We start from the raw sequence: 57,671 nt of genomic DNA on the forward strand, positions 1-57,671 counted from the left end.
CTTTAACGTTGCTAGGTTTTTCTTTTATACACTCTATTATCTTTTTACTAAGCTCTCCACGAGAAAAACGTCTATTATCAGTAATGTTTTTAGTTTTTATATCGTTTATATTATAGTTTGGATCAAATATCATAATGGCTTTGCTTATAGTAGATAGTTCATCTTGTAACTCAGTTATCATCTCTTGATAATGTTTTATCTGTCCTTGAATTTCAGAGTGTTTAGATACAAGAGCTGATATTACGTGAGTTTCTACTCGCTTCGCTCCTAGCTTTTCAAGAACCGCCATAACAAATCCTTTTAAAGTAAAAGTTTTTATAGCTTAAAAAGAAATATCTATTATTTAGAATCTTAGCCTCTTTTATGATGAAAGTCTTGTGCATTTGCTACATAATAGCGGAAATCTTCATGGATAGGATTGATTTTTGGGTTATTGTTTGGTTTTATGGGCGTAGATAGATTCTATAAAGGTAACATGGGGCTAGGAGTGCTTAAGCTTTCCCTATTTATTCTCATGTGGATAATTTACTTCGGTATTGGGCAAGGACATCTTGATGTGGAATATCAGGTCTTCTCGATTATACTATATTTTATAATATTTTTATGGGGCATTATTGATTTATTTTTAGTATTTATTGGCATAAAACGTGATAATTTAGTAAAAATTAAGGAATTTTTAACATTTAATGATGTGAAAAATTCTTCGTCTTTTTCTTTTGAATCAAAAGAGCAACTGGATGTTCAGCCTATTAAAGCAAAAACAACAAAAGAGGGTTAAATAAAAACTACTATCTGTTGATTGTTGGCTTATATGTATTTTAAAAACACCGATAGTATAAAACTGCTTGACTCTGATCTTAGCATAGATGAGTTGAAAGCTCAGTGGGCTAAACTTGCCTTGCAAGAGAGATTTAATGTAGTGTTATCTGATGAAGATGCTAAAAATTCTATAGAGATATTAAAAAGCTTCAACGCGAACTAAGAGAGCTATATGAATTTATAAAGCGTGAATTCGATAACGGAAAAAGCATATTTGGCATCTTGCAAGCCGTTGCAAAAAGCAGAAAGGATATGCTGTTATAAACACTTACTCCAAAGGAATATTTTTTGCTTAAACCTTTTTAAGCTAATTAGAAAGGTTTAAGCTATGATATATTCAAATTTAAATCACTCCTATCAAAATTTAATTATTCAAAAGACAGGTAAACTACATTAAAAAACAAAGCAGAAGTTTTTATAAATAAAATCTTAAATTTAAAGGTTTACGGTGTTTGATGCTGTTTTGTGCATTTGCCACATAATAGCGGTAAAAATCATTTTGAAGTTTAAACTTTGTACCATTCCCTCTACTGTATAAACCTACATACCATTATATATACATATACATAACTATTAATACTATTATAAATATGTTTATATAATTAAACGCAGCATTCTATACACAATTATTCATTTCATTACACATCTATTCATATATCTATATGCACCATTCTATATATAATTGTTTATGCCAACACATATATAACCAAATACTTATATCAACATAAGTCTAACCTCATTTTATCCCGGCTCAAGCGAGGGAGTACCCCCGCTAGGCCTTTGACAGCGTAAGCATAGTTTAAGCGTTTTTGGAGCACTTGTTTTCGCACAAAGCGAAACGCACAAAGCGAAACACACTACCACTTGTCCCGAGGGACAAGCTGTGTGGCCTGCCGGCGGCCGCTATAATTAGTTGTGGAGGTATATCATGATTATCACTGTTTCTGTAAGATCAGAGAGGCTCACTTCACAAGCAGCAAAAAATCGTATGAGGCATAATTTTAGAGAACCGGTATCCACTCAGAGAGTAAAATATCTAAAGACGAGAGAGCCTGATATTAACAAATTCTATCACTTAAACGTAAGCCAAAATAAAGCTTATCATAGGGATTACCCTTTTCCGAATTTTGGTAAGAATTTTTCTGACGGACTTATCGACGATAAAGTGAATATTATTAAAGAAAGCTATGAGAGTCAAACCGATTCAAAAGGCCGTAAAAAGACCCTAAGAAAGAACTCCACTCTTTTTGAAGAGCATATCATCACATTTGGAATTCAAAGAGAGGATATGGATCGAAACCTTACTCAAGAGGAAATCAACTACATAAATTCAAAAGACTACGAGGCCGAAGTAGAGAAATTTATTGTGATGTTATCAAGCAAATACGGCAATAACGATTTTTGGATAGCTTGTCACCGGGATGAGAATATAGTCCACTACCAGATAATATCAACTAGATATGATTTCAAAAAAAAAGACCATTCCTAGGCTAAAATCAAAGATAGAAGTAGCCCAATATGGTACAGATCTCCAAGATATGGCTGCAGAAGCCTTTAGGGGCAAGGCAGTCAGAGGCGTAAAAGGCTCAACTAGGCCACACATAAAACACCAAAAATTTAGAGAGGTAGCTGAGCTTCAGAAACAAAAAGAAGAGCTTGAGAGAGCCAACAAAGAGCTAATAGATAAAATATATCAGCTTGAAAGAAAAGAGCGCTCTATGGCTCCAAAAATGAGAGATACGGGCATAGAATCTCTCAAGAGAAAGCAAACTCCCTCAAACAATCCCACAATGGGCTTCTAGGCTCGCAAGCAAGCTTGCTCAACTAGGCATCTATGGGGTTTTCACCCCATACCCCGGCGACAGAAAGAAACCTACAAAATCAAGCTTCTCCACACAAAATATGACTCCAACCATCAAGAATGGCCTTTTATCTCTCTCTACACAAAAAAGAGCAAAAGGATATACGCATACCCCCAATCAAAGCCTGAGCTCACAAGGCAAGAGAAATATATCGGAGTTTTTTTCGTTTTCCTCGTCCGGGCAAGTTGTGCTCTCGATAAAAATGTCAAGGGTAGCCGCAAGGCTATCCACGAGCTTTTTGTCAAAAAAGCGACGCCCTTGATGTTTTTTGAGAGAGTGCTACGATGTCCCGGCAGGGAAACGGGGGAAAGTTCGATATTTAGCCTGCGGGCGAGCCCCTGCTACTTTGGCCCGCTTGCGGGGCAATAGTACCAGCGGGGGAGCAACGACATCGCCAAAGGCGATGAGTGTAGCGGCGGTCTCTTGCTTGGGAGCGATAGAGTCTCTTGGCCCTTGAAGGTCCCTAATATATAGAACAAAGAGTGGCCATGTCTTGAAGTTAAGATTTATTATAACTACTATGACTAAAGAACACTGTCACTATCTGTGGTTTTTATATCGTTATTTTTGATTATCCATGTCTTAATTTTGCTTCACAAAATGAGTTTTTTAATACTCTTGTTTTCAGGCTTTTAGCTCCTTTTTAGATATCTTTATTATAAAACAGCTAAATTTTTCAAAGCTTATGGGTTATTTTAAAATATTTTGTTTGATGATTTCTTGAGCGTCCAGTGCTAAAAGACATCTAACTCTTTTTAGTTTCTGTTTATTACTTTCTTATTTTTATCTCCTATATAATTTTTGAAAAGTCATATAAGGAGATTAAATATTGATCCCACCAATTGCATAGCGCATATAGCATATCTTGAATTTCATGATCGTCGTATCTAAGTTCGAGATATGCAGCTTCTACATCCGTCATTGCAGGAATATGATACAAGTACATTTCGATAATATAATTTGGAATTCGATGCTCCATTTGTTTTTTCATAGCAAAAGTTTTAAAGGTTCCTCTTAGTCCGTGTTTTGTGATACCTGATATTTTTGTTAGAAAATAGTTAATCTGCTGATCTGCAATTCCTGAAAATATATATATGCCTTCATGTTTTTGAAGTCTTTTTAATTCTTTGAGAATTTTTAACATTGTTTTAGAGATGGGTAAAATAAAGTTTTGTCTTGAATTTTCAGTTCGCTTCTCTCCCTTCATTCTATTTTTAGGTATATAAATGTGACTATCGTCAAAATTTATATCTGACCATTTAAGATTAAATAGATTCATCGATCTCAAAGCAGTCTCAAGCGCAAAAAATATAAGTATCTTTTTTCTAATGTTGATTTTTGAATTTGCTACAGATTTTAAAAAATTTTCAAGATCAACTTGATTTATAATCTTTTGATGATGTCTTGAGTTTCTTCTGGATGGAGTTTCGTAGTGTTTTGAAAAGTTAAAATTTTCTAAAATATTTTCTTTGATATATCCTTGCTTTTTGGCGAATAGAAAAATATTTTGTAGTATGTAAAAGAGTTTAACATTTGCGGCAGGATATTTCTCAGGTTCATTGAAAATATCAAATTTTAGCTCATTTAATTCAATATCATCGATTGGTTTTAATGCTATTTCTAAGGGTAGTATATGTTTAGATACCCTTATTTGATAACTTCGTAAAGTGCCGGCTTTGAATTTTAGAATATCTTGAGCATACACAAGAAATTTTTTATAAGCTTCTTGTAAAGTAATCACTTGCTTTATTATATATCCCGTTTCTTCTAGCTGATTTAAAATTTCTATTCCTTTTCTATATGCTGTTTCAAACTTCATATAAGGATATTCACCTATTTTCATATAGCGTACTTTTTCATTTTCGTACCTGTATAGCCTTATCGTCTTCTTCTGCTTTGGAGAAATTTCTAGCTTGAATCTGTCGTATCCGGGTATTGGTAGACGCAGAATTATATTTTTCTTGTTGTTTTGTTTTTCGATCCATTGATCGATCTCTTGAAATTTTTTCATTTTTCACCTCTTGTAATTTTTGAATTACATCTAATTATAGTGATTCTGAAAATATCAAAAAATGACACAAAAAATTAAAAAATTTATATAGTTTTTTAAAATACATATATAATGGTTTATTATCATTTCTATTAAGCTATGCTTAAGCTAAAAAGAAGATAATAGCGATAATATCGGCATTTGTAAAAAACCAAACTATTGAATTGTAAAGGATTATAAAAGAGTATATGGTGCCCGAGGTCGGACTCGAACCGACACAAGGTTGCCCTTACCAGATTTTGAGTCTGGCGCGTCTACCAGTTTCACCACTCGGGCCAAAAATCGTAATTTTATCAAAAATATATAAAGAATAAATTAAAAAATAAATATTTTAAGAATAAAAAATGGAAGTCTTTAAAGACTTCCATAAAAGAAATTATTTCTTTTTGCCTTTTTTGTTTGTAGTAGCAACAACTGCTTCTTTCAGCTTTTTGCCAACTTTAAATTTGACCGCTTTACTAGCAGGTACATCAATAACTTTCTTAGTTCCTGGAACTCTAGCTTTTCTTGCAGCTCTATCAGCTGTGCTAAAAGTACCAAAACCTATGAAGCTAACGCTACCGCCAGCAGTAAGAGCTTCTTTGATTGTCTCTAGAGCGGCATCAACAGCTTTTAGAGAATCTTTTTTTGAAAGACCAGCCTTTTCGGCGACAGCTTGAATAAATTCAGCTTTTTTCATAGAACCATCCTTTTAAGAAGTGATATATAGGCATTTTACAACGTTTTTTGAAAAAAAACAATAGTTTTGAAACCTAAATTTCATTAAAAAATGTAGTTTTTTATAAAAAAAGTGAATTTTTTATAAAATTTGCATATAAAACTCATTTTTGAATCCATTTTTTTTGATATCAATTAGCATTAAATTCTCTAAATTCAATTTGCTTAGTTCGTCAATTGTTTCAATCCTTGCTTTTGCTATTTCTCTTAAAATAATTCCTCGGTAAGCTTTGGCATAATGGCTTACGACTTTGCCGTTTTTTATAAATTTAAAAGTCGTAAAAGGCTTTTTTATTTCATAAAATTTTTCATAAAATTCAGCTCTTAAGTCTAGTATGTCATCATCTTTGAGCCAGTTATCTATTGCTAAGGAAAAATGTTCTTTATAAAATTTTTCAATATTTAATTTGTCTATTTTTTCTCCCTGCTTTAGTTTATATTCACAAATTTCATCTCCAGCCAAAATGCCTCCGAATAAATTTGAGAATATCATTACGTTTTTATCGATAAAATTTTGAGCTTTAGTGTCTAAATTTTTATAGTTTAAGTGCTTGTAGGCTACGCCTTCGTATCTTAAAACAGCTTTTATAGCACTTTTTTTAAAAATATCCTCTCTTAAATTTTCGCACTCTTCTAAATTTTTAAGTCCGAATAGCTTTGATAGTTCGCTTGTTGTAGCTCTTTTTAAAAATTCATTGTATTGATTTAAAATTTCAATCCTTAGATCATATAGCTCTGGAAATATAAAGCTGTCTTTGTCTATAAATTTATTTGATTTTACGGCACTTTTTGCCTCGCTTGGAGAGAATAAAATTTTCATAACCGCCTCGATAAAAGTAAATTTTAAAGTCTAATAATACTCTAAACTAAATAAATTTTTAAATTTGACGATAATTCATGAATTGGAACTTAAATTGCTTCTAAAAGTTTATAGAAATATTAGGATATAGATATGCGTATTACAAATCAACTAATGAAATTTAACGATACATACAACTACCAAGTAAATATGAAGGAACTTTATAGGCTCAATACCCAAATTTCAAGCGGATTAAAGATACAAAATTCATTTGAGAATAGCAGTATTTATAATGACGGCATGAGGCTTGATTATGAGGTTGCAACTCTAAATCAAGTTCAAGACGCGACCTCTAAGGCTGGCAGCTTTTCTCTTAATACAGATAAAGCCTTAAAAGAATTTAAAGAAAAACTTGAATTATTTAAAACAAAGCTTGTTCAAGCTGGAAATGAACATCATTCAAAAACCTCAAGAGAGGCTTTGGCGAATGATCTGCAAGGCATAAAAAACCATCTTGTAAATATCGCAAACACATCTATAAATGGACAGTTTTTATTCTCTGGAAGCGCTATTAATACAAAGCCAATAAATGGCACTACAAATCAGTATTTTGGAAATTCTCAAGAGATGAGAGTGGTCGGAGGCTCACAGGTTAAGCTAGCTTATAATATGCCAGGAGAAGAGTTGTTCTTAGGTAGAGACGGTGATTATAACAAGCATATAAGCACAAATGTAATGCTAACCGATCAAAGCGTTTTAAATAGACATGATAATATAAAATATCTGAACGAAGAGAGCAAAATCAGAAATATGATCGGATTTAACTATGTTAAGGATGAGAAAACTCTATCCGATTTGGATTTTGGCGGACCTAATGCAAAATCATTTCAGAATACGACATTTTATCTACAAGGCAAAAAGCCTGACGGAACAACTTTTACAAGTAAATTCCAAATGACAGCTGACGCTTCCATAAAAGATCTCATGGAAAAAATCGGAACCGAATACGGAAATACTCCAAATAATAGAGTTGTAGATGTCACGATAAATAACGAAGGGCAATTTAATATCAAAGATCTATCAAAAGGAAATCAGGTAATAGATTTTCATATGATGGGCGTCACAAGAAAATTAGACAATGATCAAGCTCTGACCGCTGCCAATATCAATGCAGCTTCTAATCATTTTAATACTACTAATAGTCTTGTAGACTTAGAAGCTATGGTAAATGCAAATCCAAATGACTTTGTGGTAACGGAATTTGTTAAAAGCAATTACAAAGATATAAATGGTGATAAAACCAATGCCTTTGATTATGATAGAGTGAAATTTAAAAATGAAGGCAGGCATGTTGTAGGTACCATCTCTCAGATTGCAAGAAAAAGCGGAGAATTTGCGACAGATAATACCACATTAAGTGAGGTTGCCGGAACTAAAAATTTATACGATGGCGAAAGCGGAAAATATAATATTGATGGACAATCTTTACAGATGAGTATCAAGTCAAAGCATGGCGGAAAATATACAATTGATTTGGATTTTGAAGCTGCTGGAAATGCGAAAATAAGAATTACCGGAAACGATCCTGCTGGAAATGCTGTTGGTTATAATTCTAGAGTCTGGGATAGCTTTTATAATGCTACTACAAATCAAGCTAATGGTATCCAAACAGCATCTAAAAATATGACATTTAAACAATTAAATGATATTATCTCATTTACAGTTAATGATAATATTCCTGCAGTTGATGATAACTTTAATGCATATAAACAGGCCATTAAAGATGCTCAAGGTAGTGTAGAGGTAAATATGGATCATAGAGGAAGAATTAAGATAACTGATAAGCAAAATACAAATACTCCTATTGAGGTTGCTATTTTTGATAGAAGAAATTCGGATATTTTTGCCGGTGATAGCACTGGTAATACTCCGGCTACTTCTCAAGGAGTTGGCTCTGTTTTTACCTTTTCTGCGAACAACGCACTTGATATAGATGTGCCAAGCGTGGATATATTTAGCGATCTTGATAATATGATAGAGGCTGTAAGACTAGGACAGTATCGTGCCGATTCAAATGGACCAGATCCTAGAAATTCTGGAATCCAAGGCGCAATAGAGAGGATAGATCATATATTTGATCACGTAAATAAGCTACATACCAAGGTAGGTGCTCTTTCTAACTCATTAAAAGACACAAATACAAGAGCAAGCATACTATCGGTAAATGTTAAAACAGTAAAATCAGAGATAGTAGATGCCGACTACGGTGAGACTTATATGCATCTTATGCAAAAAATGATGTCATATCAAGCTATGTTGCAATCTGTTGCAAAGGTTAATCAGCTAACTCTATTAAACTATATGTAAAAATACGCTATAATCAGGCTTTTTATAAAGGATTTAAAATTTTAAGAGAGTCGATTTTAGTTGTTGTTATATGTTTTTTAATGTTTTTTGGAGTTGCTACCATAGCTCCTGATGCAAATTTTGTAGGGAGCTTTGGTAAAATTTTAGGTGAAATAAACTTTAAACTGTTTGGATTTATCGGCTATATTTACCCTTTTGTTTTTATCTTTTTTGCTTACTATATTTGTAAATTCGTAAAAAATCTTGATTGGGATTTGGCGCAGATAGTTTCTGGAGTTATACTTTTATTTTTTGCGTTTTTGATGTTTCAGGCTAATTCAAACTCCGATTATGGCGGTCTTATTGGTAATTTTGCGATTTTAGCTTTAAAGGATATCATCGGGGTTATAGGCACATGGGTTTTTATAGCTATGATTTTCATTTTGGCTTTTGGGCTTATTGCTCAAGAAAATATAGTAATAATACTAAAAAGAGCCTTTGTAGAACCTACAAAAAAAGAGCCTAAAAATTTAGCACAAGCTCAATATAAAGAACCAAAAACGATTGCAAAAAAGAAAAAACGTGAAAATATAGAAAATTTAAACCAAGATGAAACAAAGCAAAATTTATCTGGATATGATGAGATTTTGGATTGTGAAGAAAAAACGCAAATTTCTACTATAAATGGAGTCGAGATTTTAAATGAAGTAGTGGAGAATAAGAAGCTGCTAGATGAGCTTGATAAGGGCAAGGTAGAAAAACCAAAGGATTTTGAGCTTCCACCGCTTAAATTTTTAAACGATCCCCCAAAGCGTTCACATAATATAAATGAGGTTGAGATTGATCAGAAAATTTCAGATCTTTTGGATAAACTTCGCAAATTTAAGATAGATGGTGATGTGGTTCGCACTTACACCGGACCTATTGTAACCACATTTGAGTTTCGTTTGGCTCCGCATATAAAAGTAAGTAAGATCTTGACACTGCAAGATGATATTGCTATGGCTCTGCGCGCTCAAACAATACGTATTCAAGCGCCAATTCCTGGCAAAGACGTAATAGGCATTGAGGTACCAAACCAAAATATAGAAACAATATACTTAAAAGAAATTTTAGATAGTGAAATTTATAAAAATGCCTCAAGCCCTCTCACTATTGCGCTTGGCAAGGATATAGTGGGGGCGCCTTTCGTAACCGATCTTAAAAAGCTTCCTCATCTTCTTATAGCAGGAACTACAGGAAGCGGTAAGAGTGTGGGCATAAACGCCATGCTTTTAAGTTTGCTTTACAGAAATAGTCCGCAGACCTTACGCCTTATGATGATAGATCCTAAGATGCTTGAATTTAGCATCTATAATGATATTCCACACCTCTTAACACCGGTTATTACTCAGTCTAAGCAAGCTATAATAGCACTTGCAAATATGGTCTCTGAAATGGAGCGTAGATATACGATAATGAGCCATACTCGTACTAAAAATATCGAAAGCTACAATGAGAAGATGAAAGCAGAAGGCGGAGAGCAGCTGCCATATATAGTTGTTATAATAGATGAGCTAGCAGACCTTATGATGACGAGTGGTAAGGATGTAGAGCTATATATCGGACGCCTTGCTCAAATGGCGCGCGCTAGTGGAATTCATCTTATCGTAGCTACACAGAGACCAAGTGTCGATGTCGTAACAGGACTTATAAAGGCGAATTTGCCGTCGCGTATAAGTTATAGAGTCGGCCAAAAGATAGACAGTAAGGTAATCCTTGATCAAATGGGAGCTGAGAGCTTGCTGGGACGCGGTGATATGTTGTTTACGCCTCCTGGAAGTCCCGGTATCATCAGGCTTCATGCGCCGTTTGCCAGTGAAAAAGAGATAGAAAATATCGTAAATTTCTTAAAAGATCAACAAGAAGTTGTCTATGACGAGAGATTTTTAAAAGAAGATAGCACAAATTCAGGCTCTAACGGCTCAAGCGAAGGCGATATCGTTGCTGGAGAGCTTGACGAGCTTTATGAAGAGGCTAAAGAGATCGTATTAAGCGAGCAAAAAACTTCTATCAGTTATTTGCAACGCCGCCTTAAAATAGGCTACAACAGAGCAGCAACTATAATCGAACAGATGGAGCAAATGGGTGTGCTAAGCCCTGTAAATGCCAAAGGGCAAAGGGATATTTTATAATTTTAGTAAAAAACTCTATTTAGATAAAGTCCGTTTGGTGGAGCTGGAATACGCGTAAGAGGTTGTTGGTTTTTTATTGCTAAATTTATTAAATCAGCCCCATTTTTAAGCTTTAAAGCCTTTAATATTGTAGCCACCATTAAACGAATTTGAGCTCTCAAAAATCCATTAGCCTTAAAAACTATGATAGTTTTTTCTTTGTGAGAGTAGCAAAATGCCTGACTTACTTCTCTTATCGGACTTTTTGTATCGCTTCCCACTTTCATAAATGCACTAAAATCATGCTTGCCTATAAAAAGCTCCAAAAGCTCATTTGCTCTATCTATGTCAAATTTTGGCAAAAATGTTTGGTATTGACTTAAAAAAGGGTTAAAATCTCCATGATTTATAATATATCTATATTGCCTAAATTTAGCATTATATCGGGGATGAAAGTTATCATCAACTCTTAAAATTTTTTTTATATGAATATGCGGGTGAGCGTGGCGATTTATTAGATCGGCCAGTCTTTTAAAGTCTTTAAAATGATCTCCGCATCTAACGCTTGCAACTTGATTATTGGCATGCACGTCTTTATCGGTTCTAGAGCTTGATACTATCTTGTCAAAGATTCCAACATGGGCTAAGGCTATACCGAGTTCATTTTCTACTCCGTTTTCGTGCGGTTGTGTTTGAGAGCCTTGAAATTTGGAGCCATCGTAGCTAAATATTAGTTTTATTTTCAATCTAATATCTTTTTAAAATCGTTTTTTTGTAAAATAGCATCGAGCTTATTAGAAATAGCGAAAATATTGATAAAATTGCTATAAAAAGCTTTGAAGATAACATCATAATCATTGCAAAATAGGCAAACAAAACTCCAAAAGTACCAAAATATACAAATCCTTTTTCATATCTATAAGTTACTACTCCAAAACTTAAGGCAAACAGCGTTGTAGCAACCGGAAAAAGCGCTATTAGAACATAAGTGGTAAAATCTCTCGCCTTTTTTTTGTTTGTATTGATATCGCTCCAATACTCTAAAAAAGAGCGTGTTTTTGAAATTTTATCGTTAGAAAGAGTGTTTATTTTCATATATTTAAAATCGGCCTGATGCCATACATCATCTTTTATATCGTAAATTTTGCCGTTATTTAGTCTAAGTTCCAAATTTGATCTATTGTTTATTATCTTTGCGTTTTCGGCGATAATTAGCCTTTGAGCATTAATTTGTGGCGAATATAGGGTTACACCCTCATATGTGGTGCCGTTGATATCGTTTTTTTGACTTTGGATATATATCATCCAGTTTGAAAATTTCTGCCCAAACTGAGTTGTCTTTAAATTTAGCTTGGCTATAGTTTTTTTATACTCTATAAAATTTCCGTTTAGCTCAGCCGCCGTAGGGATTAGGATTATGGCCGTGATTAGTAGAAAAATCGAAACTATAGAGCTAATTAACATAAAAAATCTAGCAATAAAATTTGGAGAGTATCCTAAAGTAAAGATCACAATACTCTCGTTCTCTTTAGATAGTCTAAAAAGCGTCATCGCTAAAGATACGAAAAATGCTATCGGTATCGTAAAAAGCAGTATACGAGGTAGCATAAATAGATATAGCTTAAAGAGTTCAAAGAAGGTTATCTCGATATAGGAGGTAATGCGTGCTATCTGTATAAAAAATACTATCGACATTATCAGAAATAGTGTAGAAAATAGCGAAGCGAAGGTGCTTATAAAGTTGGTAAAAAGATAGCTATTCACTCTACCCATAAAGTTTTTCCAAAAGTTCTAAAAATTGAGGTTTTAGCAGATAAACAATAAGTAGTCCGAGGCTTAAAAACGGCACAAATGGTAGCTCGTATCCTCTTTTTCTAACTATCATGTATGCGGGCAGCGTCAAAAGAGCCGCCATGTATATCGACATAAGCCCAAGTTTAATACCTAAAATCGCCCCCATCACTCCTGCTATAAAGATATCCGCACTTCCCATAGCCTCACGTTTCATGATGAAGCTTACGGCAAGTCTAAGTAGCCAAAAATCAAACATAAAAATTGCTGCGCTAATTAATCTATCAAAGTCACCATTCTCGCCAAATATGGGTAAAGCTCCATAAATAAGAGCCAAAATAAGACTTGTAAACAAAAGTGGATCCGGGACGGCTTTGTATCGAAAGTCAATCACACTAAGACAAAGCAGGATAATAAAGCAGGTGCCAATTATCACTGCCGCATAAAGCTCTATTTCAATAAAATATGCAAAGAGCATTAATATACCGCTTAAAAACTCGACTAAAGGATACTGAAAGCTAATCTTATCCTTACAAAATCCGCATTTTCCACCTAAAAAGATCCACGAAAGTATCGGCACATTGTGATAGAATTTAAGCGGAGTTTTACAACTTTGGCAGTGAGATGCTGGGAAGTTTATACTTTCGCCCTTTGGCATTCTATATATCAAAACATTTCCAAAAGAGCCGATAACCGCACCTAAAATAAAAAATATCGCACCTATCATAATCCGCCAAATCTCCTATTGATTTGATAAAAATTTTGAACTATTTTTTCTAATTCCAAACTTGTAAAATCCGGCCAAAGAGTATCGATAAATGCAAGCTCTGCATAACTTGCCTGAATAAGCATAAAATTTGAAAGTCTCTTTTCTCCACCTGTTCTAATAAGCAGATCAATGGGCTCACTTTCATCTAAATTTGCCTCTAAATTAACTTCATTAATATCTAAATTTTGCTCTTGCATTCTTTTAAGAGCTCTTAAAATTTCATCTTTGGCACCATAATTTATAGCCAAATTTAGCTTTAGCTTTTTATTGTCTTTAGTAAGTGATTTTAAATTTAAAATTTCATCTCTTAATTTATCGTTAAAAGGCATTATATCGCCGATCACATTAAAATTTATCTCATTTTTTATAAAGCTCTCTTTTTTTGAAACTAAGAATTTTAAAAGTAGATCCATTAAAAAATCAACCTCACTTTTTGGTCTACTCCAATTTTCAGTGCTAAAGGCGTATAGGCTTAAAATTTTTATATCATTTCTTATACAAAACTCGCACATGGCTTCGACTACGTTTGCGCCAGCCTCATGTCCTTTTGTGCGTATGAGCCCTTGCTTTTTCGCCCATCTGCCATTGCCATCCATTATAATCGCCAAATGTTTTAAACTATTCAAATTATCCCTTAAAATCGATTATAGAGCTGCTTTGAGTATAAAGTTCGTTAAATACCCCGATATTTACATCGCACTCAAATTTCTCTTTTAAAAACCTTGCAACCTTTTCAAAAGGCGTTGTTATATTTAAGATTTGAGAGTTTTTTATATTAAAAAGTAGCGGAGCGAAATTTGAAAATATAAGATAAATTTGAGCTTTTTCATTATCTTTTTTCATCTGAAAAATTCCTAAATGCTTATTATAAAAAAACGGAATATGTATGATGTTTTTCTGCAAGGCAAATAGCATATTTACGTAAATTTCATATCCTTCTTTTGTCCTGCAGGATGCTAAATTTGAAAATATATATTCATAAAACCAGTTTAAATTATCATTTATTATCAATTTTTCTATAATACTTAATCCATCTATGAGTGTGTCATGGGCTTTTAAATCAGGCTTTTCATATAGATTTTTTATCACTATATTTTCACTTCCTGAGCCTATTTCACACCAATATTCTCCGCCTATTTTTAGGCTTTTCATACTTTTTGTGCTTAGGGTTTTGTTTGCAAATTTTAAATTATATCTATTAAAGCCAGTTTTTTCCAATACTTTTATGCTTACCGGAAGTGAGGCGTTAAGCATGATAGCACTTTTATTTCCGCTTGCTATTTTTTGTATTTTTGATATTGAACTTATCATAAATTATAGGCCAAATTTAAGATTTCTCTTGCAATATTTTGTTTTGAATTTAGAGTTATCTCTTTAGTTTCCGATGTTGTTATAAAGCATATTTTACTTACATCCGAGCCAAATTTTACCTCATCATCTAACACATTTAAACATACCGCATCTAAATTTTTATTTTTTAACATATTTTTAGCGTTTGTCAAGGCGTTTTTTGCATCCATTTCCATCTTAAAGCCTATTTTTTTAACATTTTTAAACTCTTTTAAAGAGCCTAAAATATCTATATTTTGCCTTAAATTTAAATCCCAGTTGCTACCAAGACTCTCTTTTTTCAGCTTGCCAGTGAATTTTTCTTTTGGGATATAGTCGCTTACCGCAGCACTCATTACAAGCATATAGGCGTTTTGTAAATTTTCATCTATAGCACTTTTTAGCTCTTGAGATGTTTGAAATTTTATAGTTTGATATGGAGTTTTGTTTGTTTCAAAACTTGCTATTAGTGTTACATCAGCACTAGCGAAATAAAACTCGTCAGCAAGAGCCTTTGCCATCTTGCCGCTTGAAAAATTTGTAATAGCCCTTGCATCATCGATTTTTTCGATAGTAGCTCCGCCGGTTATTATAACTTTTTTGCCTTCAAATTTTGGCTCGTTTAAAGATTTTTTTACTTCGTAAATTATTGTTTCTGCATCAGCTAACGCGCCTTTTCCAAAATCTTTGCATGCCAAAGTTTTCTCTATCGGATCAATAAATTTAATCCCATTTGATTTTAAAAACTCAAAGCTATTTTTAGTAGAGAAATGCTCTATCATCTTTGTATTTGCCGCAGGAGCTATTAAAATAGGAGCATTTGAGGCTATGAGAGTCTGCATAAATACATTATCACAAATTCCGTTTGCAAGCTTATTTATTGTATTTACGGATGCTGGAGCGATTAAAATCAGATCCATTTTGGCATAGTTTATATGATTAAGCCCGGCTTGCCAATTTTCACTTTGGCTTGTTAAAATCGGATGATCACTAAGTGCTTCAAAGCCAAGTGAAGAGCAAAATTTAAGCGCTCCGTCGCTAAGCATCACATATACGTCCGCACCTTCTTTTTTAAGTATGGATAGAATTTCAAAGGCTTTATAAAAGGCTATGGAGCCACAAACAGCTAGTAAAATTTTTTTATTTTTCATCTTTTGCGCCAAAGAATTTATAGAAAAATCCGCTTTTATTAATCTGCTTTGTTCGACTTATGGCAAGAGCTCCGCTTGGGATATTTGAGGCTATTGTGCTTCCAGCCGCTATTAATACATTATCTTCTACGGTTACAGGCGCGATCAGCTGAGTATCGCTACCTATGAATACATTTTTACCTATTTTTGTTTTATGTTTTGCTTTGCCATCGTAGTTGCAAGTTATGGTTCCGCATCCTACGTTTGTGCCTTCTTCTATTTCACAATCTCCAAGATAGCTTAAATGCCCAGCCTTTACGCCGTTTAACTTGCCGGCCTTTACCTCTACAAAATTTCCAATATGAGTATTTTTGATATGAGAATTTGGGCGAATATGCGCCAGAGGTCCGATGTCAGAGTTTTCTATCACGCTATTTTCTATCACGCTTGAACTCTTGATTTTAGAGTTTTTGATAACGCACTCTCCAATTATGCTGACGTTTTCTTCTATCTCGCACTCATCTTCAAATTTTGCCCTGCTGTCGATATAAACAGTATCGCTTAGACGCATCAGCACGCCAGCTTGCATCCATTTTTTTCTAATCTCTTTTTGCATCAAATTTTGAGCTATATCTAGCTGAAATTTATCGTTTATGCCCATAAAATTTTGTTCATCCACCAAGACGGCACTGCACTTTAAATTTAGCTTATTTGCGATTTTAATAGCATCTGTTAAATAATATTCATTCTGTGCGTTTTGGTTTTGTATGAGAGGTAAAATTTTCTTTAAAGCCTCGCTTTTAAAGCAGTAACAACCTGCGTTAACGCTTTTTATTAGCCTTTGGGTTTCGCTTGCGTCTTTTTGCTCGACTATATCTTCTATAGTGCTGCCGTTCATTATGACTCTACCGTATCCTTGAGGATTTGCTGATTCAAAGATACTCACGGATATATCGGCATTTGCCGAGCTTAGTCTTATCAGATCGTTTGTTTTTACAAGAGGCATATCTCCGCACATTATGATTATTTTTTCACTTGTTAGGCAAATATCTTTAAGAGCTCCTGCTGTGCCAGGGAACTCTTTTAAATTTTGCTCATAAATTTTTGTTTTTGGGAAAAATTCTTTTATTTTAGCCTCTACAATCTCTTTTTGATAGCTTAAAACCACGCTTACATCATCGCTTATTTCGTAGGCTTTTCTTAAAATATGCACTATCATAGCCTCTCCGCAAAGCTCGAAAAGCACTTTTGGCTTTGTTGATTTCATCCTTGTGCCAAGACCTGCAGCAAGCACTACCACGCCTATATTGCTCATTTTAATTCCTCGAGGTGTTTAAAAATTTGAAATAAATTTTATCTTGTAGTTGCTAAATAGTTGATTAACTAATATCTTAATTATTAATATACAACTTTAATAATTATTACTAATTTTATTCAAATACAAGATAGCGCTTCTATTTCATTATCAATATATTTTATCTATATCTATAAAAATTTAAAAAAGAGCTAATATTAATCAAATTTTAACTGCTTTTCAACTAAAAGAAATTAAAATAGTAAAAAATTTTAACTGCAAAGAGGGTTTAGAATGGATTTAGGAACCGTTGTTGGTTGGATTTTGATTATGGTTTTGCTATTTGGCTCGATGGCCATAGGCGTTGGTATCGGTCCTTATATAGATATTCCATCCGTTATGATTGTTTTTGGAGGAACTGCTGGTTGTCTATTAGTTGGCTTTAAAATGGAGCAGATGAAAAAGCTGTTTACGTTTTATGGTGTTGCAGTTAAGCCAAAACTTTTTAATCTTCCTGAAATAGTTAAAAAAATGGTTGAATATTCTACGAAAGCAAGAAGAGATGGAATCTTAGCTCTTGAAAATGACGCTAACAACGAAACTGACGAATTTTTAAAAAAGGGCCTTTCTATGGCTGTAGATGGTAATGAGCCAGACGCCATTAGAGCTTTGCTTGAAATAGATATGGAGCAAACCAGCTCAAGACATACTGATAATATTAAAATTTTTGATCAGGTTGCAGGTTTTGCAGGCTCTATGGGTATGATAGGAACGCTAATCGGACTTGTTGCGATGCTTTTAAATATGTCAGATCCTTCGGCGATTGGTCCATCTATGGCTGTTGCTTTGATAACCACTCTTTATGGAGCGATGATAGGAAACATACTAGGAGCTCCAGTGGCAAATATCCTTAGCATTCGCGATAAGGATGAAAGCCTTGCTAAAACAATAATAATCGAAGGTATTATGGCTATTCAAGCAGGTGACAACCCAAGAACTCTTGAAACAAAACTTTTATCCTTTTTACCGCCAAAAGATAGAGTAAGTCAGTTTGATAGGTAATAAAAATGGCTAAAAAACTAATTGATCCGGCTGATTGTCCTAAATGTTTGCCGGCGTGGCTTGCATCTTTTGGTGACTTGATGTCTCTTTTGCTATGTTTTTTCGTCCTTCTTCTTTCTATGAGTACTATGGATGCCAAAAAGCTTGAGGCGGCTATAGGCTCGCTTAGCGGAGCTTTGGGCGTGCTTGAAGGCGGAAGAAGACCTGACGTAGCGGCTGAACAAAATGAGGAATTTCACTCCGCTGCAAAGCTACCAACCACTGATATACAATCAAAATTTCAGCAGACTGTAAAATCCATAAATGAGCTTTTGCATGCAAGCGGATCTCCGGAAGTATCATTTGAAGAGAGCGAGGATGGATTTATCATAAGATTGCCTGCTAGTTTGTTATTTGAAAAGGGTAAGGCAAATTTACAAAACTATGATGCGATTTTGTTTTTGAGACGAATTTCTATGGTGATAGATAAGCTTCCCGAAGATATCGTAGCAAACGTTATAGGGCATACCGATAATCAAACGCCAGATAGTCTAAGTATATATAAAAACAATTGGGAACTCTCATCCGCAAGAGCCATGAGTGTAGTTGATGAGCTTATCAAAAATGGAGTCAATCCTAAAAAACTGATGGCTTCAGCTAAAGCTGAATTTGAGCCTTTTGCTCCAAACACAACAGAGCAAGGCAGGGAGAAAAATCGTAGAGTAGAAATTCACTTCATATCTATGAATTCTAAAAATAAAGAAAAAACGCAAAAAAGCATACTTGACATGCAGGGAGCTCAGTGAAAAAGGTACTGATATTATTATCGGTCGCTTTTGTGCTATTTGCCGATGATACTGTAACTATCCCGACCGTAAATTTAACCCTAACGGCACCCGATACGCCACAACAACTCGTAACCTCGCTAAACGTATTAATCGTCTTAACGATACTAACCCTTGCGCCTTCGCTTGTTTTTATGATGACAAGTTTTTTAAGGCTTATCATCGTATTTTCATTTTTACGCCAAGCTATGGGAACTCAGCAGATGCCCCCATCTACCGTGCTTATCTCACTTGCCATGGTTCTTACGTTTTTTATCATGGAGCCTGTAGTAAAGCAGTCTTATGACGTAGCCGTTAAGCCCTATCTAGATGAGAAGATAAGCTATCAAGTCGCATTTGAAGAGGGAGTTAAGCCGTTTAAAGAATTTATGATAAAAAATACCAGAGAAAAGGATTTGGCTCTGTTTTTCCGCATAAGAAATTTGCCAAATCCGCAAAATATCGAAGAAATTCCGCTAACTATAACCATGAGTGCATTTATGATAAGCGAGCTAAAGACCGCTTTTGAGATAGCGTTTTTGATATATCTGCCGTTTTTGGTTATAGATATGGTTGTAAGCTCCGTGCTTATGAGTATGGGTATGATGATGCTTCCTCCTACTATGATTTCTCTACCTTTTAAGCTGCTTATCTTCGTGCTTGTAGATGGCTGGAATCTGCTTGTTATGAATTTGGTGCGGAGTTTTCATTAGATATTTAGTGCTAAAATTTGAATAAAGGATGGCAAAGATGGCATTTAAGTATGAATTTAATCTATTTTATCTTTTTAGCAGACATCTAAGCCTTGTGGGTTTAGAATGAAAAAGGCTTGTCTGGTGCTTGCTCTTAGTTTAAGTCTAAGCGCAAGCAGTCTAAGTGAGATCATAAATTTAGCTCACAGCTCAAATTTGGCTCAAATTTCAAGCATGCAGCCTCAAAAATCACAGCTTAAGCACGAAAGCGTTCGCAGCTCTTATATGCCAAATTTAAATTTAAAAGGCGGATATAATTATCATTTGCTAGATCCTAGCATACTAACTCCGAAACAGAGCTTGCAAATTTTAGCCAGTATCGAGTTTTTGTTATATGACGGAGGCAAAAGAGAGGCGAGCTTAGCCGCGCTTAAACACCTGCACGGAAGTGAAATTTTAAAAAACGAGGATTTTAAAAACTCTCTTTCTCTTGATATTTGCAGGCTTTACTTTAACTTCATTGCGCTAAATGAGATCATAAAAGCAAAAGAGTCTCAGATAAACTATCTTAAAAACGCCCTTGATAGGCTTGAGAAATTTTACTCCGCCGGACTTGCGGCGATTGATGAGTTTGAAGCGATCAAGGCTAAATTTCACGCTGCAAAGGTTGAAGCGCTAAGCTATAAGCAAAAGCAAGATGAGATAAACAGCAAGATAAATCTGCTCACAAATGAAATTTTAACCCCTTCAAGCGGCTCTAGGATAGATGAGCCAAATTTGGCGCAGGGTTCAAACAAAACGGCTCTTAAAGTCCTTGAAGAAGAATTTAAGGCAAGCCGTGAGGATATAAAGATCGCAGGCTCAGCTACGCTTCCGCAAATTTTCATTAAAGACACTTACTCCGTCTACCGAAACGACTTTGACAACGACTTCTCTTCGCTTAATCCTAGGTTTCAGGCTATAACGCCTTATCTTGATACGATTTTTAAGAAAAGACACAGGACAAACGAGATAACCCTTGGTTTCTCTTGGAAAATTTTTGATTTTGAAGCAACCAGCAAAGAAAAGCAGATCAAACAAATAGCATCAAATCAAGCCGCTTTGAATTTGGAACAGAAGAGACTTGAAAATAGGATAAATTTGCAAAATTTAAAAAACGAATTAAATATCTTAAAAGAAAAAATTAATGCCAATGAGCTGGCGCTAAAAGCCGCTAATAGCTCTTATGAGGCGGTTTTTAAAAAATATGAAGCGGGATTTAGTGGATATGTGGAGTTTTTGCAGGCATTAACAGCTAAATTTGAAGCCCAAAGCGGGCTTGAGCTGAGCAAGGATGAATACGAGATAAAAAAGGCCGAGTTCTTGTATGAAAACGGCGAGGAAATTTTAAAGCGAGTAGTAGAGCGATGAATAGAATTTTAGGAATCTTAACCACTCTTTGCCTGATACTATCTGCGCAAGAGCAAATTTATGCAAATTTTGACGTAGTGGCTAAACACAGCGCAGAGCTTGCCATAAAGAGTTTTGGCATAGTTAAAAAGGTAAATGTGGATGTTTCCGATATGGTAAAAAAGGGCGATGTCTTAGTTGAGCTTGAAAACGAGAGTGAAAAAATCGCGCTTGAAGCGGCTAAAAATGATTTAGAGCTTGCAAATTTGGCTCTTAAGCATGCTAAAGACATATTGGAACGCTTTAAAAAAGTAAAAAGCGTAACTTCTACTCAGGCTTACGAGGATGCCGAATTTGAGTTTAAGCGAGCTAGTTTAGCGGTGCAAAAGGCAAAAATCGCTATCAAAAACGCAAACGAAATGCTTGAAAACAAACTTCTTAAAGCGCCTTTTGACGGTACAATATCCAAAAAGAGCATCGAAGTAGGCGAAGGTGTGGGTGGAGTGGCTCAAAGGCTCATTGGTATATTTTCATATCCTGAAGTTAAGCTTATGATCAGCTATGATGAGAAATTTAAAGATGTAGTAAAAGTAGGAAGCGAGTTTAGGTATAAGCTTGACGGCTCAAACGAAGAAATGGTAGGCGCTATAGCTTTAATTCATCCTAAAATAGATACGAAAACACGTAAAATTTACGCTGAAGTTTATGCGCAAGGTCTTATGCCGGGGCTTTTTGGCGAGGGATATATAACGGTGAAATAGATGTATAGATTTGCCATAAATAGACCCATAACGACTTTGATGATATTTATGTCGCTTGTCGTTTTTGGCATTATGTCGCTACAAAGAATGCCTGTAAATCTCTTTCCCGAAATTGAAATTCCGCTCATTAAGATCACTACTTACTCGGGCGGAGATATGAATTTAATCGAGTCAAAAGTCACTAAAAAGATAGAAGATGAGATCTCTACTATTGACGGCATAGATAAAATTCACTCATACAGCTACAACAATCTAAGCGTGGTGCTTATACAGTTTGACCTTGAAAAAGATATCAACGTAGCTGCCGATGACGTGCGAGATAAGGTTAGTAAAGCGGGCGTTGAAGGTAGAAGCGAGATAGAAAAGATCAAAGGAACGGGCGATAGAATTTTAAACATATTTATAAGCTCAAACAGTGGCGATGAAGTCGCTCTTATGAAGATTGTGGAAGAGAAGGTAAAGCCATTTTTACAGCGCATTGACGGGATAGGCAAGGTTGATGATACGGGATTTTTGCAGCCTCAGGTGAAAATTTACCTTGATCCTTTTAAGCTTGATAAATTTGGTTTGAATGCAAACGATGTCGTAAATTTGATCAAGACTCAAAACTTAAAAGCCCCTTTAGGCAAGCTTGAAAACGAAAATTCCGAACTCTTTTTAAAGAGCAATTTTGATGCAAGCAGCATAGATGAGCTTAAAGAGCTTAGGCTTGCAAGCGGGATATTTTTAAAAGATGTTGCGCGCATAGAGCTTGATAAAAAAGATACCGATAGCATCGCCGTGATGAACGGCAAGCAAGGCGTCATGCTTGAGCTTTTAAAGATAAGCGGAGTAAATGCGCTAGCTACGATAGAAAACGTAAAAGCTAAGATAGATGAGTTAAGGCAGATCGTGGGCAGCGAGTATGAGCTAAAGATCGCCTTTGATAACAGCGAAAACATCACAAAGCACATCAGGCAAGTCGGCTTTGATATGGTGCTTGGCGTTGTTTTGACTATCTTTATAGTATTTTTCTTTCTTAGGAATTTTAGCTCTACCGTTATCTCTGCACTTTCCATACCTACGAGCATTATCGGGACGTTTTTTATTATTGATATGCTTGGATTTGATCTAAATCGCCTTACTTTGATAGCACTTACGCTTGGGATCGGAATTTTTATCGATGATGCGATAGTCGTTATAGAAAATATCTCAAAAAAGATGCAAGAGGGCGAGACAAACCCGCTAAAAGCAAGTTTTGCGGGAGTGGGCGAGATAACATTTAGCGTACTTTCTATAAGTGCCGTTTTGCTTTGCGTGTTTGTGCCTATTGCGTTCATGGAAGGCATTGTGGGTAGATACTTTAACTCCTTTGCCATGAGCGTAGCGGGCGGTATCGTGGTATCGTTTTTTGTATCCATTATGCTTATACCAAGCCTTGGGGCTAGGTTTTTAAACGCGCAAGAGGGCAAATTTTTTCATCTTACAGAGCCTTTTTTCGTCGCTCTTGAAAACGGCTATGCGTGGCTTTTGGGGCTTATTTTAAAATTTAAAACTCTATTTGTAGTTTTAAGCCTTGCCTTGCTTGCGCTTTGTATGAGCCTTGCCATGAAAGTCGGCATGGATTTTATGCCTATTGAAGATAATGGCGAATTTGAAATTTTCATTAAAGCCCAGCCCGGAATTTCACTTGTTGCTATGAGTGAAAAGTCCTCGGTTGTGCTTGATGAGCTAAATAAAGACCCGCGTGTGGATTATGCCTATATGCTTGTAGGATATACCGACGCCAAGGATGCTTTTAAGGCTAAAATTTACGCTAAATTAAAAGACATAAAAGAGCGAAAAGATAGGCAGCCTCAGATCATGGAAGAGTATAGAAATAAGCTTAAGATCGATGATTTAAATATCAAAATTTCAGCCCTTCCTATGGTCGATGCAGGCGGAGCAAACGAGCCTGTGCAGCTAGTTATCACGGGTGATAGCTTAGAAAAACTTGATGAAATTTTATCTCAGGCTAGGCAAATTTTAGAGAGCGTTAGCGGAGTTGTCGATATAAGCAGCGACAACGAAGATAGGATAAATCAGCTTGAAATTTCGGTAAATAAAGAAAAAGCCAAGCGTCTTGGCATAAGCGAATATGATATCACAAGGGTGGTTTACGGCTCTTTTGGGCAAAATTTCCTCGGCTCTTTTGATGATGGTAACGACCAATACGACATAATGCTTAGGTTTGATGACGAGCATAGAAAAGATGTATCTTCGCTTGAAAAGCTGCGTATAAGAAGCGCAAGCGGCGAGAGTGTCGCGCTAAATTCGGTCGCAAATTTTAAGCTTACCAAGACTTTTTCATCGATTATGCGATTTAACAAACAGCGTCAAATTCTAATCGTGGCAAATGTGGATAATATTCCGCTTGATAACGTGCAAAAGGTCGTTGACGAGCAAATCCCAAGCATACTGCCTAAAGGATATGATTACCGCATGACGGGCTTTATAGAGCTAATGAATGATACGAACGAGGCGTTTATATTTACCATTAGCCTTAGCGTAATTCTCATATACATGATACTAGCCGCACTTTATGAGAGCCTTATCATGCCTTTTATCATCATGATATCTATGCCGCTTGCATTTGGCGGAGTTGCCGTGGGGCTTTATCTAAGCGGAAATTCGTTTAGTCTTTTTGTGATGGTCGGAGCTATTTTGCTATTTGGAATGGTCGGTAAAAACGCCATTTTGGTTGTGGATTTTGCAAACAGATACGCAAACGAGGGCATGAATGTAAATGAAGCCATCATAAAGGCGGGCTCAAAGCGGCTAAGAGCGATACTAATGACAACCTTTGCGATGATATTTGCCATGCTTCCGCTTGCTCTCTCAAGAGGAGCGGGCTATGAGGGCAACTCGCCTATGGCTATATCTATCATCTCAGGGCTCATTAGCTCTACGATCCTTACGCTATTTTTGGTACCTGCGCTATTTGGCATAACGTATAAAGTAGATAAGTTTATCGGTAAAATTTACAAAAGAGATGAAATTTAAGGACGCAAAATGAGCTTTAAGAGTTTTTATCAGCTTGTTTTTATCACGGTTTTATTTAGCGGATGCGCCTCTTTAAACCAGGCTAAAAATCAAAATTTGCATAGCAATTCAAGCAAAACCGAAGTCAAACAAGAACATATCTGTAAGGATAAAACATCAAGCGAGTGCAATGATATGGGCGTTGAATTTGAGCTTGCAGACGATCTTAAAAGTGCAGAAATTTGTTATAAAATAGCCTGTAAAAGCGAGCTTGGAGTAGCTTGTTCAAACCTAGGTTCGCTTTATCAGAGATTTGACGGAGATAAAAACGATAGCGAAGTTATAGCGCTATTTTTAAAAGCTTGCAAGCTAAACAGCAAATACGGCTGTTATAACGCGGGCAATTCATATAGACTAGGCACCGAGACGGGGCATAATTTCGTGCGAGCCATAAAGCTGTATGAAAAAGCCTGTATAGATCTTAAGCACTCAAAGAGCTGTACAAATTTAGGCGGTATGCATCATTTCTCTTTAGGGGTTGAGGGCGGTAGCAGAGATGTGGCTAGGAAGTATTATAAGATGGGTTGCGAGCTTGGCGATGAGGTAGGGTGTAAAAATTTCTCCTTGCTTGAGGATAAATTTTAGCTCCAGCTTACTTTAAAAGTCGTGTTTTGACCGATCTCGCTTTCACAAATTATGCTTAAATCGTTGCTTTCGCAAACTCTTTTTACTAAATTTAGTCCTATGCCAAATCCTCCTTGGTCGTTGTTAAAGTGTGTATAGCGATCGTAAATTTTCTTTTGTTGCTCTTTGCTGATACCTTCGCCGCTATTTGTGATGGCAAATTCATTTTTGCTTAAATTTATACTTACAAATCCGCCTACGTTTGAATATTTTATAGCGTTACTAATGAGGTTGTCTATCATTCTTCTTATCTCGTAAAGATTTGCGTTTATACTCGCTTCGCTTAAATTTATTTGCGGGATGATTGAGCGTTTGGCAAAAAACGGAGCGAAATATTCAAGCCGTTCGTTAAATAGATTTTTTAAATTTATCTGCTCTTTTTTGATTGCGTCGCTTTTGCTAAAGGATAGGTACGTAAGATCTTCGTAGATATTACTTAGGCTTCTAGCTGCCAGTTCGATATTATTAAGGCGTTTTAAATTTTTGCTGCTAAGCGTGCTTTTATCGGTTGTTTCTATACTCATCATTATTATGCTAAGAGGCGTGTTTATCTCGTGCGTTGAGTCTTTTATGAAGCGATTTAGTGCATTTATCTTGGCGTGAAGCGGCTCCAAAGAAAGCTTTGCCAAGTAGTAGGCTATAACCATGATAATTGTAAGTATCAGAAGTAAATTTCCTAAATTTTTAAGCTTTAAGAGATTTAAATCGCTTCTTATATCTCTTCCTTCAAGTAAGATGTCTGCCGTTGAAAGCTCTCCGGTGGCATTGCTTTCCATGCTTTGAAGTGCTTCGTATATGACTACCTTGCCATCTTTTAAAAACGCTACGTTTTTTTTGGTATCTTTTAGACACTCAGTATCTTGATAGATTATCTTGCCGTCTTTTGAGACGATACATGCGCTTACTTGCTTTTCTTGCATGAGCGCAGCGGCAGAATTTATGCCGTTCATGCTGGCTTTCATGTAAATTCCCATTTTTATCTCTTTGAGATTTTTTACTTCGTTTGAGATAAGCGCCTCTTTTGCCATTTTGTAATCGTTTATCGAAAAATAGCTTAAAAATAGCGCGCTGGTGATTAGATAGAGGGATAAAATTTTAGATATTATCTTGGTTTTTTCAGACATAGATATAGCCGTCACCTCTTTTATTTATGATGCTGTCCTTGCCTAAAATTTGGCGTAAAGTCCTTATATATACGCGCAAACTTTGCTCGCTTGGCTCTTCGTCATAGCCCCAAATTTTATCATATATAACTTCTTTTGTAAGAAGTTTGTTTTTGTTTTGTAAAAATAGCGCTAAAAGCTCACTCTCTTTATTTGAGATATTTACATTTTCGCCGTCTTTTTGAACTGTTTTGCTGTCTATGTGAAATCTAAACCCGTCGGCAATTTCGATAAAGTCATCGTTTGTATGAGAGAAATTTCGCCTAAGTAAATTTTTGATACGCAAAAGCAACTCTTTAAGCTCGTAAGGCTTTTTAAGGTAGTCATCGCAACCGCTTTTATAGCCTACTTCAAGATCTTCTATTGTATTTAGGGAGGTCGTAAATATCGCAGGCGTAGTTACGTCAGCCTTCCTTAAGGACGATAGAAGCGAAAATCCATCGCCTTTAGGAATTTTAACGTCAAGTATCAAGATATCGAATTTTTGCTCATAGGCTAGATTAAGAGCGGTTTTGGCATCTATGCAAGCGGTTATCTTATAATCTCTCTCGCTTAGATATTCCGTTATCATTTCGCTTAAAATTTCATCATCTTCTACGAGCAAAATTCTTGTCATTACATTATGCCTTCAGGTTTTTTCATCTCTTTTTTCATTTCATCTTTTTTCATCATCATATCATCTTTTTTATCAGACATATCTTTTTTCATGTCGCCTTTCATCTCGTCTTTGTGCATTTTCATATCATCTTTCATCTCTTTTGCCATCGGCATATCTTTAGACATCATATCATCTTTTTTCATATCTGCCGCCATAGCGCCACCAACCATAAACATAGCGCCAAGCGCAACTAAAACTAACTTTTTCATTGTATCTCCTTGTGATAAATTATGCTGAAATCTTAACCAAGAAGTGTGAAGCGAGTGTGAAATATAAAAAATTACAAAAATCCGCAGATAAAATATACCAAAGGAAGACTGATAAAGCTAAATGCAACGCCTGTAGCTACGGCTGAAACTGCAAGCTGACTGTCTAAATTCGCCTTCATTATCATAGCGCTTGCTAAAACCATCGGCGGCATAGCGCACTGAAGAATTCCTATGAGCCATTTAGGGCTAAATTCAACGCTAAATATTAAAGCTATAAGGATAAACATAAGAGGAGCTATTAGCATTTTGCCTGCGATTACGATTAAAGTGGCTTTATATGAACTTCTTATGCTTCTAAATCCAAGACCGATACCTATAGCAAAAAGGGCAACCGGAACTACGCTTTGGCTAAAAAGATTAAGCGCGGTAAAGATAACTGAAGGAAGCTCGATACCTTTAAAAACAAGCCCTGTGATAAGTGCGATAAATGGCGGAAATTTAAGCACTTTTATAGTGTTTTGCACTAGCGAAACTTTAGCGGGCGCTCCAAAAGAGAGCACAAAAGGTCCGATGATAGATATAGGTATGGATGTTGCAAACTGATCGTAAAATATAACTTCATTTAGAGCTTCTTCTCCAAAAAAGCCCGTGATGATAGGCATACCGATAAAGATGGTGTTGCCAAACATCGCCAGCAATAAAGCGCTAATGGCGGTGGCTTGGCTAAATTTAAAGGCTTTACAGACGAAAAACACTACAAAAGCGGCTGCAAAGGAGGATAAAAAGCCGGTTAAGATGATATTTATGAGAGTTTTATCTATGCTTACGTGATAAATTTTATCAAAGATCAAAGCAGGCAAGGCAAAGCATAGCGCGTAGTCTATAAATACACTTGCATGCTTTTGCTCAAAAATCTTTATTTTCTTTGCGAAATATCCAGAAGCTATAAGAATAAATATTGAGAGTAGAGGGGTAAACATAATTTTCTTTATCTTTTAAATTTAAGCCAAAATTATATGGCAAGGGTTATTAAATCAAGATAAAATTAATATTATTAACTTTATTAGATAGTAAAATTTAGGATAATTTTAATATAATGCTTGATTTAAATTTAAAAATTCAAAGTAATAATATGAAAAAAATAATCAAATTTATAATATTTTTGGTCATTCTTGCCGCCTGTTCTTTTTTTGTGTATGAAAAATATTTTAAAAAAGAAAAGCCGGATGAAGTATTAACCTCTGTGGCTTTTAGAGGCGAACTTATAAAGAGTATTGATAGCAACGGCGAAATTTATGCAAACGAGCTTATAGATGTGGGTGCGCAAGTTTCCGGTCAGATAAAAAAGCTATATGTAAAGCTGGGCGATAAGGTAAAAGCTGGCGATATGATAGCGGAGATCGACTCTGCAACCCAGCAAAATAACGTAGATACTAAAAGGGCTCAGCTTGGAATCTATGAAGCGAAGTTAAATAGCGCAAAGGTAGCTCTTGAGATCTCAGAGAGTAAATTTAACCGAGAAAAAGAGCTTTTTAGCAAAAACGCAACCTCAAAAGAGGAGTTTGAAAGCTCTAAAAACTCTCTTGCCGTTACAAAGGCAAACGTAAAAGAAATAGAAGCACAGATAGCTCAGACTAAAATTTCTTTAAACACCGCTCAGATCGATCTGGGATACACCAAGATAGTAGCTCCGAAAGACGGCACTATCGTATCGGTTCAGGTTGAAGAGGGTCAAACTGTAAATTCAAACCAGACGACACCAACCATCGTAAATATAGCGGACTTAACGAAGCTAAAGCTAAAGATGGAGATAGCAGAGGGCGACATCACAAAGGTAAAGGTTGGCTCAAGGGTTGAGTACTCTATCTTTTCGGAGCCAAATAAGAAATTTTATACCAAAATTAGCTCCATTGACCCGGGACTTACTACTCTAAGTAACGGCAAATACAGCCAAAAAACATCATCAGGAAGCTCTAATTCTAGCTCATCGGCAATATATTATTACGCCAACGCTCTTATAGATAATCAAGATGAAATTTTACGTATAGGCATGACAACCTTAAATGTCATAATACTTGAAAGCGTCAAGGATGCGGTTATAGTTCCAAATACCGCCATTAAAAAACAAAATTCAAAAACAATAATAGAGGTGCTAAAAGATGACGGCTTGATAGAGGCTAGAGAGGTCGTAATAGGCTTAAGCGACAGTATAAAATCTCAAGTAGTAAGCGGTGTAAAAGAGGGCGAAAAGGTTATCACTTCAAGAAGTTCCGCGGCTCAGATAAACAATATGATAGAGCGTGAAAATAGACGAATAAGAGGTAGGTAAAATTTGAGTTCGATTATAGAGCTTAAAAATTTAAGCAAGAAATTTAAGCTTGGCGAAAATATCTTTGATGCTCTTAAAAATATAAATTTAAGCATTAAAAAAGGCGAATTTATTGCTATTATCGGACAGTCCGGTTCAGGCAAATCAACGCTCATGAATATCCTTGGCTGTCTTGATAACCCAACTAGCGGCGAGTATCTGCTAGAAGGCGCTGATATCTCAAAATTTGATTCAGACTCTCTTGCTGATTTAAGGCGTAATAAATTTGGCTTTATATTTCAAAGATACAATCTATTAGGAACCTTAAATGCGCTGTCAAATGTATCATTACCTAGCGTTTATGCCGGTCTTAATAAAAAAGATAGGGAGGATAGGGCGGCTAAAATTTTAAGCGGACTTGGATTAGAAGATAAGCTTGAATCCTTGCCAAACAAGCTAAGCGGCGGACAGCAGCAGCGCGTAAGTATAGCAAGAGCGCTTATGAACGGAGGAGAGATCATCCTAGCTGATGAGCCTACAGGTGCACTTGATAGCGCAAGCGGGCTAATGGTCATGGAAATTTTAACAAATTTGCATAAAGAGGGACACACTATCATTATCGTAACTCACGATGCAAACATCGCAGCCTACGCAAATCGCGTAATAGAGATAAAAGATGGTGAAATTTTAAAAGACGTAGTAAAAAAGGATGAAATTTTCCCTTCTAAAACCACAGAATTTAAACAAAAAAATGCGATAAGCTTTTACAAGGATCAGTTTATAGAGAGCTTTAAGATGTCGTTAAATTCGATATTTAGCCATAAGCTAAGATCTGTTTTAACCATGCTTGGCATCATCATCGGCATAGCTTCTGTAATATGCGTAGTAGCTCTTGGTAAAGGCTCTCAGCAACAAATTTTATCAGACATCAGAGGCATAGGCACAAATACTATAGACATCTATCCCGGTAAGGGTTTTAGCGATCTTAGAGGCATGAAAAAAACTCTTACGATATCAGATACGGTAATGCTATCTCGTCAAGATTACCTTGATAGTGTTACCCCAAATACCACTGCAAGTGGCATGCTAACGTATAGAAATAAATCAGCATCAGCTAGCATGAGAGGTGGCGGAGCGCAAAGTCTTGAGGTGTTAGGGCATAAATTTGAAAAAGGCAGATCGTTTAATGAAGATGAGGTAAAAAACTCTGCTTCGGTTTTGGTTATAGATCAAAATACAAAGGATGAGTTTTTTAAAGAGATAGATCCTATAGGCGAGATTATATTTTTTAATAAACGCCCGTTTCGCATAATAGGCGTTTTAAAATATAGTAGCAATATAGGCGACTCAAGCACGCTTAGAATTTACACTCCATACACTACTGTTATAAACAAAATAACGGGAGATCGGTTTATAAACTCCATAACAGTCAAGGTTAAAGATGAGGTTAATGCTCAGATCGCCGAGCGAAGCTTAACGGAAGTTTTGGCTGCAAAACGTGGCAAAAAGGACTTTTTTACAAGAAATTCAGACACTATAAAAAAGACTATTGAGGGCACAACCAGGACTATGACGCTTCTGATATCTTGTATAGCCTTTATATCGCTTTTGGTAGGCGGAATAGGGGTTATGAATATAATGCTAGTTTCAGTTACAGAGCGAACTAGAGAGATAGGTATAAGGATGGCTATAGGAGCTAGAGAGGGAAATATATTGCAACAGTTTTTGATAGAGGCGGTGCTACTGTGCGTGATAGGAGGTATCGCGGGTATAGCGGCATCATTTGGGATAGGATATGTATTTAATAAATTTTCACCACAAGTTCATATGATATTTTCTAATCTTTCTATTGTAGTTGCTTTATTTACCTCTACTTTTATAGGTATAATTTTTGGCTACATGCCTGCTAGAAACGCATCCAAACTAAATCCTATAGACGCTCTTTCAAGGGAATGATATGAAAAGAATTTTGATATTTGTATTTGTGATTTTGTTTAGCGGTTGCGCAGTAAAGAGCATAAATGAAGATTTTAGCGATATTTTACTAGATGAAAATTTAAGTAAAGAGTATCAGCTTAAATCAAATTGGTGGGAGGATTATAATCAGCCATATCTAAATGAATTAGTAGAGCTTGGGTTGAAAAACAGTATAAATTTAGCCAAAGCGGCAATCTCTATAAATAAAGCCTTAGCTCAGGTCGGACTCATAAAATCCGAGCTAATGCCTAAATTTAATGCAAATTTAGGCATAGAAACAAGTAGAGATATAAGCAAAAACGATACTTTTAAAGAAAGCTACAATAGCGGTTTTTCTCTAAGTTATGAAATAGATCTTTTTAAAAAACTTTCAGACTCTAAAGACGCTGCAATTTGGGAATTGCAAGCAACCAAATTTGACTTAGAGGCTGCGAAATTAACTCTTATAAATAGCATTATAGATAGATACTTTGAGATTCTTTATCTTAAGGAGAGTTTGAAATTTTATGAGATATCGCTTCAAAATTACGTCCAACTTGAAGCCATTATAAGGGCAAAATTTGAGCTTGGAAAAACAGATGAACTTAGCCTAAAACAGGTTCAAAGCTCTATTTTAAATGTTAAAAACAGGATTTTAAATCTAAATAGAAATTTAAATTTAGCCGAACAGACTTTAAGAAATTTGCTTAGCGTTAAGCCTGAATTTGAGTTTAAAATTAATGAAATTTTACTAAGTGATATTAATTTTTTAGGAATAAATTTAGATGTACCTTTATACGCCATCTCCAATCGCCCGGATTTAAAGGCGGCTATTTCTAGGATAGAAGAGAGTCTTTTAAACGTAAAAGTAAGCGAGAAGAGCTTTTATCCTAGCCTTACTTTAGGAGCTAGTATAAGCAGTAGAGGAGATAGAGCCAAAGATGCTTTTAAGTTTCAATTTTTAGGAGGCAATCTTGCCATAAATTTGCCTTTTTTAAACTACTCTCGGCTTAAAAACAGTCTAAAAATTTCAGAATATAACTTTGAAAATATGAAGTTAAACTATGAAGAGAAGTTGGTCGCGGCTTTAAACGAAGTTGATTTGGGGTATAAAAATTGGCAAAAGGATAGAGAAATTTTTGCCAATTATGAGAAACAGATGCAAAATTTAAGATATATAAGAGATATGTATAAGATAAAATTTGATCTAGGTAAAACCGAACTTAAAAACTTTTTAGAAGCCAAAAACAACGAGATAGATATGCAAAATAGCCTTTTACTGCAAAGGTATAAAATTTTACAAGATGAAATAAATGTATTTAAGGCTATGGCGGGCAAGATAAAGTAGTAATTAAAGAGTATTTATTATTTCAATCAAAGAGGACCTTAGCTCCTCTTTGCGTAAAATTCTCTCTTAAATTCGCTAAATTTGCCCTGCATGATCGCCTCTCTCATCTGTTTCATCAAATTTAGATAGTAGTGCAGGTTGTGAAGGCTAGCTAGGCGGAAAAATGTAAGTTCGCGCGCTTTATATAGGTGATTTAAGTAGCCACGCGAGTAGTTGCGGCATGTGTAGCACGAGCACTCGTGGTCTATGGGCGCGTTGTCTTTTATAAATTTGGCCGATTTTATATTTATCTTGCCAAAGCTTGTAAACAAAGTGCCGTTTCGCGCATTTCTAGTAGGCATCACGCAGTCAAACATATCAACTCCGCGCTCCACATTTTCTACCAGATCCTCAGGCGTTCCAACTCCCATGAGGTAGCGCGGGCGGTTTGCGTCGATATATGGTATCACGCCTTCAACCGTATCATACATCTCCTCGTTGCTCTCTCCTACGCTTAAGCCACCTATGGCAAGTCCGTCAAATTCCATCTCGCAAAGCGCTTCGGCGCAAAATTTACGCGCTTCGTAGTCGGTTCCACCTTGAATGATGCCAAATATATTTTGTGTTAAGCCTATGCCTTTTTGCTGGTTTGCTCTGTGGTAATCAATAGCTTCCTTAGCCCAATTTATCGTGCGTCTTATGCTAAGCTCAACTCGCTTAGGCTCGGCAGGCAGGGCGATAAGATCATCAAGTATCATCATGATATCTGAATTTAGATCATACTGCGTATCAAGCACGCTCTTTGGCGTGAAGTAGTGAGAGCTGCCGTCGATATGGCTTTTAAAGTGGATCCCATGCTCGTCGGGCTTTGAAATTTTACTAAGAGAAAACGCCTGAAAGCCGCCGCTATCGGTTAGAAAAGAGCGGTTAAATTTGCTAAATCCATGAAGTCCGCCAAACTCTTTTACAACCTTGCTTGTCGGGCGCAGATAGAGGTGATATGTGTTTCCTAAAATGATCTTGGCGTTTAAAATTTCCATCATATCTATAGCGTCTAGGCTCTTAACGGCACCGACCGTTCCTACAGGCATAAAAACAGGAGTTTGGATGGTAGAATGAGTGGTTGTCAAAGTGCCTGCACGTGCGTTGCCGTCCGTTTTATCTATACTAAAAGTCATTTTGCTATAATATTCCTTTAAATTTGGAGTAGTTATGAAAAATATTTTGGTAATTGCAGATGGAATTGTAGCGAAACATTTCTTAGAAAGATTGTTTGTGGCTAAAAATAGCTCACATCATTATACTGTTATAACTTATAAAGACGATATTATACCTAGAAATTTAAGCTTGGAAAATTTCTCTTTTTATCGGTTTGATCCTACTAGCTTTGAAAGATTAAAAGGTGTAGTGAATGATTATTTTAGCCAGTTTATGGTAGTTGTAAATGATAGCTTTGACGCTGTGAATGTATATAAAAATTTAAGGCAAATTAGCAAGAAAACCGATATTTTGCTTATGGATATTTGGGGGCTCGAGGATAAGTGCATAGATGAAGACAAACATTTGACGATTCTTGACGAGAGAGATGTTATGACGGTTAAGCTTATTGATTCACTTCCTGATATGCCTTTGGTAGCCGATAATGTAGGACTTGGAAGAGGTGAGATAATGGAGGTTAAGGTGCCTGTAGGAAGCTCATATATGTATCGTCACGTAGCATCCATACCTCAAAAAAAATGGCGTATAGTTATGATTTATCGTGGATCAAATTTTATGATCGCCACCCCATCATCAATGATATTGCCAAACGATACCTTGCTCATAGTCGGCGAACCAAGTGTGCTTTTAAGCGTATTTAGAAGTATCAAAAAAGAGACGGGGCAGTTTCCAAGCCCGTTCGGATCAAATTTGTATGCCCTGATAGATATGAAGAATATGAGTGAAGATGAGTGTAGAAAACTTGTCGCAAGAAGTATTAAATTTAACAAAAGACTAAACAACAAGAGACTTTATATCAAAGTGATAAATTCTATGATCAATGAGGTCTACGAAACTCTAAGAAATATGAATAATGAGTCTATAGTGGTTGAATTTAACTATTTTACCAGTAGTTGCGAGATCATAAAAGAAGATGTAACAAAGCACGATATAGGTATGCTAATAACTACAAATAGTTTTTTTGAAGCCAATAAAAGGCTGTTTTTTGATACAAAAAGGCCTATTATGACCATAGGCAAAAACAAGATAGAGGATATTTCAAAAGGCGTTGTTTTAAGTGGCGGAGAGGATATAGAGAGTCAGTCTGCGGCTATTCTTGATTGCTGCTCTCAGCTTGATATCCCTATTTCTTTATATCATTTTACTATTGGCAAGGCTAAAGACTCAAGTCTCGCAGAGCACTTTGACAACCTCTCTAGAATTTTCGGCAGAAAGGTGGAAATCATAGAGGATAGTGAAAAAAATCCGATATTAAAGCTAAAAAACGAGGAAAATTTGCTGCAATTTGTTCTATTTACCAAAAAAATGAGCAGAAAAGATCCTTTGGCATCTATTTCAAACGATATGAATAGGCTTTATGTTAAGCTTAGCGGTAATTACCAAATTTTTATACCAACAACTTAGTAAATTTAGATAGAATAAAACATATAAAAATGGGGGATGCTTTGCAAATCGATATAAATTTAAAAGATATATCAAGAAACTACAAGGTCTATATAGATGAGCTTAAAGAGCTAAAAATTGATACAAAGGTGGCTATTATTACTAATTCTAAAGTAGGTGGGTTACATCTTGATAGTCTGCTTGCTGTTTTAAAATGTAAAGAGAAATTTATCATTACCCTGCCTGACGGAGAAGAGTATAAAAATTTAAAGAGCATAGAAGAGGTTTTAGAACAGCTTTTTGTAAGTAGGCTTGATAGAAGTAGTGTTATCATCGCATTTGGCGGAGGTGTGATAAGTGATATGGCCGGGTTTGTAGCTAGCATTTATCAAAGAGGAATAAGGTTTATAAATATACCGACTACTCTTTTAGCTCAGGTTGATGCGAGTGTGGGCGGCAAAACAGGTGTAAATAATAAATTTGGCAAAAACCTTATAGGCTCGTTTTATCAACCAAGTGCGGTGTATTGTGAGAGTAAATTTTTACAGACCTTGCCAAAACGCGAATTTGCAGCGGGTGTTGCAGAGGCCGTAAAAATGGCTGTTATGTTTGATAAAGAGATGTTTGAGTGGCTTGAAAAAACTGATTTGAGCGATAATGAAAATTTACAAAATTTGATCTTTAAAAGCGTATCTTTAAAAGCAAAAGCCGTTGAAAAAGATGAGACCGAAAAAGGCATTAGAGCTGTGCTAAATTATGGCCATACCTTTGCTCACGTTATAGAAAATGAAACCGGATATAAGAGATTTTTACACGGAGAGGCTGTGGCTATAGGTATGAATATGGTTAATTCATTGGCGGTTAAATTAGGGCTTTTAACAGATTTAGATAGAGATAGGATTAAAAATTTGCTAGTTAAATTTAATCTACCTGTAGAATATAAAATTGCAGATTTAGATGTCTTTTATGATGCGTTTTTCTTAGATAAAAAGAGCGAAAATTCAAAGATTAAATTTATTTTACCAAATGGTATAGGTGGATATGAGATAAGGCAAGATATCCCAAAAGATATTGTAATGCAAGTTTTAAGCGAGTTTAAATGAAAAAAATATTCGTTTTTTTACTATTTTTTGTATTTTTGTTTGGTAATGGTGATGGAATAATAGCCGAATCAAACGCTACTGCCGCTATCAAAGATACCGCTTTGCTTGAGCTTAGGAATAAACTTATACCTATTAACGAAAAGCTTGCAGGCAATATTTGGATTACAAGGTATTCAAACTATAAAACATTTCAAAATTTAACAGATGAGCTTAAAACTATAGAGGCTATGCTTAAAAAGCAGAGTAAATCTAGTAGTAAAAGCACGATTGAGCTGCAAAAAAAGCAAAACACCATCAAAGAGCAGCTTGAGCTTTTAAAAGAATTTGAAAAAGCACCTTTTTCTAGCATGATAACGGCTCCTGAGATAGATAGTATGCAAAAGATCACAAACCCCATAGCTGTAATTTCTGGCTTTTCTTATATTAAGCAGCTTAGAAGCACTAAAGACGAATACAAGATACGTCTTGAGGGGCTTGATAGAATTATAGACGAGCTTAATAAAAAAGAGGAAATTTTATCTGAAATAGTAAAACTTAGCGAAGACGAGACCTATAAAAATGAACTGATTGATATTAGGCAGGAGATTGTCGAGTTTAAGGCTGCTGAAGATATCGCTCAGACTACATACAGTGTATATGAAAAAAGGATTATAGAGGCCATAAGTAGAGCGACCGAAGATATCAAGGCTCAAATGAAAAAGGCTATGAATATAGGGATTTTTATCCTTGTTGTTGTAGCTTTGTCGTTTTTATTTAAATTTATTATCAAAAAGACAATTACCGACAACGAGAGATTATATACTGCAAATAAATTTATAAATTTAGTAAATATAACTCTTATAATTTTGATTTTACTTTTTGCCTATATCGAAAATGTTACATATATAGTCACAGTGCTTGGTTTTGCGTCAGCTGGTATTGCTATCGCGATGAAAGATATGTTTATGAGTATGCTTGGCTGGATGGTTATAGTATTTGGCGGTAGTTTTCACGTTGGAGATCGTATCAAAGTGCGAAAAGACGGGGAAAATTTTGTGGGCGATATCATAGACATATCTCTTCTTAGAATGACCATATATGAGGATGTGACTTTTAACACTTATCAATTTAATCGCAGAGCCGGACGCATTATCTTTATACCAAATAACTATATTTTTACCGATCTTATAGCAAATTTCTCGCATCAGGGAATGAAAACCGTTTGGGATGGTATAGATATCACTCTTAGCTTTGAATCAAACCATAAAAAAGCTGTCTATATAATCAAAAATATAGTCAGAAAGTACTCTAAAGGCTATACAGACATAGCCAAAAAGCAGATGAGTAAGCTAAGAAATCAATATAGTATCAAAAATCCAAACGTAGAGCCTAGAATTTTTTCATTTATAGAGCCTCATGGGGTTAAAATTTCGGCTTGGTATATGACAAATTCTTTTGCCCCTATGGCGTTAAGAAGCACTATTAGCTCAGAAATTATAGAGAGCTTGCTAAAAGAGGATGATATAGTGATCGCATATCCTACTCAGACTCTTTATATGGATAAAAGAAGGAAGGCGAGCGATCCAAAACCTATAGAAAACAATGAAGAAATAATGTAATGCAGGCAAGAGAGAAAATTTACTTTAAAACCTTCGGATGTCGCACAAATATATATGATACCGAGCTGATGAAGAGCTACGTAAAGGACTATGAGATCACAAATGATGAAAATGAAGCCGATATCGTAGTAATAAACTCTTGCACCGTCACAAATAGCGCAGATAGCGGCACTAGAAGCTATATAAATAGCGTTAAAAAACGCGGCGCAAAGGTAATACTCACAGGATGCGGCGCGGTTAGTAAGGGTAGGGAGCTCTTTGATAAAAGCTCTGTTTTTGGCGTTATAGGCGCAAGTAAAAAAGAAGATATAAATTCGCTTTTAAAGTTTGAAAATCCATTTTTTGAGCTAGGGAATTTAGAAAGTATAGATAAAAATATAGTTACAAACTACGAAAATCACACGAAGGCATTTATAAAAATTCAAGAGGGATGTGATTTTGTATGTAGTTACTGCATCATTCCTTCGGTGCGCGGTAAGGCAAGGAGTATGAATGAGGCAAGTATCTTAAATGAGGCTAAAATTTTAGCTTCAAATGGCTATAACGAGCTTGTCTTAACAGGAACTAATATCGGTAGCTACGGCAAGGATACCGGCTCATCGCTTGGAAAGCTGCTTCATAGGCTTGGAAGCATAAACGGCATAAAGCGAATTCGTCTTGGTAGTATCGAGCCAAGCCAGATAGATGAGAGCTTTAGAGAAATTTTAAAAGAGAGTTGGCTGGAAAGACACCTTCATATTGCGCTTCAGCACACAAGCGAAGCAATGCTTAGGATAATGAGGCGCAGAAATAGGGCGCTTAAAGATATCGAGCTGTTTTTGGAGCTAGCAGAGCTTGGCTTTGCGCTTGGGACTGATTTTATCGTCGGACATCCCGGAGAGAGCGAGCAAATTTGGGCTGAGGCGCTGGAAAATTTTAAGAAATTTCCACTTACTCACTTGCACTGCTTTGCTTACTCGCCAAGAAATAACACTCACTCGGCAACTATGAAGATCGATGTAAGCGGTAATGTGGCAAAAGAGAGGATGAAAACTCTTAAAGAGATAGTAGCGCAAAATAACCTTAAATTTAGAAACGACAACAAAGTGCCTTTAAACATCTTAGTCGAGCAGTTAAACGGCGAATTTTACGAAGGGTTTGATCAGTTTTATAATAAAGTCAAGATAAAAACAGATAGAGATATTGTCAAAGAGTGGGCAATAGTGGATAAATACGATGTCAATAACGAGGCAAATTATGCAAAAATTTAAATTTAATAAGAAAAATATTATTGCTATTTTAGCGCTACTATTAATATGCTTGATGTCTATAGTGGCTTTTAAAAATCAGCCAAAAAATATTATGTATGATAGTTACGAAAAGCTACTTGATGGCAATCTGATATCTGAAGCTACTATAGTGCAAAATGAAATTTTGATCACGACAAAAGGCGGGCATAAATACACTATCGTAAAAGATGGAATAGATATGAGCAAGTTAGTTCAAAAAGTACCCGTAAATGTGAAAAAAGAGCATCCTATAATAGAAGAAATTTTAGCTGTAATATTTCTTATAGCGATTGGATACGGTGTTTTATTTGTTTATGGAAGATACAAGCTAAAGAAAAAATCGGAAAACACAAGCGATGAGAAAATGGGAGTGTATGAGATTGAAAATATATTTACAAGCTCGGTGATGCCTGCTATCTCAAACGTAAGCTTTAGCGATGTGGCGGGCATAAAAGACGTAAAATTTGAGCTTAGCGAGATAGTGGATTTCTTAAAAAATCCTGTTAAATATAAAAAATTCGGTATTAAAATGCCAAAAGGCGTGCTTATGATAGGACCTCCAGGAGTCGGTAAGACGCTTGTGGCAAAGGCCGTAGCGGGAGAGGCTAACGTGCCGTTTTTTTATCAAAGCGGTGCGGCGTTTGTGCAAATTTACGTAGGAATGGGTGCAAAAAGGGTTAGAGAGCTGTTTTTAAAAGCTAAGGCTTACGCACCTTCGATAATCTTTATCGACGAGATAGACGCGGTCGGTAAAGTGCGCGGCGGAAGTAGAAACGATGAGCGCGAGGCTACGCTAAATCAGCTTCTTACCGAAATGGACGGCTTTGAGGATAACTCGGGCGTCATAGTGATAGCTGCAACAAATAGGATCGAGATGATAGATGAGGCATTGCTTCGCTCGGGCAGATTTGATAGGAGAATTTATTTATCGATGCCTGATTTTTCAGACAGAGTTGAAATTTTAAAATCATATCTAAAAGATAAAAGCTCTAGCGTATCGCCTGAGGATATCGCTAAGATAAGCGTCGGTTTTTCGGGAGCCGCGCTTGCCACTTTGGTTAATGAAGCGGCCATAAACGCACTTAGGAACAATAAAGGCACAATAGATATGAGTGATTTTGAAAGCGTGCTTAATAAAGTCTTGCTTGGTAAAAAACGAGTGCTTAGCTATAGCGACGAAGAGAAGAAAATTCAAGCTCTTTATCAGAGCGCAAAGGCTCTAAGTGCTTATTGGTTTGGGGTTGAATTTGAAAAAATTTCGCTTGTAGAAGATCACTTTAGAGCCACTGAACGCGAGATAGAGTCTAAGACTCAAATGCTATCTCGCATAAAAGTATGCCTTGCCGGTATGAGCGCTCTAAAAGAGAGCAGGGACGACATCTTTTCAAATGCACACAGCGATATAGCAAAGGCAAAAGAGATCGCTCAAAATATGGTTTTTGAGTATGGTATGGGCAAAACTCTAGTGCCAAATCCTGCTGATGTGGAGAGCATACTTCAAGAAGCGTATAGCGAGATATCGGAGTTCTTGCGAGGGATGAAGGCGCAAACGGAAAAAATTTGTGAGTACATCATAGCAAACGAGAGTATAGATAAGACAGCGATAAAGATAATAATACAAAGCTCTTATGAATAATTTGCAATAATATGCTAAAATCGCATATATTTTAACAATGGAGTAAAATTTATGAAGATAAAAATAGGAATTTTAACGCTTTCAGATAGAGCAAGCGAAGGTGCTTATGAAGATAAATCGGGACCTGCGATAAAAGCAGTGCTTGATGAGTGGATAACAAGTGAGCGCGAGTATATATACGAGGTAATTCCTGATGAGTTTGAGCTTATAAAAGAGCGACTTATAAATATGATTGATAATCTAGGATGTAATCTGGTTTTAACCACTGGAGGAACCGGTCCTGCGGTTAGAGATGTAACTCCTGAAGCAACTGAAGCAGTATGCGAAAAGATGATGCCCGGCTTTGGTGAGCTAATGCGAGCGGCAAGCTTGAAATTTGTGCCTACTGCAATACTGTCACGCCAAACAGCTGGCATTAGAGGACGCGCCTTAATCGTAAATTTACCGGGACAGCCAAAGGCTATAAGAGAGTGCTTGGAGCCGATATTTCCTTCTATACCTTACTGTATTGATCTTATCGAGGGTGCTTATATAGAGACTGATGAAAATGTGATGAAGGTCTTTAGACCAAAGCAAAAGAAGATTTCTTAACTAATCAAAAGGAGAGCTTCAAATCTCTCCTTAATCTATTTTTTTGATTTTTTTATGTAAATATAAATTGCCGTTATGGCAGCTACTGCAACAAGCATTGCTAAGACTATATTTTTAAATAGCTCTTTATTGTAATCAGTTCCTAGATAATACCCCACAGCAAGTAAGATTGCCACCCAAATTCCTGCACCAAGTGTAGTATAAAGGCTAAATTTAAAAAGATTCATTTTAGCTAGACCTGCCGGAAGGCTTATATATTGACGAATTCCAGGGATTAGACGGCAGTTAAATGTAGAAATTTCGCCGTGTTTATTAAAGAAATTTTCAAATTTTTGCATCTTTTCTTCTGTAATTCGCACATATTTGCCGTATTTTAGTATGAGATCTCTTCCGAAAAAGTAGCATAAGTAGTAGTTAAACACCGCACCCGCTAAAGAGCCGCCGGTGCCTGCTAAAAAAGCTAGGATTAGATTCATCTCACCTTTGCTTGCAAGATATCCGGCAGGTATCATAACTATCTCGCTTGGAAACGGGAAAAACGAGCTTTCTAAAAACATCATGCAAAATATGCCGACATATCCCCATTGCCCGACAGTCTCAACGATAAAATTTATAACTTCACTGAGCAAATTTAGCCTTTGTAGTAAAATTTGGATTTATATAAAAGCCTAAACTAAATGTTTAGGCCTTGGGTTGCATTAAAACGCAGGAAGAATAGCGCCTTCGTATTTACTCTCTATAAATTTTTTCACTTCAGCCGAATTTATAGCTTTATCTAAAGCTTTTATTTTTGGAGCGTTTTCATTGCCTACTTTTACAACCACGTAGTTCGTATAAGGGCTATCTTTGCTCTCAAGCGCAAGCGCATCTTTTGACGGATTTAGCTTCGCGTTTAAAGCGTAGTTTGTATTGATAACCGCGATAGTTACATCTCCAAGCGTTCTTGGAATTTGCGCTGCTTCGATCTCGCTAAATTTTAAATTTTTAGGATTTTCTACGATATCAAGCGGAGTTTTTAGAGGATTATCGTTTAGCTTGATAAGTCCTGCAGTTGCAAGCACGTCTAGTGCGCGGCTTTCGTTTGTCGGATCATTTGGTATAGCCACAGTGTCGCCGTTTTTTAGCTCGTTTAGATCTTTTATCTTAGCTGAATAAACTCCCATTGGCTCAAGGTGAACACCTACCGTTTTAACCAAATGAGTGCCTTTGTTTTTGTTAAATTCGTTTAGATATGGCAAGTGTTGAAAGAAATTTGCGTCAAGATCGCCATCTTCGGTTGCCAAATTTGGGATAGTGTAGTCGTTAAACTCTTTGATCTCAAGTTTAAATCCGTCTTTTTCAACTAGAGGTTTAACCACTTCAAGAATTTCTGCGTGAGGAACAGGTGTAGCGCCAACTATGATTGTCTTAGTTTTATCAGCCGAGCTTAAAGTTACTGCAAGTAGTGCACCAAGTAGAATTTTAGAAAATTTCATTTTTTTATCCTTTAAATTTTAAATACAGCTAATTCATTTAAAAGGATAGTATAGGCGAGAAGCTTATTAAATTTCTTTTTAAATGTTTAGCTTGAACTAAGCACTTAAAAAGAAATTTGTGCTTAGCGTTAGTCTTTCGACGACTTAAATTTTACACAACGACACATTTCGCACATATCTGATTTCATTTCAATCCTTTCTTTTAAAATAATTTTGAGATTGTAGATAAAAAATATTTAAAAAAAAATAAAAGTAGCACAAAATGCTACTTTTTTGTTATTTTGTAGAGTAAATTTCCGATTGACTGGAAAATTTGAACCATTATGATTAAGATAACCACGGTATAAAGCATGATGTCAGGTCTAAAGCGTTGATATCCGTAGTTGATCGCAACCGCTCCAAGACCGCCTCCGCCTACCGCTCCCGCCATTGCCGAAAAGCCGACTATAACTATCAAAGTAAGGGTTATGGCAGATATTATGCCGGGAAGCGCCTCAACGAACATTATCTTAAATATGATCTGCGAATTTGAGGCTCCAAAGCTTTTAGCAGCTTCAATTATGCCTTTGTCTACCTCTTTTAGTGCGCTTTCAATTAGCCTTGCGATGAAAGGTGCGGCACCTATCGTAAGAGGCACGATGGCTGCCGTTGTGCCGATACTTGTGCCCACTATCATCTTAGTAAACGGGAAAAGCACGATGATGAGTATGATAAACGGAAAGCTTCTTAGCGTGTTTACGATTATATCAAGCACTAGATACAGCTTTTTGTTTGGCTTAAGTCCGTCTTTATCGCTAAGCACTAAAAGTACCGCGGGGATAAGCCCAAGCGCGAATGCAAGCAGTGTGGAAACCAAGCTCATATAAAGCGTCTCGTTAATCGCAGGAAGCAAAATTCGCTCAAAAACATCGGGAAATTTAGAAAAATCTATCCCAAACATTACGCTACCTCCCATAAAACGCCGCTTTGTTTGACGTACTCTATCACTTTTGCCTCATCTTCTTTTTCTACGTTTATAACAAGCGAGCCAAGGACATTTTCGTTTAGCTTTTCAAGCTTGCCCCAGACGATGTTAAAATCTACATTTAGAGTTCTTGCCATGTGAGTTATGATACTTTTTTGCGCTACCTCTTTTGGGAAAAACAGACGGATATTAACTCCGCTTTGAGGCAGAATTTCAACTTCGCCTAAAAACTCTTTCATCTTTTCATCCGGTTTTAAAAATAGCTCTTCGATACTTCCTGAACCTATGATTTTGCCGTGTTCTAGCAGGATCGCTCTATGTGCGGTTGATTTTACGACTTCCATCTCGTGAGTGACGATAACTATGCTTATTTTTAGCTCGCGATTTATCTTCTTTAAAAGCTCGAGAATCGAATTTGTCGTGTTTGGATCAAGGGCCGAAGTCGCCTCATCGCTTAGTAAAATTTTAGGATTTAATGCAAGCGCTCTAGCTATGGCTACACGCTGCTTTTGACCTCCGCTTAGCTCGCTTGGATAGCTTTTTGATTTGTTACTTAGCCCTACAAGCTCGAGCAATTCACTTACTCTTTTTTGAATTTCGCTTTTTGGATATTTCCAAAACTCAAGCGGTGTTGCGATATTGTCAAATACGTTTTTTCTAGCCATCAGAGCAAAATGCTGAAATATCATGCCGACATCTTTTCTAAAGTGTCTAAGCTCGTTTGCGCTCATATCTTTTATCTCTTTACCATATACTTTTACAGAGCCGCTTTGATAACTCTCAAGTCCGTTTATGCAGCGAAGCAGAGTGGATTTGCCTGCTCCGCTATGTCCGACAAGTGCGAAAATTTCGCTCTCATTTACCGTAAAACTCACATCATCTATGACTTTTGTATCGCCATAGTATTTAATCAAATTTGAAATTTCTATCATTAAGTTTATATGCCCTGTTATTTAAATAAAAAATAATAAATCACATAAAACCAACTAAGAAATCCATGTATAATCGCCCATAAAATGCTCTTATTTGCACCCCATGACAAGGCGACCGCAACGACAGTTCCTAACGTAAATCCACCAAATCCTAAACCCTTCATTCTTATCCTTTAAGTTATTTACTAAATTTTTTAAGCTCAGCTTCCACCTTTTCAAACTGCTCTTTTGCACTTGCAAGGCCTGCTTTGTTTGTTTCTATCACATCAGCAGGGGCGTTTGCTACAAATTTTTCGTTATTAAGCATGTTTGAAAGCTTTATTATCTCTTTTTCAAGCTTATTTTTTTGCGCGGTAAGTCTACTTATCATCGCCGACATATCAACGCCTTCAAGCGAGATAAAGACTTCTAAATTTTCGCTTACATCGCATACTGCATCAGCTATCTTGCTGCTTACAAATTCGATTTGCTCGCATTTGGAAAGTAGGGCGATATACTCTTTTGCCTCGCTTAAATTTTCGCTTCTGTTTAGCTTTACGTAAGCCTTTGAGATTTTAGAATTTCCTAGGTCAATCGTAGCTTTTGCGCGTCTTATAGCAACTATCGCTTCGATTACCAGTGAAAAAATGCCTTCTATCATTAAATTTTGCTCTTTTATCTCAGGATAGCGTGAAATCATTATAGAGCCTGAGTTTTGTAAATTTGTGCCGCTTAGCTCGTGATATAAGTATTCGCTTATAAACGGCATAAACGGACTTAGCAGCCTCATCGCCTCTTTAAATATGCTTCCAAGCTCTTTTACGCTACTTTTATCGGCTTTACTAAGCTCGATTCCCCAGTCGCAAAACTCATCCCAGAGGAATTTATAAAGCGCATTCGCAGCGTCGTTAAAGCGGTAGGTATCGATATTTTCACGCACTTGGCGAACACACTCATTAAAGCGACTGTTTATATAAATTCCAAGCTTGGTTTTAAGCTCTATCTTATCAAGATCTTCAAATTTACTCTCGTTTAGTAGCAGGTATTTGCTGGCGTTATAAAGCTTATTGGTGAAATTTCTTACTAATTTAATCTTATCTTCGCTAAGCTTTATGTCTCGACCCTGAACGGCAAGAAGTGCCAGAGTAAAACGCAAGATATCGGCGCTATACTCCTCAATACTATCAAGCGGATCGATCACGTTTCCAAGGCTTTTACTCATCTTTCTACCTTGCTCGTCTTTAACTAAAGCGTGCAGATATATATCGCTAAACGGAAGCTCGCCAAGCGCATTTTGCCCTTGAAACATCATTCTTGTAACCCAGAAAAATAGTATATCAAAGCCTGTTATCAGCAGGTTGTTTGGATAAAATTCAGCTAAATCGTTTTCAAACCATTTTTCGTTTTTAAGCTCGTCACCGTTACCCCAACCAAGCGTGCTAAAAGGCCAAAGACCGCTAGAAAACCAAGTATCAAGCACGTCCGGATCTTGATGGAAATTTTTGCTTTTACACTTTCTGCACTCTGTCGGTTCGCTCTCATCAGCCCACTCATGGCCGCAATCATCGCAATAAAAAACGGGAATTTGATGTCCCCACCAAAGCTGACGAGATATACACCAGTCGCGAAGTTCTCTCATCCAAGCGTTAAAGCTATTTATCCAGTGTGGAGGGTAAAATTTAGCAAGACCGCTTGTTACATCTGCAATTGCCTGATCGGCTATCTCGCGTTTTACAAACCACTGTTTTGAAATGTAAGGTTCTACGATATTTTTGCAGCGGTAGCAGTAGCCTACTTGATTTTCGTAGTCTTCAATCTTTTCGATGTTGCCAATCTTTTCTAGCTCCGCTACGATGATATCTCTTGCTTCAAGTCTTTCAAGACCTTTAAATTTATCGCACTGATCGTTTAGGATTCCAGCCTCATCAAAGCATGTGATGAACTCCAAATTATGGCGCTTGCCAACCTCGTAGTCGTTCATATCGTGAGCAGGAGTAACCTTAACAAGTCCTGTTCCAAACTCCATATCCACGTGCTCGTCGGCTATGATCTCTATCTCGCGGTTGATGATAGGCAAAACCACTTTTTTGCCGACTAGGTGTTTATATCTCTCGTCGTTTGGATTTACCATTACGGCTGTATCGCCGAAGTATGTTTCCGGGCGAGTTGTGGCTACTACGATATAGTCTTTGCTATCTTTTAGAAAGTATCTGATGTGATAGAGCTTGCCTCTGTTATCTTTATGCTCAACCTCGATATCGCTAAGTGCGCCATCATGCGTACACCAGTTTATCATGTAGTTTCCGCGAACTATCGTGCCGTTTTCATAAAGCTTGACAAATGCCTTTTTAACGGCTTTTTTAAGCCCTTCATCCATAGTAAATCTCTGGCGACTCCAAGCGGGAGTTATGCCAAGGCGGCGCATTTGATGAACTATCATGCCGCCGCTTTTTTCCTTCCATCGCCATACGCGCTTTACGAACTCTTCGCGTCCTATGCTCTCTTTTGTTATACCTTGAGCTAAAAGCTGCTTTTCAACGACGTTTTGAGTGGCGATGCCTGCATGATCAAGCCCCGGCTGCCAAAGTGTTTTGTAGCCGTCCATCCTTTTATAGCGGGTGATGATATCTTGAAGTGTAAAAGTAAGGGAGTGTCCGATATGAAGCGAACCTGTGACGTTTGGAGGAGGCATCATAATGCAAAATTTGCGTCCGTCTTTTTGGATCTCTTTGTTTGCATCTATCTCGAAATATCCGCGCTCTTCCCAAATTTTATAAAATTTCTCTTCAACCTCTTTTGCGTTGTAAAAACTCACTTCAAATCCTTTTAGAATTTATCAAAAATGCTCGATTTTATCAGAATTTTACTAATAAGGCGATTAAATTTGTAAGAGTAGATTTAAATTTAAAGTTGAAAGAGGAGGCTCTAGCTGGTAAAGCCACCTCTTTTTGGTTTATTTTACGATAAATTCTTTTTGAGCTAGATCGTAATCGCTTATGCTCTCGTCATACATATTTTCTGTAATTACCGCAGGTAGCATACATTTACCGCTCATCACGACTCTAAGCGGGGTATAAATAGCAAACGGCACCTTATCTTTTTCATTCGCGTATCCTGAATTAAGCGAGTAAAAGCTAAGTACTCTATCATCTTGTATATTTTGATGTTCGACATATAGAGTGTTTTTCGTAGCCTTTGTTCTCAAATTCGGAGCTATATTTTCATTTATGACTTCAAAGCAAGGGCTTATCTGCTCATTTATCACTCCGTTTCTTATGTAGTCTATTGTCTTTAGTGTTAGCTTGGAGTATATGACATCATTTAGCTTAATGTTGTTGATATCTACCTCTTTACCATTTTTATCGACAAAGGTTCTATAGATATCAAGACCCTTTTTATTAAAATCGTGATTTATATTAAGAGGTCTATATGCCAAGCTTCTTACGCTTAAATATACCGATGATCCAGACTCTGGAGTAACGGTAATTTCAGGTTTTTTAGGAGATATGTCGATATTATTTAATCCGTCAAAAAGTATATCTTGACCATCGTAGCTTATCTTAAATTTATTTCTAGTTGAAGTATCTTTAATATAAGCTCTTAGTGCCATTAATGTAAATGCACGCTCTTGCGTAGAATACATTTTGTCTATATTTTTGATTAGATAGTTTGCCATCTCTTCGCTAAATGCGTTTTTCTTAAAATGTCTAGTGTGAAGTAGCAGTGTAAACGCTGTATTTCTCTTTCTTGAGCCAAAGTTATCAGCTAGAGATTTCTCTTTGTTATAAACTACATCGCTAATTTGTTTAAGTGCATTTTCACTCTCTTTTTTTAGTCCTACATTTTGAAGGATCGATGCCATCAAGTAAGCTTCAAGAGAGGTTGAAAATTTTCTATTATCGTAAAGTGCATTGGCTGCAGATTTTTCAAGCTTGTTTTGAGTACTTAATACATAAGCTGCATATAGGGCTTGAAGATTGTCTTTTGAGCCAAAATTCATAAGCCAACTAATGGCTTTTGACTTCACATTTTTATCAAGTTCAAATCCTGATTTTTCAAGCTCTAAAAGCGTATCTATCGCATAGATAGAGGCAAAATTATTAGTATAGCTTAACTCTCCCCAATAACCAAAGCTTCCATCAGCTTTTTGCATTTTTATAAGATCCTTCATGCCTGCTGTTATAAACCTCTTAATGTCAGCCGCATCTATTCTTGATTTTGTGCTGTTTTGGTCGTTAAGCACTAAGGCGTTAAGCTCTAAAAGCTTACTTGAGCGTTGCTCCGAGCATCCGTAAGGATAGTTTATAAGCTTATCGCTATTTGCTCCAAGAAGGCTTTTTATAGAGGTTGAAGCATCTATTTTGATATCTTTAAATTCAGGCTCAAATGTCAAAGTTTTCTTTTCGCTTGCCTGAAAAGATGTGGCATATGTGCTGAGTGGACAAGGATAAACCACGTCTAAATTTAATGAGTAAGAGTAGCTTTCTTTGCCGTCGTTTGCCTTAAATTTCAAGAACGATTTGCCGGTAGAGTTTGCCTCTAAGACAATTGTTGTTTTTAAATTCTCATTTGGCTTTAGAGTTATCTTCTCTTTTTCAAGTTTTGCGTTTAAATTTGTATCTAAGCTAAGAGTAATCTCTTTTGTATCGTTTGTAGTATTTATAACTCTTAGGATGTAATTTATCTTATCGCCTTTTACTAAGTATGCAGTTTGTGTAGGTTTTAATATAATGTCATCTTTGACGTTAATTTCACTTATATCAAAACCAAGCTTACTTTCGCTCTTTGCTAAAACGGCTAGATTTATCTTGGAATTGAAGTCCTCAGGAACCTCTACTTCAAAAGTTGCATTTCCGCTAGCATCAGCTTTTGTAGTTTGCATTTTGATATAAGTTTTTACGTTTTTCTTGTCAACTGGAGTTGCAAATTTCGCCATTCTCATCTCCATTAGTGAGCTAGCCGTATCACCGCCAAAGCTTAGCACTTTACCGTCTTTTTTAAATCCAGTAATACTGTCAAATATATCAAAATCAAGCACAGAATCCGCTATTGCTTTATTGAAGAAATCAAGAGGGCTTTTAAATTTTTGATTAGTTATCTGCAAAATTCCCTCATCTACAGCAAATAATGTAATCTCAGAATTAGGATCGGCTTTTACTTCCATCTTAAATTTAGAATTTGACCTTACTACATTTGGAGCCTTTGCTTTTACTTCCATATTTCTTTCTTTATGTTCTGCTTTGGCATAAACCTTATCGTATGCCCTAAACGGAAGTATATCACTATCGGCTACTCTTATGATGAGAGCGCTTACATATAATCCCTCAAAGTCAAAATCCAGATCAAATTTTACATTGGCTGAGTTATTTTGGATATTTAAAATTTTATGTTTTTTTACCCCGTTGCTTTCAAGTGTAACGAGTGCCATAGCGTTTTTGAGTACAGAGCTTACATCTACACTCATCACATCGCCTTTTTTATAGCTCTTTTGATTTAGTTTTATTTGAGCTTTTGCCAGTTCTTTTGTAGGAGCAAGTGAGCCGTAATCCCAGCCACTGACATATATATTTATGCTTGAACTATGTCCGCTTATAGTATCCGTTACGACTACTTTGTAATCTCCGCTTTGAGAGAAGCTGTAAGAAAATGTATTTGTAGATTGCGATACTTTAGATATGCTTTCATAGTTTTTATTCCATCTCATCACACCTTCTTTATCTAGGTTGTAATTCCATACTCCTCTTTTTATATCTATTACTTTTTCTATTCCTTGTTTTTCTTCGCCACTTATAGGATCTATGTTGATGAAGTTAAAATTTACATTGTTATTAACCTCTGTAAAGTCGGTATCGGCCTTGATTCCTACCATAGTATCAAAAGGATAGATAGTTAGATTTTTACTTGCCGATATATTTTTACCATCATCATTGATATTAAAGACCAAGGTAGCACCAATTACGCTTGCAACCTTTTTTTGCCCTATAAGCGGTTTTATTATCTTTGTGCTCTTGCCGTCTTTGTCAAGCTTTATATCTTTAAATATCTGGTCAAAGTATATTTTAGAGTATTCACTATTACTAAAATTATAATTTTTAAATTTATCGTTTGAATACTCTTTTTGATACATATTTAGCTCTATGTTGCCTTTTAAATCACCAGCAGGTGCACCAAATAGATAGTTGCTTTGAAGCTTAGCTTCTATTAGTTCATCTTTGTTATATATATCTTTATTTAGTGTTATGTTATTTTTTATGCGTTGAGGAGTGAAGGACTCAACTGAGAAATTTTGAGAAGTTAGTATTCTGTCTGCGAAAATAACTTCAAATTTAAACGATCCGCTAAGTTCCGAATTTACACTCTCGTCAAAATTTATCACTCCAAGCTTATCTGTCTTTATAGATTTATTAAGTATTGTTTTGTTTTGAGGATCTTTTATTTTAAGTTTTACAGGCATTTCAGATAGAGCGCTAAATATAGCGTTTTTGATTATTATCTCTCCTTTTATTGTATCTGATGGACGAATTATATCGCTCGCAAAGTGTAAATAAGCGCTGTAAAGTTCATTTGGAGCTTTCTTTGGATAGTAGCCATTTTCGTTTAAATTTTTGCCCTGAGTCAAGATTATAAACCCTTGCTCTTTGCCTATGGTTACGACAGCAGATGAAGCCTCTTCGCCGATATTTTTCTTGTTAAATTTAAATATGCCCTCATCGTTTGTTATTCCGTTTGCTAAAATTTCGTTTTTATTAGAATAAATTTTTACATCCGCGTTTGCTACCACAGCATTTTGACTAAGTCTATTGGCGAATAAAAAGATCTCATCCTTAGCCAGTTTGACGCTTACGCCTATATCTGTTAAATATACTACTTTAGATGTGCTTTTTTCTTTGTCGTAATATATTGTTATAAGATACACTCCATCTCCGCTATCTGCGAAGTCAAGCTTGATCTTATGTTTTGAAATTTCATTTAAAGTCCCGCCAAGCTCATAGTTTTTACTTGCTACCTCTTTAACTAAAGGCGATAGGTCTTCGTTTGAAAAATTTAAGAAGTATCTATAGTTTTGATCCATTAGTTTTTCTACTACTACTTTTGCAGTGCTTGTATTGACGCTTTCTATGGCTATCTCGCCGATATTTGACATATATGGAGCATTTTGCGGATCGCTAAATTTTAAAAACGGTTTTAAATTTCCAAATTTGATTTTAAATTCAGCACTCTCTCTTAGTAATGAATACCTATCTCCAAATCCTTTTAAATATCTTATTTTATATTCTGTATTCGGTTTAAATTCATCGCTTGTGACATCAATGTAATAATAGTGATCTTGCGGTATATCTTCTTTCTCTGTATAATTCGTATACTCAATCTCGCTAACTTTAAAATTTTTAACTCCGTCTATACTTACAAATTTATGAAAATTTCCATAATCAAGCCAATTTTTTAAATATAGTCTTATGGCTAATTTTCCATTATCCAAACTAACTGCTTTAGGGGCGGTTAGAAGCATAGTTTTAGCCTCTGGATTATCCACAAACATCTCTTCTGTCGTAGGCTCTTGAGGTATTGCGTAGTTATTATCCAAATTTATTCCAGAGGTGCTTTTTAGATTATTTGATACGTCAAATATCAAATTTTCTCCGCTACTAAGTAGTTTTACATTAAAGTTATTCTTTGTTTTGCTTGTGATTTTGTATTTGATATCGTTTTTCGCTAGATTTTTTCTCTCGTAAATTTTAAAATTTTTAACAAATTCTTCTTCTTTAACCTCGTCATTAAAGCCTATCAGATAATCACTTTTAGAGTATTCTACAAATTTGTCTAATACAAAATCCCCGCTGTAAAACCCGGACGAAGTTTTATCTTTAATGCAGTTGTAATCAATACCTTTTACAAGTGGTTTTGTAAGATAAAGCGTGATATCGTTGTTTCCGTATTCGTATACTCCTTCAAGTTCTGGTGTGCATGTTAGAAGTTTTTTATGCGTCATCGTTCCAATTAGTGACGATGTAGCCTTTTTTTCGTATTTTACTCCAAAGATTAATACTCTATCATCAGGCGCTCTAAAATCACCCGTAAGAGTGAAAGCATTTAGGCTCAAACATAGCATAAGAGTAGCTGCTGTAGATCTAAATAACATCAAAACCTCCTTATTTCTATTTTTATTTCGCTTAAATTTGAATTCTCATCCAGACAACCTATTTTGTGTTCACCTTCTTTTAGAATTAGCATTTTTTCGGCTGCGTTTGTGGTCTTATTAAACTCTTCGTCATCTATTTTGTAATAAATTTCATCTCCAATATATGCGTAACATTTTAGCATAACTTTAGTTTCCTTCTCATTACTCATTATTATTTGTTCGTTAAAAGGTGAGGCTATTAGAGGCTTATGGTTTTTAAATTTATAAAAGCAGGGGCTGTCTTTTATATCTTGTTTTGAAATTTTATTGTTTTTTAGTAAGAAATCCACCTCTTCACTTCTTATACTATCGCAATCATCTTTTAGTTCAACACCGCTTATAAGCTCATCAATTTGTATATTTTTACACTCTTTAAATTTAAATGCGTCCAGACAGCTCTCTTTTTCTTCGATTCCGTTTGGAATATCGATAAAAGATAGACTTTCTTGTTGAGCTAAAATTTTAAAGATATCAAAAACAACCTTGGAGGCATCAGAAAATCCGCTTAAATTTTTAGTCTTTTTACCGTTAAAATTTCCAAACCATACCGCTATTGTGTAGTCTTGATTAACTCCTATGGCATATATATCTCTTGATCCATAACTAGTGCCGGTTTTAAAAGCGATTTGCGGGGTATCCTTTGCATATTGCCATGTAACTCCTAGGTAGCTTCTGGCTGCCTTTGATAGCATTTTTGCAGTTAGATACGCACTTTGTTCGCTTATTAGACGTTTGTTTTCTCCTATTGTTTTTCCTGCGACTTCAAGAGGTTTTAACTCCCCTTTATTGGCGTATATTGTATATAAGTGGGCTAAATTTAATAGGCTCATTTCAGCGCTTCCTAATGATATGCTGTCGCCGTAAAATTCTTTTGTATTTTTTACTAAATTTATCTCTTTTAGCATCTCGTATAGTGAGTTTTCTTTAAGTTTATGATTTAAATTTACAGCAGGTATATTTAGGCTAAGCGCTAAGGCCTCTGTAGCCGAAACTATGCCCAAAAATTCGTTATCGTAATTTTTTGGATTGTATTCTCTTATGAAAATTTCAGTATCTATCATCTCTTTTTTAGGGGTTATGAAGCCTTGATCGAGTCCTAATGAAAATATAAAAGGTTTTAGAGTGGAGCCTACGTTTCTACTCATAATCACTCCGTCATTTTCCCCGTCTAAAGCCTTTTCGTTATGTGAGCCAACATATGCAGCCACACTCATTGATCTATTATCTATGATTATACCGGCTGCATTTTTGGCATTTTTATCCATCATTAAATCTGAGGCTATTTTTAAATTTGTTTCTAAAATATTTTGTAAATTTAGATTCAGATTCGAGTTTATAACTCCGTTTTTAATAGCGATTAAAGAGTATTGCTTGGCATTTAAAGGCGCATTGAAGCGTTTATTTTTAAATGGCTCGCTTCTGGCTCTTTGATATTGGCTCTTGTCTATTATTTTAGCCTTATACAGCAAAGTTACTACGCGGTTTTTTAAAGTATTTATGTTTGATTTTTTATCAAGGCGATTTGCGTTCGGATTTTTTGGGATCGTGCTAAGAAGAGCCATTTGAGCAATGCTTAGATCTTCTAAATTTTTATTAAAATAAAATCTCGCAGCCGCCACAACGCCTTCTATGTTGCCGCCATAAGGAGCGAGATTAAAGTAAAATTTTAAAATTTCATCTTTTGTGTAGTGCCATTCAAGCTGAAAGGCGGTAAAAATTTCTTTGATTTTATTTGCGTATGTCCGCTCTTTCGGGCTCATCATGCGGGCTACTTGCATTGTTATGGTTGAAGCTCCTATGCGGTTTTTGTGGGTTAAATTATGAAGCGCGGCTCTAGCCATTGAAAAAGGATTAAAGCCAAAATGGTAGTAGAAGTATCTATCCTCAAAGAGCAAAACGCTATCTTTGAGCGTTTGTGGGATATTTTGCGCCTCAAAACGCCAAATTTCATCGCTACTTGGGCGCATAGAAATAATCTCGCCATTTTTATCAAACAATATCGAAGAATTTTCTCTAGTGAGCATTTTCGTATTTAAAGGGAAGTCAAAATCAAGTATTAAAAATGCCAAGAAAAGAGATGCGATAAAGATAAAACCAAATTTAGCAAATTTAATAATTTTATTCTTCATTTTAAAATTATAACAGATTTTATAGGCAAAGCTAACGTAGTTATCCTTTATTTATTAATTATGATATAAAATATCAAAAATAATTTAAAAGGATCATTTATGCAATATAGAATAGAAAAAGACACCATGGGTGAAATCAAGGTTCCAAACGATAAGTATTGGGGTGCTCAAACCGAAAGAAGCTTTGAGAATTTTAAAATCGGCGAAGAAAAAATGCCAAAAGAAGTTATCAAAGGCTTTGCATATCTTAAAAAAGCTTGCGTGATAGTAAATCACAAGCTAAACAGACTTGATGAAGCCAAAACCAAAGCCATATCACAGGCTTGCGACGAGATAGTGCAGGGCAAGTTATGCGGAAATTTCCCTCTTGTAGTTTGGCAAACAGGCTCAGGAACTCAGTCAAATATGAACTTAAACGAAGTCATCGCAAACAGAGCGACTGAAATTTTAGGCGAGGATTTTAGAATAAAAAAACTTGTTCATCCAAACGATGACGTAAACAAAGGTCAAAGCTCAAACGACACTTATCCAACTGCGATGAGAGTTGCGTTTGTAGTAGAAATTCAAAAGCAGCTTTTGCCTGCGCTTAGCAAGCTTAAAGCGACTTTGGAAAGCAAGAGTAAAGAGTTTAAAGACATAGTGAAAATAGGGCGCACGCACTTGCAAGATGCTACTCCGCTCACACTCGGACAAGAGCTTAGCGGATATGTCGAGATGCTTAGAAAAGCGCAGCTTCAAGTAAATGACGCAATGAAGTATCTTTGTGAGCTTGCTATCGGTGGAACAGCCGTAGGAACGGGGCTAAATTCGCATCCAGAGTTTTCAAATTTAGTAAGCGAAGAGCTAAACACTCTAACTAAAAGCGAGTTTAAATTCGTCTCTCATCCAAATAAATTTCACGGACTTACAAGTCATGACGGCGAAGTATTTTTAAGCGGAGCTCTTGATGGTTTGGCTGCAAATTTAATGAAGATAGCAAACGATATAAGATGGCTTGCAAGTGGCCCAAGATGCGGTATAGGCGAAATTTTTATCCCTGAAAATGAGCCCGGAAGCTCCATAATGCCGGGCAAAGTAAATCCGACGCAGTGCGAAGCGATGACTATGGTATCGGTTCAGGTCATGGCAAATCATTTTGCGGTAACTCTTAGCGCCTCTCAAGGAAATTTTGAGCTAAACGTGTTTAAACCGGTGCTTACTTATAACTTGCTTCAATCAATCAGACTTTTAAGCGATGCGATGATAAGCTTTAACGATCACTGTGCTGTGGGGATTGAACCGAATTTAAAGGTTATAGACGGCTATTTGCACGGCTCGCTTATGCTAGTAACTGCGCTAAATCCTTATATAGGATATGAAAATGCGGCTAAGATAGCTAAAACAGCTCATAAAAACGGCACTACGCTAAAAGAAGAGGCTGTAAATTTAGGGATTTTAACTGCTGAAGAGTTTGATAAATATGTCCGTCCTGAAGAGATGACCTATCCTAAAAAATAAATTTGATTTAAATTTTACCCTTTCGCTTGATTTTTTTAACTTTTTGCGAGTGGGTAAAATTTATTTTACTTTAAATTTAGCTACAAAAAACATACAAAAAATAAAAAAGCAAATTTGGCATATTTTCAAATAAATCAAATATTTTAAATAAAAATTTCATTTAAATAAAAATCAGAGTATTTTTATCTTAAATCTTATTTTTGATAATTTATATAATAATTTTAAGTATATATTTTTATTTTAAAATAATGAAAATAGCATATTTCTAAAAAATATATTAATCAATTATTATAAAAAAAAATTAATATATTTTATAAATAATAAACAATGAGAATTAATAGTAATATTTCATCCAAGACAAAATATTATTAAAAAATTTATATTTCATTTAGTATTTTGTAAAATATTAAAGTTCTTTTTATTTTTTCTATATATATAATTATGTAAAATTTACATATTTGTTGTGGTATAAATTCATTTTTTTAAGGAGTAGGTATGAAAAATGATGTTCTTGCCAGAGTTAATGAGCGACTCAATATTCTGGCCAAGCTACCAAGAGTAAAGAGTGAAGGCTCCATAAGCGAAGCTCTGAAGGCAAGCGGCTTTACTCGTCGTGATTTTATGAAATGGGCAGGTGCGATGACCGCG

47 protein-coding genes, 1 tRNA gene and 2 pseudogenes (1 of these 50 running past the window's edge) are annotated in these 57,671 nt (G+C 35.8%); 25 read left to right on the forward strand and 25 right to left on the reverse strand.

All coding sequences use genetic code 11. The annotated features are described in order from the left end of the window. Positions 1–289, reverse strand: a 289-nt coding sequence (locus CDOM16189_RS04395; RefSeq protein WP_170000760.1) for a hypothetical protein, incomplete at its 3' end; no start/stop codon positions are given. 129 nt (positions 290–418) lie between these two features. On the opposite strand from CDOM16189_RS04395, the gene CDOM16189_RS04400 reads away from it, so the two are divergent. From CDOM16189_RS04400 to CDOM16189_RS04415, 4 genes are all read left to right on the forward strand, one after another. Further along, a complete protein-coding gene (locus tag CDOM16189_RS04400) occupies positions 419–778 on the forward strand; it encodes a hypothetical protein (RefSeq protein WP_249321553.1) in 360 nt (119 codons plus the stop codon). 33 nt (positions 779–811) lie between these two features. Next, entirely contained in the window at positions 812–982 is a 171-nt protein-coding gene (locus tag CDOM16189_RS04405) for a hypothetical protein (RefSeq protein ID WP_169974815.1), read from the forward strand. An 825-nt stretch (positions 983–1,807) separates the two neighbouring features. Next, complete coding sequence (locus CDOM16189_RS04410) at positions 1,808–2,308, forward strand: hypothetical protein (RefSeq protein ID WP_169974813.1); 501 nt, start codon at positions 1,808–1,810, stop codon at positions 2,306–2,308. A gap of 49 nt (positions 2,309–2,357) precedes the next feature. Next, entirely contained in the window at positions 2,358–2,621 is a 264-nt protein-coding gene (locus tag CDOM16189_RS04415) for a hypothetical protein (protein WP_170000761.1), read from the forward strand. An 850-nt stretch (positions 2,622–3,471) separates the two neighbouring features. On the opposite strand, the gene CDOM16189_RS04420 is transcribed toward CDOM16189_RS04415, so the two are convergent. The 4 genes from CDOM16189_RS04420 to CDOM16189_RS04435 all read right to left on the reverse strand — a co-directional run bounded on the left by CDOM16189_RS04420 (position 3,472) and on the right by CDOM16189_RS04435 (position 6,268). After that, positions 3,472–4,692 (reverse strand): tyrosine-type recombinase/integrase, encoded by a 1,221-nt coding sequence (locus CDOM16189_RS04420; RefSeq protein WP_169974810.1) that lies wholly within the window; start codon positions 4,690–4,692, stop codon positions 3,472–3,474. Between the two features lie 228 nt (positions 4,693–4,920). Further along, positions 4,921–5,007: transfer RNA gene (locus CDOM16189_RS04425), tRNA-Leu, on the reverse strand. A 100-nt stretch (positions 5,008–5,107) separates the two neighbouring features. Then, a complete protein-coding gene (locus tag CDOM16189_RS04430) occupies positions 5,108–5,410 on the reverse strand; it encodes an HU family DNA-binding protein (protein ID WP_169974808.1) in 303 nt (100 codons plus the stop codon). A 120-nt stretch (positions 5,411–5,530) separates the two neighbouring features. Then, positions 5,531–6,268: a YaaA family protein gene (locus tag CDOM16189_RS04435; RefSeq protein WP_169974806.1), complete on the reverse strand. Its 738-nt coding sequence runs from the start codon at positions 6,266–6,268 to the stop codon at positions 5,531–5,533. A gap of 132 nt (positions 6,269–6,400) precedes the next feature. On the opposite strand from CDOM16189_RS04435, the gene CDOM16189_RS04440 reads away from it, so the two are divergent. The 3 genes and pseudogenes from CDOM16189_RS04440 to CDOM16189_RS04445 all read left to right on the forward strand — a co-directional run. Next, positions 6,401–8,614, forward strand: coding sequence for a flagellin N-terminal helical domain-containing protein (locus CDOM16189_RS04440; RefSeq protein WP_169974804.1), 2,214 nt, complete (start codon positions 6,401–6,403; stop codon positions 8,612–8,614). 80 nt (positions 8,615–8,694) lie between these two features. After that, a pseudogene (locus CDOM16189_RS10055) lies at positions 8,695–9,000 on the forward strand (DNA translocase FtsK 4TM domain-containing protein); the annotation flags it as partial. A 309-nt stretch (positions 9,001–9,309) separates the two neighbouring features. After that, positions 9,310–10,767 (forward strand): annotated as a pseudogene (locus CDOM16189_RS04445) (DNA translocase FtsK); the annotation flags it as partial. Between the two features lie 2 nt (positions 10,768–10,769). On the opposite strand, the gene truA reads toward CDOM16189_RS04445, so the two are convergent. From truA to glmU, 7 genes are read right to left on the reverse strand one after another with little or no spacing between them, the layout of a single operon-like run. Beyond that, complete coding sequence (gene truA, locus CDOM16189_RS04450; RefSeq protein WP_169974800.1) at positions 10,770–11,492, reverse strand: tRNA pseudouridine(38-40) synthase TruA; 723 nt, start codon at positions 11,490–11,492, stop codon at positions 10,770–10,772. Between the two features lies 1 nt (position 11,493). Then, positions 11,494–12,519 carry an LptF/LptG family permease gene (locus CDOM16189_RS04455; protein WP_169974799.1) on the reverse strand — a complete coding sequence of 342 codons (1,026 nt, stop codon included), beginning with the start codon at positions 12,517–12,519 and terminating at the stop codon, positions 11,494–11,496. Further along, complete coding sequence (locus CDOM16189_RS04460; RefSeq protein ID WP_169974797.1) at positions 12,512–13,264, reverse strand: prepilin peptidase; 753 nt, start codon at positions 13,262–13,264, stop codon at positions 12,512–12,514. The genes CDOM16189_RS04455 and CDOM16189_RS04460 overlap by 8 nt, the downstream gene beginning before the upstream one ends. Then, entirely contained in the window at positions 13,261–13,932 is a 672-nt protein-coding gene (gene uppS, locus CDOM16189_RS04465) for a polyprenyl diphosphate synthase (RefSeq protein WP_169974795.1), read from the reverse strand. Before uppS ends, CDOM16189_RS04460 begins: the two co-directional genes overlap by 4 nt. A 1-nt stretch (position 13,933) precedes the next feature. After that, positions 13,934–14,617 carry a hypothetical protein gene (locus tag CDOM16189_RS04470; protein WP_169974793.1) on the reverse strand — a complete coding sequence of 228 codons (684 nt, stop codon included), beginning with the start codon at positions 14,615–14,617 and terminating at the stop codon, positions 13,934–13,936. Then, positions 14,614–15,786 (reverse strand): bifunctional phosphopantothenoylcysteine decarboxylase/phosphopantothenate--cysteine ligase CoaBC, encoded by a 1,173-nt coding sequence (coaBC, locus tag CDOM16189_RS04475; protein ID WP_169974791.1) that lies wholly within the window; start codon positions 15,784–15,786, stop codon positions 14,614–14,616. Before coaBC ends, CDOM16189_RS04470 begins: the two co-directional genes overlap by 4 nt. Beyond that, positions 15,776–17,080: a bifunctional UDP-N-acetylglucosamine diphosphorylase/glucosamine-1-phosphate N-acetyltransferase GlmU gene (gene glmU, locus CDOM16189_RS04480; RefSeq protein WP_170000762.1), complete on the reverse strand. Its 1,305-nt coding sequence runs from the start codon at positions 17,078–17,080 to the stop codon at positions 15,776–15,778. Before glmU ends, coaBC begins: the two co-directional genes overlap by 11 nt. A 273-nt stretch (positions 17,081–17,353) precedes the next feature. Here glmU and CDOM16189_RS04485 point away from each other — a divergent pair, with 273 nt between their 5' ends. The 7 genes from CDOM16189_RS04485 to CDOM16189_RS04515 all read left to right on the forward strand — a co-directional run bounded on the left by CDOM16189_RS04485 (position 17,354) and on the right by CDOM16189_RS04515 (position 25,411). Next, positions 17,354–18,121 (forward strand): motility protein A, encoded by a 768-nt coding sequence (locus CDOM16189_RS04485; RefSeq protein WP_169974787.1) that lies wholly within the window; start codon positions 17,354–17,356, stop codon positions 18,119–18,121. A 5-nt stretch (positions 18,122–18,126) separates the two neighbouring features. Continuing rightward, complete coding sequence (locus tag CDOM16189_RS04490; RefSeq protein ID WP_170000763.1) at positions 18,127–18,906, forward strand: flagellar motor protein MotB; 780 nt, start codon at positions 18,127–18,129, stop codon at positions 18,904–18,906. Continuing rightward, positions 18,903–19,637, forward strand: a complete 735-nt coding sequence (gene fliP, locus CDOM16189_RS04495) for a flagellar type III secretion system pore protein FliP (RefSeq protein WP_169974783.1) — start codon at positions 18,903–18,905, stop codon at positions 19,635–19,637. Before CDOM16189_RS04490 ends, fliP begins: the two co-directional genes overlap by 4 nt. A 105-nt stretch (positions 19,638–19,742) precedes the next feature. Beyond that, a complete protein-coding gene (locus CDOM16189_RS04500; protein ID WP_170000764.1) occupies positions 19,743–21,026 on the forward strand; it encodes a TolC family protein in 1,284 nt (427 codons plus the stop codon). Continuing rightward, positions 21,023–21,766 carry an efflux RND transporter periplasmic adaptor subunit gene (locus CDOM16189_RS04505; RefSeq protein WP_170000765.1) on the forward strand — a complete coding sequence of 248 codons (744 nt, stop codon included), beginning with the start codon at positions 21,023–21,025 and terminating at the stop codon, positions 21,764–21,766. Before CDOM16189_RS04500 ends, CDOM16189_RS04505 begins: the two co-directional genes overlap by 4 nt. Further along, the gene (locus tag CDOM16189_RS04510) at positions 21,767–24,787 is read left to right on the forward strand and encodes an efflux RND transporter permease subunit (RefSeq protein WP_170000766.1); all 3,021 of its coding nucleotides are present in this window, start codon (positions 21,767–21,769) and stop codon (positions 24,785–24,787) included. A gap of 9 nt (positions 24,788–24,796) precedes the next feature. Further along, positions 24,797–25,411 (forward strand): tetratricopeptide repeat protein, encoded by a 615-nt coding sequence (locus CDOM16189_RS04515; RefSeq protein ID WP_170000767.1) that lies wholly within the window; start codon positions 24,797–24,799, stop codon positions 25,409–25,411. On the opposite strand, the gene CDOM16189_RS04520 is transcribed toward CDOM16189_RS04515, so the two are convergent. From CDOM16189_RS04520 to CDOM16189_RS04535, 4 genes are all read right to left on the reverse strand, one after another. Then, the gene (locus CDOM16189_RS04520; RefSeq protein WP_170000768.1) at positions 25,408–26,574 is read right to left on the reverse strand and encodes a sensor histidine kinase; all 1,167 of its coding nucleotides are present in this window, start codon (positions 26,572–26,574) and stop codon (positions 25,408–25,410) included. The genes CDOM16189_RS04515 and CDOM16189_RS04520 overlap by 4 nt on opposite strands. Beyond that, entirely contained in the window at positions 26,567–27,229 is a 663-nt protein-coding gene (locus tag CDOM16189_RS04525) for a response regulator transcription factor (RefSeq protein ID WP_170000769.1), read from the reverse strand. Before CDOM16189_RS04525 ends, CDOM16189_RS04520 begins: the two co-directional genes overlap by 8 nt. Next, positions 27,229–27,480: a hypothetical protein gene (locus tag CDOM16189_RS04530; protein ID WP_170000770.1), complete on the reverse strand. Its 252-nt coding sequence runs from the start codon at positions 27,478–27,480 to the stop codon at positions 27,229–27,231. Before CDOM16189_RS04530 ends, CDOM16189_RS04525 begins: the two co-directional genes overlap by 1 nt. Before the next feature lie 71 nt (positions 27,481–27,551). After that, positions 27,552–28,460, reverse strand: a complete 909-nt coding sequence (locus CDOM16189_RS04535; RefSeq protein ID WP_170000771.1) for an AEC family transporter — start codon at positions 28,458–28,460, stop codon at positions 27,552–27,554. A 152-nt stretch (positions 28,461–28,612) separates the two neighbouring features. Here CDOM16189_RS04535 and CDOM16189_RS04540 point away from each other — a divergent pair, with 152 nt between their 5' ends. Genes CDOM16189_RS04540 through CDOM16189_RS04550 form a run of 3 tightly spaced genes read left to right on the forward strand, consistent with a single transcriptional unit; the run spans position 28,613 to position 33,092 of the window. Then, complete coding sequence (locus CDOM16189_RS04540; RefSeq protein WP_170000772.1) at positions 28,613–29,809, forward strand: efflux RND transporter periplasmic adaptor subunit; 1,197 nt, start codon at positions 28,613–28,615, stop codon at positions 29,807–29,809. Positions 29,810–29,821: 12 nt separating this feature from the next. Then, complete coding sequence (locus tag CDOM16189_RS04545; protein WP_170000802.1) at positions 29,822–31,744, forward strand: MacB family efflux pump subunit; 1,923 nt, start codon at positions 29,822–29,824, stop codon at positions 31,742–31,744. A 1-nt stretch (position 31,745) separates the two neighbouring features. Then, entirely contained in the window at positions 31,746–33,092 is a 1,347-nt protein-coding gene (locus tag CDOM16189_RS04550) for a TolC family protein (RefSeq protein ID WP_169974761.1), read from the forward strand. A gap of 38 nt (positions 33,093–33,130) precedes the next feature. On the opposite strand, the gene tgt is transcribed toward CDOM16189_RS04550, so the two are convergent. Further along, on the reverse strand, positions 33,131–34,249 hold the full coding sequence (gene tgt, locus CDOM16189_RS04555) for a tRNA guanosine(34) transglycosylase Tgt (protein WP_170000773.1): 1,119 nt from the start codon (positions 34,247–34,249) through the stop codon (positions 33,131–33,133). A gap of 34 nt (positions 34,250–34,283) precedes the next feature. On the opposite strand from tgt, the gene CDOM16189_RS04560 reads away from it, so the two are divergent. The 6 genes from CDOM16189_RS04560 to mog are packed head-to-tail and all read left to right on the forward strand — an operon-like array spanning position 34,284 to position 41,868. Beyond that, positions 34,284–35,693, forward strand: a complete 1,410-nt coding sequence (locus CDOM16189_RS04560; protein WP_169974757.1) for a COG3400 family protein — start codon at positions 34,284–34,286, stop codon at positions 35,691–35,693. A gap of 41 nt (positions 35,694–35,734) precedes the next feature. Beyond that, positions 35,735–36,775: a 3-dehydroquinate synthase gene (aroB, locus tag CDOM16189_RS04565; RefSeq protein ID WP_169974755.1), complete on the forward strand. Its 1,041-nt coding sequence runs from the start codon at positions 35,735–35,737 to the stop codon at positions 36,773–36,775. After that, on the forward strand, positions 36,772–38,373 hold the full coding sequence (locus CDOM16189_RS04570) for a mechanosensitive ion channel family protein (protein WP_170000774.1): 1,602 nt from the start codon (positions 36,772–36,774) through the stop codon (positions 38,371–38,373). Before aroB ends, CDOM16189_RS04570 begins: the two co-directional genes overlap by 4 nt. Continuing rightward, the gene (mtaB, locus tag CDOM16189_RS04575) at positions 38,373–39,623 is read left to right on the forward strand and encodes a tRNA (N(6)-L-threonylcarbamoyladenosine(37)-C(2))-methylthiotransferase MtaB (protein WP_170000775.1); all 1,251 of its coding nucleotides are present in this window, start codon (positions 38,373–38,375) and stop codon (positions 39,621–39,623) included. Before CDOM16189_RS04570 ends, mtaB begins: the two co-directional genes overlap by 1 nt. Next, on the forward strand, positions 39,610–41,277 hold the full coding sequence (locus CDOM16189_RS04580; RefSeq protein ID WP_170000776.1) for an ATP-dependent metallopeptidase FtsH/Yme1/Tma family protein: 1,668 nt from the start codon (positions 39,610–39,612) through the stop codon (positions 41,275–41,277). Before mtaB ends, CDOM16189_RS04580 begins: the two co-directional genes overlap by 14 nt. A 51-nt stretch (positions 41,278–41,328) precedes the next feature. Further along, positions 41,329–41,868, forward strand: a complete 540-nt coding sequence (mog, locus tag CDOM16189_RS04585; RefSeq protein WP_169974747.1) for a molybdopterin adenylyltransferase — start codon at positions 41,329–41,331, stop codon at positions 41,866–41,868. 35 nt (positions 41,869–41,903) lie between these two features. On the opposite strand, the gene CDOM16189_RS04590 is transcribed toward mog, so the two are convergent. From CDOM16189_RS04590 to pbpC, 8 genes are all read right to left on the reverse strand, one after another. After that, on the reverse strand, positions 41,904–42,497 hold the full coding sequence (locus tag CDOM16189_RS04590) for a DedA family protein (RefSeq protein WP_170000777.1): 594 nt from the start codon (positions 42,495–42,497) through the stop codon (positions 41,904–41,906). 69 nt (positions 42,498–42,566) lie between these two features. Then, positions 42,567–43,343: a MetQ/NlpA family ABC transporter substrate-binding protein gene (locus tag CDOM16189_RS04595; protein ID WP_170000778.1), complete on the reverse strand. Its 777-nt coding sequence runs from the start codon at positions 43,341–43,343 to the stop codon at positions 42,567–42,569. Positions 43,344–43,608: 265 nt separating this feature from the next. Continuing rightward, a complete protein-coding gene (locus CDOM16189_RS04600; protein WP_170000803.1) occupies positions 43,609–44,283 on the reverse strand; it encodes a methionine ABC transporter permease in 675 nt (224 codons plus the stop codon). Beyond that, positions 44,283–45,239: a methionine ABC transporter ATP-binding protein gene (locus CDOM16189_RS04605; protein WP_170000779.1), complete on the reverse strand. Its 957-nt coding sequence runs from the start codon at positions 45,237–45,239 to the stop codon at positions 44,283–44,285. The genes CDOM16189_RS04600 and CDOM16189_RS04605 overlap by 1 nt, the downstream gene beginning before the upstream one ends. 17 nt (positions 45,240–45,256) lie before the next feature. Further along, entirely contained in the window at positions 45,257–45,403 is a 147-nt protein-coding gene (locus tag CDOM16189_RS04610; RefSeq protein WP_169974737.1) for a hypothetical protein, read from the reverse strand. Positions 45,404–45,417: 14 nt separating this feature from the next. Continuing rightward, positions 45,418–48,033, reverse strand: coding sequence for a valine--tRNA ligase (locus tag CDOM16189_RS04615; protein WP_170000780.1), 2,616 nt, complete (start codon positions 48,031–48,033; stop codon positions 45,418–45,420). 138 nt (positions 48,034–48,171) lie between these two features. After that, complete coding sequence (locus tag CDOM16189_RS04620) at positions 48,172–53,358, reverse strand: alpha-2-macroglobulin family protein (protein ID WP_169974733.1); 5,187 nt, start codon at positions 53,356–53,358, stop codon at positions 48,172–48,174. After that, positions 53,358–55,526, reverse strand: coding sequence for a penicillin-binding protein 1C (gene pbpC, locus CDOM16189_RS04625; protein WP_170000781.1), 2,169 nt, complete (start codon positions 55,524–55,526; stop codon positions 53,358–53,360). Before pbpC ends, CDOM16189_RS04620 begins: the two co-directional genes overlap by 1 nt. Positions 55,527–55,625: 99 nt before the next feature. On the opposite strand from pbpC, the gene fumC reads away from it, so the two are divergent. Both fumC and CDOM16189_RS04635 read left to right on the forward strand, forming a co-directional pair. Further along, a complete protein-coding gene (fumC, locus tag CDOM16189_RS04630) occupies positions 55,626–57,023 on the forward strand; it encodes a class II fumarate hydratase (protein ID WP_170000782.1) in 1,398 nt (465 codons plus the stop codon). A gap of 495 nt (positions 57,024–57,518) precedes the next feature. Next, positions 57,519–57,671, forward strand: the 5' portion of a protein-coding gene (locus CDOM16189_RS04635) for a hydrogenase small subunit (protein ID WP_169974727.1). Its footprint extends 1,005 nt past the window's final position; only the first 153 of its 1,158 coding nucleotides appear in the window; it begins with the start codon at positions 57,519–57,521; its stop codon lies beyond the right edge, outside the window.

The sequence above is a fragment of the Campylobacter sp. RM16189 genome (assembly GCF_012978815.1).
Taxonomy (GTDB): Bacteria; Campylobacterota; Campylobacteria; order Campylobacterales; family Campylobacteraceae; genus Campylobacter_A.

What these genes read in the sequence shown, in the direction of transcription:
- CDOM16189_RS04405 (WP_169974815.1), top strand. Translation starts at nt 812, where the DNA reads ATGTATTTTAAAAACACCGATAGTATAAAACTGCTTGACTCTGATCTT.
- CDOM16189_RS04410 (WP_169974813.1), top strand. Translation starts at nt 1,808, where the DNA reads ATGAGGCATAATTTTAGAGAACCGGTATCCACTCAGAGAGTAAAATAT.
- CDOM16189_RS04415 (WP_170000761.1), top strand. Translation starts at nt 2,358, where the DNA reads ATGGCTGCAGAAGCCTTTAGGGGCAAGGCAGTCAGAGGCGTAAAAGGC.
- CDOM16189_RS04420 (WP_169974810.1), bottom strand. Translation starts at nt 4,692, where the DNA reads ATGAAAAAATTTCAAGAGATCGATCAATGGATCGAAAAACAAAACAAC.
- CDOM16189_RS04430 (WP_169974808.1), bottom strand. Translation starts at nt 5,410, where the DNA reads ATGAAAAAAGCTGAATTTATTCAAGCTGTCGCCGAAAAGGCTGGTCTT.
- CDOM16189_RS04435 (WP_169974806.1), bottom strand. Translation starts at nt 6,268, where the DNA reads ATGAAAATTTTATTCTCTCCAAGCGAGGCAAAAAGTGCCGTAAAATCA.
- CDOM16189_RS04440 (WP_169974804.1), top strand. Translation starts at nt 6,401, where the DNA reads ATGCGTATTACAAATCAACTAATGAAATTTAACGATACATACAACTAC.
- CDOM16189_RS04455 (WP_169974799.1), bottom strand. Translation starts at nt 12,519, where the DNA reads ATGGGTAGAGTGAATAGCTATCTTTTTACCAACTTTATAAGCACCTTC.
- CDOM16189_RS04460 (WP_169974797.1), bottom strand. Translation starts at nt 13,264, where the DNA reads ATGATAGGTGCGATATTTTTTATTTTAGGTGCGGTTATCGGCTCTTTT.
- CDOM16189_RS04470 (WP_169974793.1), bottom strand. Translation starts at nt 14,617, where the DNA reads ATGATAAGTTCAATATCAAAAATACAAAAAATAGCAAGCGGAAATAAA.
- coaBC (WP_169974791.1), bottom strand. Translation starts at nt 15,786, where the DNA reads ATGAAAAATAAAAAAATTTTACTAGCTGTTTGTGGCTCCATAGCCTTT.
- glmU (WP_170000762.1), bottom strand. Translation starts at nt 17,080, where the DNA reads ATGAGCAATATAGGCGTGGTAGTGCTTGCTGCAGGTCTTGGCACAAGG.
- CDOM16189_RS04485 (WP_169974787.1), top strand. Translation starts at nt 17,354, where the DNA reads ATGGATTTAGGAACCGTTGTTGGTTGGATTTTGATTATGGTTTTGCTA.
- CDOM16189_RS04490 (WP_170000763.1), top strand. Translation starts at nt 18,127, where the DNA reads ATGGCTAAAAAACTAATTGATCCGGCTGATTGTCCTAAATGTTTGCCG.
- CDOM16189_RS04500 (WP_170000764.1), top strand. Translation starts at nt 19,743, where the DNA reads ATGAAAAAGGCTTGTCTGGTGCTTGCTCTTAGTTTAAGTCTAAGCGCA.
- CDOM16189_RS04505 (WP_170000765.1), top strand. Translation starts at nt 21,023, where the DNA reads ATGAATAGAATTTTAGGAATCTTAACCACTCTTTGCCTGATACTATCT.
- CDOM16189_RS04510 (WP_170000766.1), top strand. Translation starts at nt 21,767, where the DNA reads ATGTATAGATTTGCCATAAATAGACCCATAACGACTTTGATGATATTT.
- CDOM16189_RS04515 (WP_170000767.1), top strand. Translation starts at nt 24,797, where the DNA reads ATGAGCTTTAAGAGTTTTTATCAGCTTGTTTTTATCACGGTTTTATTT.
- CDOM16189_RS04520 (WP_170000768.1), bottom strand. Translation starts at nt 26,574, where the DNA reads ATGTCTGAAAAAACCAAGATAATATCTAAAATTTTATCCCTCTATCTA.
- CDOM16189_RS04525 (WP_170000769.1), bottom strand. Translation starts at nt 27,229, where the DNA reads ATGACAAGAATTTTGCTCGTAGAAGATGATGAAATTTTAAGCGAAATG.
- CDOM16189_RS04530 (WP_170000770.1), bottom strand. Translation starts at nt 27,480, where the DNA reads ATGAAAAAGTTAGTTTTAGTTGCGCTTGGCGCTATGTTTATGGTTGGT.
- CDOM16189_RS04535 (WP_170000771.1), bottom strand. Translation starts at nt 28,460, where the DNA reads ATGTTTACCCCTCTACTCTCAATATTTATTCTTATAGCTTCTGGATAT.
- CDOM16189_RS04540 (WP_170000772.1), top strand. Translation starts at nt 28,613, where the DNA reads ATGAAAAAAATAATCAAATTTATAATATTTTTGGTCATTCTTGCCGCC.
- CDOM16189_RS04550 (WP_169974761.1), top strand. Translation starts at nt 31,746, where the DNA reads ATGAAAAGAATTTTGATATTTGTATTTGTGATTTTGTTTAGCGGTTGC.
- tgt (WP_170000773.1), bottom strand. Translation starts at nt 34,249, where the DNA reads ATGACTTTTAGTATAGATAAAACGGACGGCAACGCACGTGCAGGCACT.
- CDOM16189_RS04560 (WP_169974757.1), top strand. Translation starts at nt 34,284, where the DNA reads ATGAAAAATATTTTGGTAATTGCAGATGGAATTGTAGCGAAACATTTC.
- CDOM16189_RS04570 (WP_170000774.1), top strand. Translation starts at nt 36,772, where the DNA reads ATGAAAAAAATATTCGTTTTTTTACTATTTTTTGTATTTTTGTTTGGT.
- mtaB (WP_170000775.1), top strand. Translation starts at nt 38,373, where the DNA reads ATGCAGGCAAGAGAGAAAATTTACTTTAAAACCTTCGGATGTCGCACA.
- CDOM16189_RS04580 (WP_170000776.1), top strand. Translation starts at nt 39,610, where the DNA reads ATGCAAAAATTTAAATTTAATAAGAAAAATATTATTGCTATTTTAGCG.
- mog (WP_169974747.1), top strand. Translation starts at nt 41,329, where the DNA reads ATGAAGATAAAAATAGGAATTTTAACGCTTTCAGATAGAGCAAGCGAA.
- CDOM16189_RS04595 (WP_170000778.1), bottom strand. Translation starts at nt 43,343, where the DNA reads ATGAAATTTTCTAAAATTCTACTTGGTGCACTACTTGCAGTAACTTTA.
- CDOM16189_RS04600 (WP_170000803.1), bottom strand. Translation starts at nt 44,283, where the DNA reads ATGTTTGGGATAGATTTTTCTAAATTTCCCGATGTTTTTGAGCGAATT.
- CDOM16189_RS04605 (WP_170000779.1), bottom strand. Translation starts at nt 45,239, where the DNA reads ATGATAGAAATTTCAAATTTGATTAAATACTATGGCGATACAAAAGTC.
- CDOM16189_RS04610 (WP_169974737.1), bottom strand. Translation starts at nt 45,403, where the DNA reads ATGAAGGGTTTAGGATTTGGTGGATTTACGTTAGGAACTGTCGTTGCG.
- CDOM16189_RS04620 (WP_169974733.1), bottom strand. Translation starts at nt 53,358, where the DNA reads ATGTTATTTAGATCTACAGCAGCTACTCTTATGCTATGTTTGAGCCTA.
- pbpC (WP_170000781.1), bottom strand. Translation starts at nt 55,526, where the DNA reads ATGAAGAATAAAATTATTAAATTTGCTAAATTTGGTTTTATCTTTATC.
- fumC (WP_170000782.1), top strand. Translation starts at nt 55,626, where the DNA reads ATGCAATATAGAATAGAAAAAGACACCATGGGTGAAATCAAGGTTCCA.